Genomic DNA, 56681 nt, shown 5'->3' with positions numbered 1-56681 from the left:
TCGTTCGGATGACGACGGTCCGGCGCGGCGGCTCCTACCATCGGACCCATCGCGCCCTGATTCCTCTATCAGGAACCTGATTCCGGGATTAACCACCGGAAGGGGTGATCTCTCTTGGCCCTCTACCTGATCCGGCGAATCCTCTCCTTGCTGGTCACCGTGTTCGCGGTCGTCTCGCTGGTGTTCTTCCTGCTGCGGCTGTCACCGGGCAGTCCCCTCTACACGCTGCTCGGCTACAGCTACAGCGAGGAGGGGCGCGCGGCGGTGGCCGAGCGGCTGGGCCTCAACGCCTCGATCCCCGAGCAGTACGCCCGCTACCTGGGCCGCATGTTCAGCGGGGACCTCGGGCAGTCGGTGTTCTCCGGGCAGCCGGTGTGGACGTCCCTCGCCCAGCGCGTCCCCGTGTCCCTGGAACTCGCGGTACTGGCCGGCGGGGTGTGGATGGCCATCGGCGTCGTCGCCGGATGCCTGGCGGCCCTGCGCCGCGGCTCGTTCTTCGACGGCTTCGTCCGCGTGTTCAGCGTGGTCGCGCTCTCGGTGCCGAGCTTCTGGCTCGGCCTGGCCTGCGTCCTGGTCTTCGGGGTGTACATCACCGGGGTCTTCCCGGTCGGCTACGTGCCGCCGGAGCAGGGCCTCGGACGGCACCTGGCCTCCATGGTGCTGCCGTCCTTCGTCCTCGGCCTGCCGGCCTTCGCCGTGGTCGCCCGGACGCTGCGCGGCTCGCTGCTGGAGACGCTGGACCGCGACTACGTGTCCTTCGCGACCTCGATGGGGATGCGCCGCCGGCGCGTCGTGCGGAAGGTGGCGCTGCGCAACGCGGCCATCCCGACCGTCACGGTCATGGGGCTGATGCTGGGCATGCTGCTCAGCGGCGCCATCCTCATCGAGAACGTGTTCGGCATCCCCGGGCTCGGCCAGCTGATGGTCGACTCCTTCCGCCGCCAGGACTATCCGGTCGCGGCCGGATGCTGCCTGGCCGTGGCGGTCCTCTACCTGTTCACCAACCTGCTGGTGGACATCGCCCAGATGGTCATCGACCCCCACATCAAGGAGAGCGTCCTCTCCGGGACGGAAACCTCATGAGCGACGTGAACCAGGAGGTACGGGACGTAGTACATCCGCAGGCGGCCACGGGCCCGGCCGAGAAGCTCGCCGAGCGGGACGGCGCCGCCCCCGCCGGGCGCCGCCGCCGGACGTGGGACGGTCCGAAGGACGCCCTGACCTGGTTCGGGGTCGGCTGCGCCGGGCTCTTCTGCCTGCTGGCCGTCGTCGGGCCGCTGGTGACGCCCGATCCCAACGCCGGCAGCCCCACCGTGCTGGCGGGCCCGAGCCTCGACCACCTGTTCGGCACCGACCAGCTCGGACGCGACCTGCTGGCCCGCACGGCGGCCGGAACGCGGGTGTCGCTGCTGGTCAGCCTGTCCGCGGTCGTGCTGGGCCTGCTCATCGCCCTGCCGCTCGGGATACTGGCCGGCTACCTCGGCGGCAGCCTGCTGGACGACCTCATCATGCGCGTGCTGGAGACCGTCCAGGCGCTGCCGATGTTCGTCCTCGCCATGTTCGTGATCGGCCTCACCGGAACCGGAACCGGGCACGTGGGGCCCGTCCCGGTCACCATCACCGCCAAGGTGGTGCTGCTGCTCGGGTTCGCGTTCATCCCCTACTTCGCACGGGTCGCCCGCTCGGCCGCGATGGCGGAGGCCGGGCAGGACTACGTGCCCGCGCTGCGGGTCGTCGGGGTCTCGCGGTCCAGGATCGTGCTCGGCGAACTGCTGCCCAACGTGATGCCGGGCATGGTCGTGCAGGCGTTCCTCGCCATGGCCCTGGCCATCTTCGCCGAGGGCGGCCTCGGGTTCCTCGGCCTCGGCGTCCAGCTCCCGCAGGCGACGCTCGGCAACCTGACCGGCGGCGGCACCGGCTACCTGCCGGGCGGCGTGTGGTGGTACTCCGTGCTGCCCGGCGCGGTGATGCTCGCCGGAATCCTCGGCTTCAACCTGATCGGCGACGCGCTGGCCGACCGCCTCGGCGAGCGGGGCACCGCGCGATGACCTACCGGAAGGTTTCGATGATGGCCAACACACCTGGACCGGGCTGGTCCCGGCGGCGCGTCCTCACCACGCTCGCGTCGAGCGCGGCGGCGCTCCCGCTGGCCGGCGTCGCCGGCTGCGCGGGGGGCGGGTCCGCGGCGGGCAGCACCCTGCGGATCGGCGTCGAGGCCGGTCCGAGCAACATGAACCCGCTCGACTCCGGCAGCGAGGTGACCCGCTGGATCGCCGAGCCGATCATGGAGTCGCTGTACGACTACGACGACGAGCTGCGGTCGGTCCCGCTGCTGGCGAGCGCCGAACCGAAGATCTCGGACGACGGCCTCACCATGACGATCCCGCTCAAGAAGGGGATCACCTTCCACAACGGGGACGAGTTCACGGCCGAGGACGTCGTCGCCTCGCTCAAGCACGTCACCGCCCTCGCCAGCGGCAGCGAGTGGATCGTCTACTTCCTGCACTACTACTCCGGCGCCCGCGCCGTCGACCGGCACACGGTGGAGATCAAGCTCAACCGCCGGTACGGGCTGATGCGGTCGCACCTGACCAACCTGCCGATCACGCACCGGTCGTTCGTGGGGCGCAAGGACACGATGATGGGCACCGGACCGTACCGGCTGGACCGGGTCTCCGCCGGGCTGAGCTACGCACTGAGCGCGTATCCGGACTACCACGGGACCAAGGCCCCCTTCCAGCGGATGGAATACCAGATCATCCCGGACGGCTCCACGCGCGCGGTGAACCTGCGCGCCGGCAAGGTCGACATCGCCACGAACCTGCCCGTCGCCGCCCTGCCGCTGCTGCGCGGAGACCAGCGGACGACCGTCCACAAGGTGGACGCCCCCATCGACATCCTGACCTACGTCAAGGCCGGCGACCGGCCGTTCTCCGACGGGAACTTCCGCAAGGCCATCGCGTGCTCGATGGACCGGCAGGCCGTGGTCGACAAGGTCTTCGGCGGCGCCGCGACCATCGGCCAGGGGCCGGTCGGGCCCGCGGAACTGGGCTACGACCCCGCGCTGAAGGCGTTCCCCGCCCGCCCCGACCCGGGGAAGGCCGAGCACTTCCTCGCGGCCGCCGGCGGGAGCCGGGAGTTCACCCTCACCATCGCGGCGGGCCAGACCATCGAGGGCATCGCCCAGATCCTCGTGGAGAACTGGAAGAAGATCGGCGTGACGGTGAAGCTGGACGTGCTGCAGAGCGGCCCGTGGGCGCAGCGGTGGATCTCCGGCGACTACCAGATGATCATGAACAAGTTCGCCAGCGGCTTCACCAGCGGCGCCGCGAACTACCTCACGCTCTCTCCCGCGCAGTCCGGCAGCGTCCTCGCCTGCGGGTACCGCGACACCGCCGTGGACAAGGCCCTGGACCGGGTGTGGGAGACCTCCGACCACGACGAGCGCGCGCGGCTGCTGAAGGGGGTCAACCGCACGCTGGCCGAGGACGCGGTGATGTTCCCGCCCGCCTACCCGAAGATGGTCATCGGCCAGCGCGACACCGTGGCACCGATGTACCCGGCGCGGATGCGGATCAGCCGCCTCGGCGTAGCCCACCTGCGTCCCGCCGGAGGCTCCGGTGCCTGAGCGGATCCTCCTGGACGTCGACGACCTGCATGTCGGCTACCGCGGTCACCGCGGCCGGACCGTCCCCGCGGTCCGCGGGGTCACCTTCCAGCTGCGCCGCGGCGAGGTCCTCGGCCTGGTCGGCGAGTCCGGCAGCGGCAAGAGCAGCGTGTGCGCGGCGCTGACCCGGACCCTGCCCGAGGGCGCGCACCTGAAGGCCGCCCGCCTGGACTTCGGCGGCACCGGGCTCGTCGACCTGCCGGAGGAGGGCATGCGCCGGTTGCGGGCGACCCGTATCGGGCTCGTCCCGCAGCGGCCGATGACGTCCCTCAGCCCGGCGACCCCGGTGCTGCGGCAACTGCGCTGGTACGGCGGCGGGGAGGACCTCACCCCGCTGCTGAAGCAGGTCGGGCTGCGCACCGTCCTGGACCGGCCCCGCGACTACCCGCACCGCTTCTCCGGCGGCCAGCTGCAGCGCCTGCTGATCGTGCTGGCGGCGCTGGCGCGCCGCCCCGACCTGCTGATCGCCGACGAGCCCACCACGACGCTGGACGCCACCGTCCAGGCCCAGGTGCTGCGGCTGCTGCTGGACCTGCGGGACCGGCTCGACCTGGGCATCCTCTACGTCACGCACGACCTCGCGGTGGTCGCGCAGGTCTGCGACCGGGTCGCAGTGATGTACGGGGGGCGGCTCGTCGAGACCGGAACGATCCAGCAGATCTTCGGCGAGCCCCGGCATCCCTACACCAAGGCCCTGCTGGCCGCGCTGCCCGGCCGGACCCGGCCGGGCGAGCGGCTCGGGGCCATCCCGGGCAGCGCCGTCGGCGCCGCACACCGTCCCGGCTGCCCGTTCGCGCCGCGCTGCCCCGTGGTGCTGGAGCACTGCCGGGAGGAGGCTCCGCATCCGATCGTCACGTCCGAGGCCACCGTCAGCTGCCATCGCGCCGAGGAGCCCGCATGACCACGTCCACGAGCGCATCGCCCCCGAGCGAGGCGCCACTGATCGACCTCGACCGCGTCACGCGCAGGTTCGCCCTTGGAAAGGTCCTCGACCCGCGCAAACGCCGGATCGTCCACGCCGTTGAGGACGTGTCGCTGTCGCTGGGCCCCGGGGAGACCCTCGCGATCGTCGGCGAGTCCGGCTGCGGCAAGTCGACCCTCGCCCGGCTGGCGGTGGGGCTGCTGCGACCGACCATGGGGGAGGTGCGCATCGGCGGCGTTCCGGCCGGCTCGCGGTTGCCGCGCGGGGTGCGCCGCACCGTGCAGTTCGTCTCGCAGAACCCGTGGTCGGCGCTGAACCGGCGCAAGAGCATCGGTCACGCGATCGGGCAGCCGCTCGCCGTGCACGGGCTGGGCGCCTCGGACGCCGAACGCGCCGCGCGGGTCCACGAGCTGCTGGAGCAGGTGGGGCTGCCGCCCGAGTACGCCGAGCGCAGGCCGGGCGGCGTGAGCGGCGGCGAGCTGCAGCGCGCCACCGTCGCGCGGGCGCTGGCCGCCTCCCCGCGGGCGATCGTGCTGGACGGGCCGACCGCCAGCCTCGACGTCGGGGTGAAGGCGACGCTGGTCAACCTGCTGCTGGATCTGCGCGAGTCGCTCGGGCTCGGTTACGTGCTGATCACCCATGAGCTGGACATCGCCCGGCATCTGGCGACCCACGTCGCCGTCATGTACCTGGGGCGCGTGGTGGAGTGGGGTCCGGCCGAGGAGATCTTCGCCGCGCCCCGGCACCCCTACACGCGAACGCTGCTGGCCGCGATCCCCGAGCCCGATCCGGCCCGGCGCGAGCTGCCGGTGCTGACCGGGGAGGTGCCCTCGGCGGTGAATCCGCCGCCGGGGTGCGCGTTCCATCCGCGCTGCCCGTACGCGGTCGACCGCTGTGCGCACGAGATGCCGGAACTCGTCAGCATCGGGGAACGGCGCAGCGCGTGCCTGCGCGATGCCGAACTGCTGGACATCGCGGCCGCCGAGGACGGGTGACGACGATGACGGCCGGGGGCGGGACGGTGTTCCCGTCCCGCCCCCGGCCGCACTGCGGGCTAGCGGTCGGCGGGGGCGGACCGGGCGCGCCTGACCAGGTAGAACACGACGCCCGCGACGACCACGACCGCGACGGCGCCGCCGGCCGGCAGGATGCCGCCGGAGCCGCCCTCGTCCTCCTTCGCCGCGGCGGGCTCCGCGGCCGGGGCCGCCGCGCCCCCGCCGCCGGTGAAGGTGAGCGACGCGGTGACGTAGTTGCGGGTCGACTTCGGATCGGCCGGATCGTTCGTCATCAGGGCGCACGACGTCTTGGCGCAGTCGGTGTCACCGAAGGTCGGGACCACCTTGAGCTTGGTGGACAGCGTTCCGTCGGCACCGGTGGTCGCCTTGGCGTAGTTGCCGGTGTCGCACGCGCTGCCGAGCGGCTTCGCGCTGTCGCAGACGGCGACGAACAGCAGTGTCTCCGGCTCGAAGCCCGTGCCCTGCACCGAGATCTCGGTCCCGGCGGCGAGGTTCTCGGACGGGGTGACGGTGATCTCCGGCTTGGCGTCGGCGGCGGCCGCCGCCGGCGAGCTCGCGGCCAGCACGGCGGCGGCCAGCAGGGGCACGGCCGACAGCGGCCGGGCCCAGGTGGGACGGGGACGGGACGAGGGCATTCGCGGCCTCCCTTGAGACGTGCCCGCAAGCTTCCGAAGAAGCCCCGGCAGTGACTTGCGAAACACTGTTTCACGACATACTGTCGTAAAACAAGAGTGTTGAAGAGTCGAGAGGGACCCCCTATGAGCGCCGAGGCCGCGACCCTGATCCCGCCCGTGGAGCACCATCGCGGGCACCGCGATGTGACCGGCGGCTGGCTCCGCCCCGCGGTGTTCGGCGCGATGGACGGGCTGGTGTCCAACTTCGCCCTGATCAGCGGCGTCGTGGGCGGCGGAGCGTCGTCCTCCATCGTGGTCGTCACCGGGCTCGCCGGGCTTGCCGCCGGGGCGTTCTCCATGGCGGCCGGCGAGTACACCTCCGTGGCCTCGCAGACGGAGCTGATGCGGGCCGAGATCGATGTGGAGCGCTCCGAACTCGCCCGCAACCCCGAGGGCGAGCTCGCGGAGCTGACCGCCCTCTACCGCACCCGCGGGCTCGACGAGAAGACCGCGGACGCGGTGGCCCGCCAGCTGTCCGCGCAGCCCGAACTGGCCTGGCGCGTCCACGTCCGCGAGGAGCTCGGCGTGGACCCCGACGACCTGCCGTCCCCCTTCGTGGCCGCCGGCTCGTCCTTCACCGCCTTCGCGCTCGGCGCGATCATCCCGGTGCTGCCGTTCATGCTCGGCGCCGACGGCCTGCTCATCGCCGCGATCGTGAGCGTGCTCGGGCTGCTCGGCGCCGGCGCCGCCGTGGCGAAGCTGACCGCCCGGCCCTGGTGGCGCGGTGCGCTGCGGCAGCTGACCCTCGGCGGCGTGGCCGCCGCCGCGACCTTCGGCATCGGCGGTCTCGTCGGCGCCGGTCTGTCCTGATCCGAACCAAGCGAGGAGAACCCATGGGCATCCGCGAGGACATGCCGCTGCTGGCCCGCCACGAAGGCGAGTGGGAGGGCACCTACACCTACGTGGACCGGTCCGGGAAGGTCACCGACGAGCACCGGTCCCTGCTGTCCTGCCGCCTCCCCGACGACGGCACCTGGGACTACTACCAGGTCAACAAGTACACCTGGGCGGACGGGCGGACCGAGGAGCACCGTTTCCCGGGCACCTACCTGGGCGACGGGCGCTGCGAGTTCGACACCGAGCGCATCAAGGGCGAGTTCTGGGCGGTCGACGACAGCACGATCTACCTGTCGTGGGTCTACAAGAAGCGCGATGCCGACATGCGGCTGTTCGAGCTGATCGTGCTCAGCGAGGACGGCGAGAACCGCAGCCGGACGTGGCAGTGGGTCAGCGGCGGCCGGTGCGTCCAGCGCACGCTGATCAACGAGACCCGGGTGTCATGAGCGTTCCCGGCGTATCGCTCTCGATCGCCGGCGGAGTCCGCGAGTTCGGCTCCGCGGTGCCGGAGACGGTCGCGGTGATCGACGGTGACCGGCGGCTGACCTACGGCGAACTGCACGAGCGGTCCAGCAGGCTGGCCAACGCGCTGGCCGCCGCGGGCCTGGCGCCGGGCGACCCGGTCGCCGTGCTGCTCGGCAACCGGCTGGAGTACCACGAGATCGCGGCCGGCATCGCCAAGGCCGGGCTGGTCATGGTCCCGCTCAACCCCAGGCTGCTGCCCGCCGACAGCGCGTTCATCATGGGGCACTCCCGGGCGCGCGCCATCATCTACGACGAGTCGCTGGCCGACCGGGTCGAACCGCTGCCCGGGGGGCTCAGGACCCACCTGACGATCGGTGCCGGCGGATCGTACGAGCAGGCCCTCGCGGAGGCGGACACCGAGGATCCGCAGGTGCCCGCCGACGAGCGCGATCCGTTCTGCATCGCCTACACGTCCGGGACGACGGGCGAGCCGAAGGGCGTCCTGATCAGCCACCGGTCCCGCGTCCTGACCTTCTACATGTCCGCGCTGGACTGGAGGCTCGGGCCGGGACGCACCTCCATCGCGGTGGCCCCGATGTACCACGGCGCGGGGTTCGCGTTCGGCTACGCGCCCGTGTTCACCGGCGGCACCGTGGTGATGCTGCCCCGCTGGGCCCCCGAAGGACTGCTCGCGCTGATCGAGCGGCACCGTGCGCAGTCGGTCTTCCTCGTACCGACGCACGCGCAGGCCGTCCGCGCGCTCGGCGACGAGGCACTGCGGTCCCACGACCTGTCGAGCCTCGACACCCTCTTCTTCAACGCGGCCGCGCTTCCGGTCCCGCTCAAGGATTGGGTGATCGAGAGCTTCCCCGGCGTGGACGTGCACGAGGTCTACGGCTCCACCGAGGCCGGCGTGATCACGGACCTGCGTCCGCCGGACGCGCGCCGCAAGGCCGGCTCGGTCGGCCACCCGTGGTTCATGACCGAGGTGCGGCTGCTGGACGACGACGGCGCGGAGGTGCCGCCGGGAACACCCGGCGAGCTGTTCTCCCGCTCCCCGTTCCTGATGAACGGCTACCTGCGCGACCCGGCGGCCACCGAGGCGTGCCTGTCCCCGGACGGCTTCCTCACCAGCGGCGACGTCGCCGTCCGGGACGAGGAGGGCTACATCACGATCGTCGACCGGAAGAAGGACCTGATCATCACGGGCGGGGTGAACGTCTATCCCCGCGATGTCGAGACGGTCCTGGAGGGCTGCCCGGGCGTGGCCGAGTGCGCGGTGGTCGGCGAACCCGACGAGATGTGGGGCGAGCGCATCGTCGCCTATGCCGTCGCGGCTCCGGGCCATGATCTCGGACCCGAGGCGATCACCGAGTTCCTCGGCGGCCGGCTGGCCCGGCACAAGGTCCCCAAGGACGTCCGTCTTCTTCCTTCACTGCCGCGCAACGCGGCCGGAAAGGTGCTCAAGCGCGAACTGCGCACCGTACTCGTAGAGGAGTGATGAAATGCGACCCCACGTTGAACTGGTCCAGCAGGACGACTACGTCTGGCACGGCGCGGAACTGATCGGTGGTGAAGGGCGGGCGAGTGAGCGGCGCCTGTCGGTGGACGAGGAGGACGGTTCCTCCTCGCTGCGCATCGACTTCCACACCGACTGGGGACGCGGGCCGGGCATCCACCACGCCGACACCGAGTACCACGTCCTCGAAGGGTCCATGACCTACGGCGGGCGGACGATCGGCAAGGGCGGCTACGTGCACGCGCCGAAGGGGGTGCCGACCGACGTGATGACCTTCAGCGAGGGCACGCGGATCCTGCATTACCGCGAGTACGGCGATGCCGGTTTCGACGCGGTGGACGGTGTGGGCGCGCCGGGCTGGGCGGACGCGCGCGGCGAGGTGACGGTGCTGGACACCGAGGCGATGAAGTGGGACGCCGTGCCCAACGCCGGTCCCATGCCGGGCCTGTTCATCAAGTACCTGCACGTGGACCCGGTCACCGGTTTCTACACCCGCCTCGTCCACTCGCAGGAGGGCTGGACCGACCACCGCCTCGCCCACCACCCGTGCTACGAGGAGGCGTACACGCTGCAGGGCAGCATGGAGTACAACTTCGGCACGCTCGACCCCGGCACGTACTTCTTCCGTCCCGCGCGGGTCAAGCACGGGCACTTCACCACCCCGGAGGGCGGGGTGACCTGGCTGATGCGCTCCGACGGCGAACTGGTCAACTGGTACACGCAGAACGAGTGGCTGCGCTGGGGCGGCGAGGCGGTCAACTACGGTCCCGGCGGCGGCCGCATGCGCTGGTCGATGTCCAGCCACGACATCGGCCGCGGCGTCCCGCCGCGCAGCGACCGGGACCTGCGGGACCTGCGGGCTTCCGTGCAGTTCCAGCGTGAGCAGGGCAAGGACGACGTCGACTACGTGCCGAACGGGACGGGTGCCGACAAGAGCCTGATCGCCATCGCCAAGGCTCTCGACAGTGCCGGCATGCAGGCCGGGCACGGCTCCGGTGACGGCCACGAGCACGGGCACGACCACGAGCACGGGCCGGTGTCGGCGGACTGGGGCGCGGAGCTGGGCGACCTCGAGCACCCCGACGAGCGGACCGACGAGCAGCGGCACAACTGGGGTGCCGGCCGCGCGTGGAAGGAGGGAGACCCGATTCCGGCTCCCATCGTGTCCACCCTGCCGGTGCGCAGCCGGTCGACCGGCCGCTGGGCGGGCGACGGCATGTGACGGCCCGGGAGGGCCCCGAACCTCCCCGGGGCCCTCCCGTCAGCCGTTGTATCCCATCTCGGCCGACAGCTTGCCGGTCACCTCCAGCAGGGCTTCGGCGCACCTCCTGGCCTCGCCGCGGAAGCGCTCGGCCGGGCCGCAGACGCTGATCACCCCCGCCGGCCTGCCGTGGTGGTCCAGGACGGGGGCGGCGACCGACGCCGACCCGGGCTGCCGCTCGGAGACCGACTGGGCGTAGCCGCGCCTGCGGATCGCCTTCAGTTCCTTCCGGAGGACGTCCTCGGCGACGACGGTGCGCTCCGTCAGGCGGACGAGCGGCGTGTCCGCGAAGTAGGCGTCGATCTCCTCGTCGTCCAGGAACGCCAGGAAGGCCTTGGACGAGCCCCCGGCGTGCAGCGGATACGGGATCCCGAGGCTGACCGACATGATGACTTCGCGGCTGGGCGTCACCTGGTCCACGTACACGCGCGTGTTGCCGGTGCGGATCGACAGGGTCGCGGTCTCCGACAGGGAGCGGGACAGGCCCGCGAGTTCGGGTGCGGCGATCCGGCGGATGTTGATGCGGTCGAGGTAGGCCAGTCCGAGCCGCATCACGGTGAGGCCCAGCGAGTAGCGGCGGGTGTCCTGGTCCAGTTCGATCAGGCCGCGCAGCCGCAGGGACGCGAGGATGCGGTGCACCGCGGCCTTGGAAAGGCTGAGCCGCTCGGCGATCTCGGTCACTCCGAGGGTGACCGAACCGGGCTCGGCGAACAGGACGAGCACGTCCGCGGCGCGTTCCACGGTGGCGACCGTCTTACTCGACGAATCTCCGTCGCGGCGGCGGATCGGCTTCGATGTGTCCATGGGTATGGGAGTCCCTACTTGCTGGGCGCCCGTGTCGGGGCGGGTATAGGCGACGTTCTGGCGCTGAGGAGATTCCATCACGCCCCATGGAGCACTCGGTGGCCGGTCAGCGCAGAAGTGCCGTGAACATGGTGAGATCGTCGACGTCCCCGAGGCCGTAGGCGAGGTCGGTGATCTGCTCGGCGCGCGATTCGGGGACGTGGCGGGTCGCGTTGAGGCGGAACTTGGTCGCGAGTTCGTCGGCGGAAAGGGGTTTGTCGGGGCCGCCGCGGTTGGCGTCTACGCGTTCTTCCAGTTCGGCGCCGGTGTGGGTGCGGATGCGCAGGACGGCGGGGAACTGGTGCGGGAAGATCTCGTCGCAGTGGGCGTCGGGCACGCAGCGCACTTTCGCGGCGAGCGCGAGCCGGTCGGGGTCGGCGGCGGCCTCGTCGGTGAAGTCCTCGTGGAAGACGCCGAGGCCGCCGCCGCCGAGCAGGGCCGCCGCGACGGTGTAGGGGCCGGAGAAGGCGGCGTGGTACCCGGATTTGGGGTGGGTCTTGTCCTGGTGGGGTTCGCCGATGGTGCGCAGGACGGGTGTCGGCGCGCCCAGTTCGATCGACTCGATGTCGGCGGGGTCCAGGCCGGCGGCGCGCAGGCGGAGGGCGGCGTCGATCCCGGCATGGGTGAAGTGGTTGCAGGGGTAGGGCTTGAAGAAGATGCCGGGCAGTTCCCAGTGCTCGCCGAGGCCGGTGGTGAGGGCGTCCAGGTCGATCTGGTCGCCGCAGAATGCCTGGAGGAATCCGAAGCGGCCTTCCAGGACGGTCGGAGGGCCGGTGATGCCGGTGCGGGCGAGGCCGGCGGCGGTGACGGCGGCGTGTGCGGCCCAGCCGCAGTGGATGCGTTTGACGGTGCCGCCGGTGCGGTTGGCTTCCAGGATGCCTGCGCCCATGCTGGCGGCGATGCCCATGGCGTTGGCGATGCCGGTGGCGTCCAGGCCGGAGAGCATGGCGGCGGATGCGGCGGCGCCGACGGTGCCGCAGATGGCGGTGGCGTGCTGGCCGCGTTCGAAGAACACCGAGTTGCCGAGGGTGCGGTCGTATCCGGCCATGCCGAGCCGGACGGTGATCTCGATCCCGACGCCGACGGCGTCCAGGAGTTGGGCTCCGGTGGCGCCGCGGGCTTCGGCGACGGCGAGTGCGGCCGGCACCACCGACGCCGACGGGTGCAGGACGGACGGCAGATGGGTGTCGTCGAAGTCGAGCGAGTGGGCGAGTGTTCCGTTGAGCAGGGCGGCGCTGGGTTCGGGCAGGCGGGTACCGGTGCCGATCGCGGTGGCGCGGCCCTCGCCGCCCCATTCGGCGACGAGCGCCCCGACGGCGCGGGCCGGGGGTTCCGCCGTGGCGGCCAGGCTGTTGCCCAGGACGTCTAGGACGCGGCGGGCGGCGTCGGCGCGCAACTCGTCCGGTAGCCCGTCGGCGGCGGCCGAGGCAGCGAGGGCGGCGAGGCGTTGGACGGGGGTCATGCCGTTACCGCCGCGAGGGGGCGGACGGGGGAGCCGGTGCCGCCCTTGATCCGCAGCGGGGCCAGCACGAACACGAACTCGTGCAGCCCGGCCTGGGCGAGGGCTTCCAGGTTCAGGTGCTCCAGGATGAAGATGCCCGATTCGACCAGCAGGATCCGGTGGACGGGCAGGACGGCGTGCCCGGCGCCCGCCGGGATCTGCTCGTAGGCGGTGGTGTCGGCGCCGGTCGCGACGACGCCCCGGTCGGCGAGCCAGCGTGCGGCGGCTGGTGTCGCGCCGGGGACACCGGTCTGTTTGCCCAGGTAGGTGGTGGTGTCGTCGAAGTTGCGGGACCAGCCGGTGCGGATCAGCGCCACGTCGCCCTCGCCGGGTTCGGCGTCGGCGCGTTCGGCGGCGAGGTCGAGGTCCTCGGCGGTGATGCCGTAGCCGGGCGGCAGGGTCGCCACCTGGTGGACGGCGGCCACGTCCAGCAGCACGCCCCGGCGCAGCAGGCCGGGCAGGTTCTCGGCGCCGTGATGGCTGAAGGCGCCGCCGCGCTGGGCGTCGACGGCGGAGATTCCGCCGTGCAGTTCTCCGTTGTGGCTGACGTGGGAGAGTGCGTCGATGTGGGTGCCGACGTGGCCGCCGGTCACGATGATCTCGTTGGCGGCGGACCCGCCGTCGGGCCGCTCCATGTCGCCGTGCCGCCGGATCAGGGTCATCCGGAATCCGGGGTGGTTGGGGGAGCAGGGCATGCCGGTGAAGAACGGCTGGCCCAGCTCGATCAGCCGGACCCCGCCGGCGACGGCCGCGAGCAGCGGATCCTGCGTAGTCATTTCTGGCCTTCCTTGACCGGGGTCGTCACTTGATCACGCCCTTGGCGCGCAGGTCGTCCAGCGCGGCCTCGTCCACCCCGTAGCGGGCGAGGATCTCGGCGGTGTGCGCGCCGAGCGGTGGCCCGGCCGACTCGATCCTTCCCGGGGTCTGTGAGAGCCGGAACAGGATGTTCTGCATCTTCACCGGGCCGAGTTCGTCGTCGGGGACGGTCGCGATGGTGCCGAGCGCCGCGAACTGTGGGTCGGTCATGACGTCGGCGGCGGTGTAGATGGGCGCGATGGCGGCCTGCGCGTCCTCGAACGCCGTGACGACCTCGTCGCGGTCGCGTCCGGCGATCCAGGACCCGACGGCCTCGTCCAGCACGTCGGCGTGTTTGGCGCGTTCCGTGCCGGTGGCGAACCAGGGTTCGTCGATGAGCTCGGGGCGGCCGACCAGGCGCATCACCCGTTCGGCGATGGACTGGGCGCTGGTGGAGACGGCGACCCAGCCGCCGTCGCGGGTGCGGTAGGTATTGCGGGGCGCGTTGTTGTGCGACCGGTTCCCGGTGCGGGCCTGCAGCTCGCCGAGCTGGTCGTAGGTGATGATCTGCGGGCCGAGCAGGGTCAGGATCGGTTCGATGATGGCCAGGTCGATCACCTGCCCGGTGCCGGTCTCCTCCCGTGCGCGCAGCGCGGTCATGATTGCGAATGCGGTGGTCAGGGCGGCGATGCCGTCGGCGAGGCCGAACGGCGGCAGGGTGGGCGGGCCGTCCGGTTCCCCGGTGATCGCGGCGAATCCGCTCATCGCCTCGGCGAGCGTCCCGAACCCGGGCCGTTTGGCGTAGGGGCCGGTCTGCCCGAACCCGGTGACCCGCGCGAGGACGAGCCGCGGGTTGAGCTCGGCCAGCGTGTCGTAGCCCAGGCCCCAGCGTTCCAGCGTCCCGGGCCGGAAGTTCTCGATCACCACGTCGGCGTCGGCGGCCAGGCGGCGGAACAGGTCTTGTCCTTCGGGGGAGCCGAGGTAGAGGGTGATGGCCTTCTTGTTGCGGCCGAGCATCTTCCACCAGAGCCCGACGCCGTCGCGCTGCGCGCCGTGGCTGCGCACCGGGTCGCCCTTGGGGTGCTCGATCTTGATGACGTCGGCGCCGAAGTCGCCGAGCAGCGTCGCGGCGAGCGGGCCGGCGAACAGCGTGGCCGCGTCGAGGACCCGGACCCCGGACAGCGCGTCGGTCATGACCGGCACCACCTTCGCTCAGTTGTTCCGTCAGGAGAAACACAAGAATGCAATGATCCGAATCGCGGCAGCGCGCCGGACTCCTCAAGTTGGCACCGATCATGGAGTTACGTCAAGTTCCCTCAAGACATTGACCCCTAACGTGACGGCTGCCACCATGATGTCAGATCGATCGAATGTTCCCCTTAGCGGAACAACCGTGGCGGGGCGGTAAGGAGACATGCATGGCGACGACCGAGCTGCTGCTGAAGAACGTGCGGGTGGTCCGTCCCGATGTCCCCGCGCCCGAACTTGGGGACATCGCCGTCAACGACGGCACCATCGTCCGGGTCGCCCCCGATCTGCCGGACGACGACGCGGCCACCGTGGTCGATGGGCGCGGGCGGCTCGCGTTCCCGGGTGTGGTGGACGCCCATCAGCATTGGGGGATCTACAACGAGCTGGCGGCCGATGCCCGCACCGAGAGCCGCGCCAGCGCGCAGGGCGGCGTCACCACCTCGTTGACCTACATGCGGACCGGCCAGTACTACCTGAACAAGGGCGGGCCGTACCGGGAGTTCTTCCCCGAGGTGCTGGGCGCCGCGCAGGGCAACGCCTACGTCGACTACGGCTTTCACCTGGCGCCGATGATGGCCGAGCACATCAACGAGATCCCCTACCTCGTTGAGGAGCACGGCGTCACGTCCTTCAAGATCTTCATGTTCTACGGCAGTCACGGGCTGCACGGCCGCTCGTCCAGCCAGAGCGATTTTCTGATGACGCCGTCGGACGAGCGCTACGACGTGGCGCATTTCGAGTTCGTCATGCGCGGCGTGCAGGCGGCCCGCGAGCAGCTCGCCGAGTACGCGCCGCACATCTCGCTGTCGCTGCACTGCGAGACCGCCGAGATCATGACCGCCTACACCCGGATCGTCGAGCAGGACAGGTCGCTGTCGGGCCTGCGCGCCTACAGCGCGTCCCGCCCGCCGCACTCAGAAGGCCTGGCCGTCACGATCGCGTCCTACCTGGCGCACGAGACGGGCCTGCCGAACATCAACCTGCTGCACCTGTCGTCGCAGAAGGCGCTGTCTGCGGCGTTGACGATGGCGGGCGCGTTCCCGCACATCGATTTCCGCCGCGAGGTCACCATCGGGCACCTGCTCGCCGACGTCGACACCGCGCACGGCCTGGGCGGCAAGGTCAACCCGCCGCTGCGCGACCGCGCCGACGTCGAGGCGCTGTGGCGGCACGTCCTGGCCGGCGAGGTCGACTGGGTCGTCAGCGACCACGCCTGCTGCCGGGACGAGATGAAGTTCGGCGCCGACCGCGACGACATCTTCCTGGCCAAGTCCGGGTTCGGCGGCGCCGAATACCTGCTGCCCGGCCTGATCGGCGAAGGCGTCAAACGCGGCCTGCCGTTGCAGCGCATCGCGCAACTGACGTCGTGGAATCCGGCCCGCCGCTACGGGCTGCTCAACAAGGGCGCCCTCGCCGAGGGCTACGACGCCGACATCGCCCTGGTCGACCCCGACGTGTCGTGGACGGTCCGCGCCGCCGATTCCGAATCGGCGCAGGAGTACACCCCGTTCGAAGGGTTCGCCATGACCGCGCGGGTCACCGACACCTTCGTGCGCGGCCACCACGTCTACGCCGACGGCGAGATCCGCGGCGAACCGGTCGGCCGCTACCTGCACCGCGGCCGGTGAATCCTAGGATCGAGGCGTGACCGACCAGACCGCCACCGCCCCGCCCCCTGGGGGAACCGAGGTCGCCGGGCGCGTCGCCGACGTGCTGCTGCTGTTCGCCGGCGGGCCCGAGCACCTCGGCGTCACCGCCATCAGCCGCGAACTGGGCATCTCCAAAGCCGTGGTGTACCGCATCCTGCAGTCGCTGGTGTCACGGGAGATGCTGGAGGCGGGCACGTCCGGGTACCGGCTCGGGCCCGCCGCCGTCGCGCTCGGCGTCAGCGCGCTGCGCCGCTTCAACATCCGCAACGCCGCCGCACCCGTCCTGCGCCGGCTGCGGGACCAAACCGGCGAGACCACCACCCTGTCCGGACTCGCCGGAGACGAGCGGGTCTACCTCGACCAGTTCGAAAGCCCCCACGAGGTCAAAATGACGGTCGAGGTCGGACGACGGTTCCCGCTGCACGCCGGCTCCTCCGGCCGCGTCATCCTGGCCGTCCTGCCCGAGACCCGACGCGAAGCCCTGCTCGCCCGGCCGCTCGCCGCCCTCACCGACCGGACCGTCACCGACGAGGCGGCCCTCCGCGACCGGCTCGCCGAAACGGCCCGCGACGGCGTCGCGGTCTCCCGCGGCGAACGGCAGGCCGACGCGGGCTCGGTCGCCGCGCCGCTCTTCGGCCCCGACGGCGCGGTCGCCGGGTCGATCAGCATCTGCGGGCCCCGGCACCGCTTCACCCCCGAGGCCGTCGACCGCTACCGGACCCTCGTCCGCGACGCCGCCGAGGAGATCACGCGGAGCTGGGCGGCGCACCGCTGACCCGGTCACTCCCCGGGCGGGACGGCGTGGAGCAGGACGACCGGATGAGGCCGCGGCGGGTGGCGGCGGCGACCGCCGCGGTCCGCGAGTCGACGTCGAGTTTGGCGTAGATGTGCACCAGGTGCGTCTTGATCGTGGTCTCGCTGAGGAACAGCCGCTTGCCGATCTGCCGGTTCGACAGTCCCTCGGCGACCAGCTCCAGCACCTGCAGTTCCCGTGCGGTCAGCGTCGCGGCGGGGGACCGCATCTGGCCGAGGAGGCGGGAGGCGACGCTGGGCGCGAGCGTGCTGTCCCCGGCGGCGGCCGACCGGATCGCGGCGAAGAGCTTCTCCGGAGGCGCGTCCTTGAGCAGGTAGCCGGTGGCGCCGGCCTCGACGACGGCGAGGATGTCGGCATCGGTGTCGAACGTCGTGAGCACCAGGACCCGGGGCGCGCTGGCACCCGCCGCGGTGATCTGCCGGGTCGCCTCACTCCCGTGGATCCCCGCGCCGAGCTGCAGGTCCATCAGCACGACGTCGGGCCGCAGCCGCCGTGCCTCCGCCACCCCCTCCGCACCGGTCGCGACCTCGCCCACCAGCTCGAAGCCGGGCTGGTCGAGCAGCATGGCGCGGATGCCGGAGCGCACGACCGGGTGGTCGTCCACCAGCAGGATCCTGATCGGCTCGCTCATCCCCGCTCCCCGTCGCCGGGCATCGGCAGGGTCGCCGCCACGGCCGTCCCCTCCTGCGGTGCGGACTCGACCGTCAGCGTCCCGCCCAGTGCGGCGGCCCGGTCGCGCATCGCCCGAAGCCCGTAGCCGGTGCCGCCGCCGTGCGGCTCCTTCCCCGGCCCGGCCGGTGGACGGCCGACCGCCGCGGGATCGAAGCCGCGCCCGTCGTCGAAGACGTCCAGCATCACCATGTCGTCAAGATAGGTCAGCGTCACCCGGACGTTCTCGGCCCCGGAGTGGCCGGCGGCGTTTCCGAGCGCCCCCTGGGCGATGCGCAGGAGCGCCACCTCGTAGGCGACCGGCAGCTCGGCGGGAGCCCCCGACACCTCGAAACGCATCCGGGCCTGGGAACGCGCGGCCGCCGACTCGGTGATCCGGCGCAGCGCGTCGGTGAGGGAGGACTGCTGCAGCGCGGGCGGAGCCAGCGCCCGCACGAAGTGGCGGGCCTCCTCCAGGTTCTCCGCGGCGGCCTGCTCGGCCTCGGCCACCCGGGCCAGCGCGGCGCCGGGGTCGCCGCCGAGATCGCGGCGCGCGGCCCGCAGGAGCAGGATGATGCTGGACATCCCCTGGGCGAGGGTGTCGTGGATCTCGCGGGCCAGGCGCTCGCGCTCGGTGAGCCGGGCCGCCTCGGATTCGACCTCGACCAGTTTCTCGCGGGTGCGGACCAGGTCCTCGATGAGCAGGCGGCGCTCCTCGCTCTCCCGGTAGAGCGCCTGGTAGGCGAGGGCCATCAGGGTGGCGACCGACGCGCCGATGGTCGGGCCGAGCACCTCCGCCAGCGTGACCCCGCCGCCGTGCCAGGCCACGGCCCCGACCGCCGCGGCCGTCAGCAGGACCACGCCGGGCAGTGCCGCGGGCAGCGGCAGCAGATGCAGGTACAGGAAGAACAGCGGGAAGGCCAGCCAGACGAACTCGGGAGAGGACAGGGCCAGCGCCGCCCACCCGGCGGTGAGCAGCGCCAGCCACGGCCGGGCGAGGCTCGGGCGGGGACGCCGATCGCGCCCGGCCCACAGCACCCCGCCGACGTAGCCGGCGCCGAGGGCCAGGCCGCCGGCGGCGACCCACGGCTGCTCGTCGTGCAGGACGCGCGCCAGGGCGATCGCGAGCAGCACCAGGAAGGTGCCGTGCACGGCCCAGCCGAGCAGCCGCATCGTCGGAGAGAACAGATCGGTACGCATGTCCTGACTCACGGTAGGCGACGGCCATGTGCGAACCGCATCCATCGAATGGTTGATATCCGGCCGTCCGGAAGAAGGCGATCCCCCGGTCCGGGCGCACGATGTGCCGGGACGGCCCCGCCGCGCAGGCTGGAAGCGTCCACTTCAGATGTACACGAAACGGGGGACCACGTGTTCGTAGCACTACGAGACCTGCGCTTCGCCAAGGGGCGGTTCGCGCTCATGGGATCGGTCGTGCTGCTCATCACGCTGCTGGTGACGATGCTGTCGGGGCTGACGGCGGGGCTGGCGCGCGACAGCGCCTCGGCCGTCGAGAACCTGCCCGCCGACCGCATCGTGTTCAGCACGGGCGGCGGAGAGACCTCCTTCTCGGAAAGCCGGATCGACCAGGCGACGATGAAGGGCTGGCAGGACGTCGCGGGGGCGACGGCCGAGCCGCTCGGCATCTCGATGAACCGGATCGCCTTCGGCGCGGGCGGGGAGCGGGGCGCGCCCGTCGCGCTCTTCGGGGCCGCCCCGGGCGGTGCGGAGGCCACCGGGAACGCCCACCACTCCCTGTCGTCCGGGCAGATCGTGCTGTCGGCCGAACTGTCCGAGAGCACCGGGCTGAAGGCCGGCGACCGCGTCCAGATCGCCGGGCACGGGTTCACAGTGGCGGGTACGGGCGGCGAGTCGTCCTACAGCCACACGCCGGTCGCCTGGATCACGGTGGACGACTGGCGCGGCCTCAGCCCGGAGAGCGGCGACCAGGCCGCCACCGTCCTGCTGCTGGACGTCACCGGGAAGCCGGATCTGGACGCGGCCGACCAGCGGCTCGGCACCACCACGATCGCCCAGGGGGACGCGAAGTCGGCGATCCCGTCGTTCTCCGCTGAGAACGGGTCGCTGCAGCTCATGCGCGGGTTCCTGTTCGCGATCTCGGCACTGGTCATCGGCGCGTTCTTCACCGTCTGGACGATCCAGCGCCGCGGTGATGTGGCGGTGCTGAAGGCGCTCGGCGCGAGCACCGGCTACCTGCTGCGCGACGCGCTGGCCCAGGCCGTCCTCGTGCTGCTGGCCGGAGCCGGCCTCGGCGGCGCCATCGGCGCGCTGGCCGGGCTCGCGATCGGGGACGGCATCCCGTTCGTCGTCTCGGCCGCCACGACGGTGCTGCCCGTGGTGGTGATGATCGCGCTCGGCGCGGTGGGCGCCGCGCTGGCCATCCGCAAGATCACATCCGTCGATCCGCTGACCGCGCTTGGAGCCGCACGATGAACCTCGTTCTCGAAGACGTCGTCCTGACCTACCCCGACGGGGACCGCACGCTGACCGCGCTCGACCAGGTGAGCATGACCGTGGGGCCCGGCGAGTTCACCGCGGTGGTCGGCCCGTCCGGGTCCGGCAAGTCGAGCCTGCTGGCCGTGGCCGCGACGCTCATCCAGCCGGCGTCGGGGACGGTGTCGGTCGCGGGCCGCGAGGTCACCCGGCTGCGTCCCGCCGAACGGACCCGGCTGCGCCGCGACCATGTGGGCATCGTCTTCCAGCAGCCGAACCTGCTGGCGTCGCTCACCGCCATCGACCAGCTGACGGTGATGGCGCACATGGCCGGGCAGTCCACGCGGCACGCCACCGCCCGGGCCCGGGAACTGCTGGCCGTCGTGGGCCTCGCGGGGCAGCTGCACAAGCGGCCGCACCAGCTGTCGGGCGGCGAACGCCAGCGCGTCAACATCGCACGGGCGCTGATGAACGGTCCCGAGGTCCTCCTCGTGGACGAGCCCACCAGCGCCCTCGACCACCACCGCGGCGAGCAGATCGTGAAGCTGCTGGAGAGCCTGACCCGCGAGCAGCGGCTCGCCACGGTGATGGTCACCCACGACCTGGCCCAGCTCACCGCCGCCGATCGCGTGTACTCCATGATCGATGGCGCGCTGGAGGAGGCCGGCCGGGTCGCCGCGTAGGACCCCCGGCCGGGCGCGTGTCACCCGGGGGCGGGCACCCACTCGGCCGGGCCGGAGAACCAGGCGAGCGCCATGGCTCCCGCGTCGCTGCGGGAGTCATGGCGCTCCCGTCCCGCGGGGATCCACGCCGCGTCGCCCGCCCGGTAGGTCACCCCGGAGACCTGGAGTTCGCCCTCCAGGACGGTGAACTCCTCCCCGCACCGGTAGTGCCCCGAGCCCGGCCGCGCCCAGCCCGCCGGGAAGCGCACCAGGGCCAGGAAGGATCCCGTCTCCCGGTTCGCGCGCAGCCGGGCCAGCTCCACCTGGGGGGCCGACCCGGGGATCGTGTACGGGTGCCACTCCAGATCCCGCGGCATGTGCGTGATCATCGGGCGAGCTCCACGACGCGGCGGGCCGAGCGGACCACGGCCTCGTCCACCAGCCGGCCCTGATCGTCCAGGCACACCGCGCTGCCCTCGGCGAGCGACCGGTCGTACCGCTCCAGGACGCCGCGCGCCTCGGCGACCGTTTCGGGCGTCGGGGTGAACACCTCGTTGATGACCGGGATCTGCGCCGGGTGCACGCAGGCCCGGCCGAGGAAGCCCATCCGCGACAGCGCGCGGGTCGTCTCCCGGAGCAGGTCCAGGTCCCGGACGTCCACGCTGACCGGCGCGATCGGCGGGGAGATCCGGGCCGCCGCGCTCGCCGCCACCACCGTCGAACGCGCCCACAGCAGCTCGCGTCCGTCCGGTCCCGGGACGACGCCGAGATCGGCGGCCAGATCGGCCTCGCCGAGCTGGAGCCGGGCGACCCTGGGCGCCCGCGCGATCTCGGGGGCGGCCAGCAGCGCGGCGGCCGACTCCAGCAGCGGCATGACCCGCAGGGTCCGCGGTGCGAGCCCGGCGGCGGTCTCGGCCTCGGTGACGACCCGGTCGAGCGCCGCCAGTCCGGCCGCGCTCTCCGCCTTGGCCAGGCACAGGCCGGTGACGGCCGGGCCGGTGACGACCCGCGCGTCGATGAGGCCGGCCTCGCCCGGATTGACCCGCACCCAGATGTCCGGGCCGGCGCCGGATGCGCCCATCCCCGCCAGCCAGTCGGCGACGTCCGCGCGGGCGGCCTCCTTGGCGGCCTGCGGGACGGCGTCCTCCAGGTCCACGATCAGGGCGTCGGCGCCGCGTGCGGGCGCCTTGGCCAGCTTGTCCGGCGCGTTCCCCGGCACGTACATGTAGGTACGGGCGATCATCCGATGGTTCCCTTTCCCTGGGTCAGCGATGTGGCGCTCAAGGTGCGCAGGATGTCGTTGGTCCCCTCGCCGATCATCATCAGCGGCGCGTCCCGGTAAAGGCGCTCGACGACGAACTCCTTGGAGTACCCGCAGCCGCCGTGCAGCTGCATGGCCATTCCTGGGCCGCCTCGGACGCGATGACCTTGGCCAGCCCCGACTCCAGGACGACCCGCCGTCCGCGTCCGCCCAGTACACCATCAGCCGGGACGGCTGGACCTTGAGCGCCATCTCCGCGAGCTTCAGCTGGACGGCCTTGAAGTCCTGCATGGGACGGCCGAACGGCGGCGGTGGGCAGATGGACGGTCATACGATCTTCTCCAGAGCGCTGAGGAGCGGGCCCGCCGTCGGGAGCCCGGCCAGCTCGCCGATCAGGTCGGCCAGTGATTTTGCGGCCGGGCCGCCGCCGCAGCTGCTTCGTCGACGCTCCGGAGTTCAGGAACTCCAGCAGCCCGCCCGCCTGGCTGCCCGCTATGCCGATCGCGTGCACGAGACCGCTGGCGTGGGTGTCGTCGAAGTCCAGCGCGTGGACGAGGACGCCGTTCGCCAGCGCGGCGGCGACTGCCGTTCCGAGCGCGTCCAGGGTGTGCCGGGACGCGGCCGCCGCGACCCGCTCCGGCAGGTCCTCGAACCGCAGGCCGAGCGCCCAGCCCGCCAGATCGGCCGCGACGGTCACGCCGGCTCCCCGAACGCCCTGGCCTTGCGGAGCGCCTCGACGCGGTCGTCGCCGTAGCCGAGCAGCTCGCCCAGGACGTAGGCGGAGTCCTCGTCGCGGCGGGGCGCCCTGCGGTAGGCCGGACGTTCCGCGCCGACCCGCACCGGTGAGGCCAGGTTCTGCACGGTCCCGTACCGCGGGTGCTCGGTCTCCACGATCAGGCCGCGGGCCTCCGTGTGCGGTTCGACCAGTGCCTCGGGGACGGTGTTGACCGGCCCGCACGGGACACCGGCGGGAGTGAGCGCGCCGAGCCATTCCGCCGCCGTCCGCGTCCTGAAGATCCGCTCCAGTTCGGGCAGGAGCTCACCGGCCAGCCGGCCGCGCCCGGCGAACGTCGCGTACGGGGAGTCCGGTTCGGCCCACTCGGGGTGCCCGACGATCGGGGCGAGCCGCTGCCAGAACTTCTCCTTGGCGCAGCCGACGACGATCCAGTCGTCCGCCGCCTCGAACACCTGGAACGGCACCAGCGACGGATGGGCGGAATGCCGCGTCCGCGCCGGCGTGTAGCCCTCGTTGAGGTGCCACACGCCCGGATAGGTGAGCAGCGAGATCGCCGTGTCGTACAGCGACACGTCGCAGTCCATGCCGACCCCGTCGTGGCGGGCGGCGTGCAGGCCGGCCAGCAGCGCGAGCGCGGCGACGAACCCGCCCGAGTAGTCGACCATCGACAGGCCCGACTTGGTCGGCGGGCCGCTCGGCTCGCCGGTCACGTCCATCCACCCGGCGAGGCCCTGCAGGATGTAGTCGTAGCCGGGCTCGGTGGAACGCGGACCCGTCATGCCGAAGCCGGTCAGCGAGCAGCACACGATGGCCGGGTTCAGGTGCTTGAGCCGGTCGTAGGTGATCCCGATGCGCTCCGGCACGTCGCCGCGCAGGTTGGAGTAGACGGCGTCGGCGCCGCGCACCAGGTCCTCGAACACCGCCCGGCCCTCCGGGACGGAGATGTCGAGCGACAGCGAGCGCTTGTTCCGGTTGAACGCCTCGAAGAACAGCGAGTCCTCGTCCTGCGCGTACGGCGGGACGTACCGGCCGACATCGCCGCCCGACCGGGGCTCTTCGATCTTGATGACCTCGGCGCCGAGGTCGGCCAGGTGCAGCGAGCCGAACGGGCCCGCGCCGTACTGCTCCAGGCTGATGATCCGGACGTCCCGCAGCGGCCTCATGCCAGCGCTCCGATGAGTTCGATGATGTGCTCCTGCGCCCGGCGCGTCTCCTCGGCCGGCAGCCCGTGCGTGGGCGGGGTCAGCTTGACGGTGTCGGCGAGCCCCGCGTAGCCGGCCAGCCGCTCCCGGACCTGGTCGGGCGTCCCGGACAGCGTCAGCGCGTCCACCATCGGGTCCGGGACGGCCTCGGCCAGCGCGTCGGCGCTCGTCCCGGCACGGAAGACCTCGACGATCCGCGCCTGCTCGGCGGCGAGACCGTGGTAGTCGAAGAAGTCCGCGTAGGTGCGCACCGAGGCGTAGAAGCCGACCAGCCCGGCCGCGCGCCGGTAGGCGCGCTCCGGCCGTTCGTCGATCGAGCAGCAGGCGGAGACCACCACGTCCAGGTCCTTGCGGTCGCGGCCCGCGCCCGCCAGCCCCTCTTCGAGGCCGGGCAGCAGCCGTTCGCGCAGGTAGGCCGGACTGCACAGCTCGTGCGAGATCCAGCCGTCGGCGACCCGGCCGGCCATCCGCGTCATCGCGGGCCCGACCGCCGCCAGGTAGACCGGGATCTCCTCCCGGACGATCGGGAACGGCCGCTGGTAGCCCCGCACGCGCAGGCTCGCGTACTCGCCGTCCACCACCATGGGGGCGTCGTCCCGGCAGTTGGCGACGAAGTACCGGATGCACTCGACCGTCTCGCGGAGCCGCGCGACCGGCTTGTCCCAGGCGACGCCGTGCCAGTCCTCGTTCAGCCGCCGCACCCCCGAGCCGAGCCCGAGGATGAACCGGCCGCCCGAGAGCTCGTCCAGGTCGAGGGCCTCCAGCGCCGTCGTCATCGGGCTGCGGGTGAACGCCGGCGCGATGGAGGTGCCGATACGCGCCCGGCTCGTCGCCTGCGCGAGCACGGCGGCGCTCACCGTCGCGCTGCGGTGCAGTTCGGGGACCCAGAGCACCTCGGCGCCGGCGTCCTCGGCGGCGCGGGCCGCGGCGGCGAGCTCGTCCAGCGTCTCGCCCCACGGGCCGTAGGTGATGCGCATCAGGATTCCCGGCCCAGGTTCATGATCGCGGCCTGGCCGTAGCGGCCGGGCCTCGCCTCGTGCAGCGTCACGTCGTTTCCTTCGCCGCGGGTGCAGGGTCTTCCCGCCTCGGCGGCGGGACTGTTATGTTCCATAATGAGGAACAACGTTTCAACTTGGGAAGGCCTTCGTGGAAAATCCCGCGTATCGGGCACTCGCCCTGCAGACCTCGACGCGCTGTGTGAGCGGGCTTCCCGTCGCCGACGCGCGCGCCGCCATCACCGCCGCCATCGCGCGGGTCGGCGCGCAGGTCCGGGCGTCCCGCGCCTGGATCGGCACCGACCTGCGCCTGGTCGTGCTCCCCGAGTACGTCCTCACCGGCTTCCCGCTCGGCGACCCCGTCCCGGCCTGGCTGGAACGGGCCGCCCTCGCCCCCGGCGGCGCCGAGTACGAGGCGCTCGGCGAGATCGCCCGCGACCAGGACGTCCACCTCGCCGGCAACGCCTACGAGAGCGACCCGCACTTCCCGGACCTGTACTTCCAGGCGTCCTTCGTCATCGACCCCGCCGGCGAGGTCGTGCTGCGGGGCCGGCGGCTCTACTCGATGTACTCGCCGACCCCCTACGACGTGTGGGACCGCTACCTCGACGCGTACGGGCCGGATTCGGTCCTCCCCGTCGCCCGCACCGAGATCGGCAACCTCGCGGCGATCTCCTCCGAGGAGATCCTGTATCCCGAACTGGCCCGCGCGCTCGCGCTGCGCGGCGCCGAGGTCCTGTGCCATCCGACCTCCGAGGCGTCCAGCCCCGTCCTGCCGCCGAAGGCCGTCGCCCGGCGGGCCCGCGCGATCGAGAACCTCGCCTACGTCGTGTCCGCCAACAGCGGCGGGCTGACCGGCATCCCCATCCCGGCCGACTCCACCTCGGGCGGGTCGGAGATCATCGACTTCGAGGGGCGCGCGCTCGCCCAGGCGGGACCGGGGGAGAGCCTCGTCGCCGCCGCCGAACTCGACCTCGGCGCACTGCGCCGCAACCGCGCCCGCCCGGGCATGGCCAACCTGCTCGCCCGGGCGAAGCCCGCGCTGTGGGCGGCCGAGTACGCCAAGCTCTGCGGCGACCGGCCCAACGAACTGGGGGAGACCGCCGCGGTCCCGGACCGCGGCTGGTTCGCCGCACGGCAGCGCGACACCATCGAGCGCCTGCGGGACGCCGGAGTGGTCTCATGACCGGCACCCCGTACCAGGTTCGCGACCCCCGCACCGGGGCGGTGGTCCGGCCCTTGGCCCCTCCCGCGGATCTCCGCGGACACGCGAACGCACTCCGCGCCGGGCAGGGGCACTGGCGGGGACTCTCCCCGGACGAGCGCTCGCGCACGCTGCTGCGCTGGCGCGACGCCATCGAAGAGGCCCATGAGGAAATGGTCGCCGCGCTGCTGGCCGACACCGGACGCCTGATCGAGTCGGAGATGGAGGTCCGCAGCGTCGTCGGCATGCTGGACCGCTGGGCCGCGCAGGCACCCGGCCTGCTCAGGCCGCCCGAGCCCCGCGCCACGTCCGTCCCCGGCGTGCGCATCGCCGGTGCGGCGACCCCGTACCCCCTCGTCGGCGTGATCAGCCCGTGGAACTTCCCGCTGCTGCTCGGGCTCATCGACGCGATCCCCGCGCTCGCCGCCGGCTGCGCGGTGCTCGTCAAACCCAGCGAGGTCACCCCCCGCTTCATCGCCCCGCTCACCAGGACCCTGCGAGCGGTACCGGAACTCGACGCCGTGCTCACCGTCATCGAGGGGGCCGGTGACATCGGCGCCGAGATGATCGGCATGGTGGACGCCGTGGTGTTCACCGGCAGCGTGCCGACCGGCATGGCCGTCGCCGCCGCGGCCGCCGCCGCGTTCATCCCCGCCTTCCTCGAACTCGGCGGCAAGGACGCCGCGATCGTGCTCGACGTCGCGGACCTCGACCGGGCCGCCTCCGCGATCCTGTGGGGCGGCACCGCCAACGCCGGCCAGTCCTGCCTGTCCATCGAGCGTGTCTACGTGGAAGAGCCCGTCCATGACGAGTTCGTCAGGCTGCTGACGGCCAAGGCGCGGCGCGTCCGGCTGGCCCACCCGCAGGTCACCGACGGCCAGATCGGGCCACTCATCGACGCCGATCAGGCGCAGGTCATCGAGCGGCATCTCGCCGACGCGCTGGCCCGCGGCGCCGCCGTCCACTGCGGCGGGACGGTTGAGCGGATCGACGGCGGCCGGTGGTGCCGGCCCACGGTGCTGACCGGCGTGACCCACGACATGCTGATCATGACGGAGGAGACCTTCGGGCCCGTCCTGCCCGTGATGGCGGCCCGGGACGCCGAGCACGCGATCGAGCTCGCCAACGACTCGGCCTACGGCCTGTCCGCCGCGGTGTTCGGGCCGACGGCGGAGGACGCCCTGGCCGTCGCCGCCCGCCTCGAAGCCGGCGCGATCAGCATCAACGACGCCTCACTCACCGCCTTCGTCCACGAGGGGGAGAAGAACTCCTTCAAGAACTCCGGCCTCGGACCGTCCCGCATGGGCCCGGCCTCCCTGCGCCGCTTCCTGCGCAGCCAGGCGCACCTCATCAACGACTCGACGACCCCCGACCCCTGGTGGCACTAGGTGGACTCGTCTCCCAGGTAGAGGGCCTTGACCATGGGGTCGGCCTGCACGTCCGCGGCCGTCCCCGAAAGGCCGACGCGTCCTCTTTCCAGGACGTAGGCGCGATCGGCCAGGCGCAGCGCGATGAGGGCCAGCTGTTCCACCAGGAGCACCGAGATACCGCGCTCGGTGTGCAGCCGCTTGATATAGGAGAACAGTTCGGCCGCCTTCAGCGGGGCCAGACCCAGGGACGGCTCGTCCAGGACCAGAAGTCTCGGCTCGCTCATCAGCGCCCGGGCCACGGCGAGCATCTGCGCCTCACCACCGGACAGGGTGCCGCCGGCCTGGTCACGGCGTTCGGCCAGGCGCGGGAACAGGTCCAGCACCTCGTCCATCAGCCTCTGGGTGCGCGCGCGGCTGCGGCGCAGCGGGAACCCGCCGAGCCGGAGGTTCTCCAGGACCGTGTGGTCGGGGAAGATCCGGCGGCCTTCCGGGACGTGGCCGATGCCGAGGCCGCTGCGGCGCCAGCCGGGAACCCCGGTGATGTCCGCCCCGGCGAACGACACCGTGCCGGCGGACGGCTTCAGCAGGCCCGACAGCACCTTCAGGGTCGTGCTCTTGCCGGCGCCGTTCGGGCCGAGCAGGACGACGAACTCGCCCTGCCCGACCGTCACCCCGACCTCGTCGAGCACCCTGACGCCGCCGTAGCCCGCGCTGATTCCGGCCATCTCCAGCAGTGCGGTCACGTGATCTCCTCAACCAGGTCGGGACGGCCCAGGTAGGCGTCGAGCACCGCCGGCTCGGCACGGACCTCCGCGGGTGCGCCGCAGGCGATCACCTTGCCGCTGTCGATGACGGTGATGCGGTCGCAGACGTCCATCACGAAGTTCATGTTGTGCTCGATCAGCACGACCGCGAGGCCGTGTGCGCGGAACGCGCGGCACAGCCGGGCGAGCGCGTCGATCTCCGCCGGGACCAGACCGGTGGCCGGCTCGTCCAGGACCAGTACGCGCGGCCCCGACGCGACCGCCCGGACCACCTCCAGGAGGCGCTTCTGGCCGTGCGACAGCGTCCCCGCCTGCTGCTCGGAGCGTCCCGACAGCCCGGCGAACGCGAGCAGTGCGGCGGCCTCCGCGCGGGACGCGGCCTCCCGGCGCCGGTAGCCGGGCGACCGCAGGACCGCCGACACCAGCCCGTAGTCCTCCCGCCCGCGCATCCCGGCGAGCACGTTGTCGAGCACGCTCTGCCGCTCGAACAGGTGCGGGGTCTGGAAGACGCGGGTGACGCCCTGCCCGGCGACCGCGTGCGGCCTGGCGGCGGCCGGTTCGCCGCAGACCAGCACCTCGCCCGCGTCCACCGGATGGAAGCGGGTGAGGCAGGCGACGGTGGTGGACTTGCCCGAGCCGTTCGGCCCGATGATGCCGTACACGCTGCCGGCGTCGACGCGGATGTCGACGCCGTCGACGGCCTTGACCCCGCCGAAGTGCTTGACCAGCCCGCGCCCCTCCAGCGCCGGGACGTCCGGGGCGGCGGCGCCCGGCAGCACCGATTCCGGGAGGTCGCCGGACGGCTCGTGGTCCACGCCTTCGGGGGGACGGCCGAACCGGGCGGCCCGCCACGTCCCGACGATGCCCTTCGGGACCAGCATCATCGCGAGCAGCAGCGTGCAGCCCAGCAGGAGCGTGGTGTACCGGGCGTAGTCCTTGATCAGCTCGACGACGGCGGCGATGGCCGCGACACCGATCACCGGGCCGGCGAGGGTGCCGATGCCGCCGAGGAACAGGCCGACGAAGAAGACCAGCCCGTTGTCCAGGATCCCGACCTCGGGGTTGATGAAGCCGAGCTGGAGCGCGTACAGGCCGCCGGACAGCCCGGCGATCGCGCCGGAGAAGGTGAACGCGACCGCCTTGGTGCGGGTGGGCCGGATGCCCAGCGCGGCGGCGGTGTCCGGGCTCTCCCGGACCGCCATCACCGCGCGTCCGACGCCGCTGCGGACCAGGTTGCGCTGGGCCGCGTACACCAGCGCCAGCGCGGCGAGGACGACGTAGTAGAACTGGTTCTTGCTGAGCCCGCCGGGGGTCACCCCGACGATGCCGTTGATTCCGCCGGTGACCGCGTCCCAGGCGTTGCCGCCCTCGACCACGATCAGGTCGGCGGCGAGCGTGATCATGCCGAAGTACAGGTACGTGGCGCGCAGGCTGATGACCAGCACCAGACCGGAGAAGACCGCGCCGAGCAGCATCGCCGCCACCACCCCGGCGAACCACGGCAGGCCGGCCTTGACGGTCGTGTAGGCGACGGCGTACCCGCCGAGCAGCTGCATGCCGGTGTGCATCATCGACAGCAGCCCGCCGTACCCCATCGACAGGTTCAGCGAGATCGTCAGGATCGCGCTGATCGCGGCGGACGCCACGAGCCCGTTGTAGTAGGCCGCGTTGTAGCTGTAGAAGTCGGTGATCGCCGGCCAGGCGAGCAGCACCACCGCCGCCGCGGCGGTCAGCGCCGCCGGGAGCCGGCGCACGAGGGCGTCCATCGTCATCAGTGCGCCTCCATCGGCTTGCCGAACAGACCGGCGGGGAACGCCACGAGGATCAGCGCCAGCAGCCCGAACGCGACGAAGTCCCCGGCCGTCGCGCCGGCCAGGTTGCGCACGACCGCGTCCAGCAGCCCGACGATCAGGCCGCCGGCGAGCGCGCCGCGCGGCGACCCGACCCCGCCGATCACCGCGGCGGTGAAGCCCTTGATGGTGAAGATCAGCCCGGAGGCCGGTCCGATGAACAGGACGGGCGCGGCAAGCACGCCCGCGAGGGTGCAGATCACCGCGGCGATCACGAAGCTGAGCAGGACGACCCGGCGGACCGGGATCCCCATGAGCACGGCCGCGTCGGCGTCGTGCGAGGCGGCCCGGATGGCGCTGCCGTACGCGGTGCGCCGCAGGAACGCGTCGTATCCGGCCATGACACCGAGCGCGAAGCCGATGGTGAGCAGTTGCTGCCCGGAGAGCCGCAGCCCGAAGAGCTCCAGGTGGCCGGGGAGCAGCGCCGCCGGGCGCAGCGCGTCCACGTCGAAGTAGCGGAGGGTGAAGAGCGCCTGGAAGACCATCGCCGTCGCGAGCGTGGCGATGATCCAGGCGTACCGGGAGCCGGACAGCCGTACCGGCAGCATGATCATTCGCTCACTGAGCAGGCCCATTCCCGCGCCGAGGACGAGCGTGGCCGGCAGCGCCGCGGCCCAGCCCCACTGCCACAGCGCGACCACCTGGTAGCTGATGGCCGCGCCGAGCACGATGGGCTCCCCCTGGGCGAAGTTCATCACCCGGGTCGGCTGGAAGACGATCGCCAGCGCCAGCGCGACCAGCGCGTACACCGACCCCGCGAACAGCCCGTCCAGCCAGACCTGTGCGCTCACGACGGCGTGATCTCCGTGGTGTACCAGCCCTTGCCGTCCTTGCTCCACTGGTAGAGGTGCACCCGGTGGTAGAACTCGTGCGACGCGCCGGGCTTGATGGCGTTGCCGGACGGGGTTCGCTCCGCCGGGACGTCGAGCGCCTCGAACGCGGCCGCGAGCTTGTTCGGATCGGTGCTCTTGGTGGACTTCACGGCCTGCTCGAAGGCGAAGACGCAGTCGGCGGCGATCGCGGCGCCCTTCGGCGAGGTCGCTCCGGTCTTCGGGCCGACGTTCTTGCCGTACGCGGACTCGATCGCCTCGATGTGCCGGCGGTATCCGGGCATCCACTCCGCGCGCGGCTCGCGCGTCGGGAACTGGTAGCGCGGAGCGGGGAAGACGGCGCCGTCGGCCGCGTCTCCCGCGGCCTCGATGAAGGCGATGTTCTGCATACCGGATCCGGCGCCGACGATCTTGCCCCGGTAGCCGGCCTGCGCCGCGGCCGCCATCGTCTTGGCGCCGCTGGAACTGCTGGACACCATGATCGCGCCGGCGTCCTTGAGCTTCTCGACGTAGGCGCGGTGGCTCTGGTCGTCGGGCCTGCTCGTCTCCCAGCCGAGGTACTCGATGCCGGCCTCGGGGAGCAGCTCCTTCATCAGCGCGTCGGTGTTCTTGCCGGTGTCGTCGCCCTCGTAGACGAGGCCGAGCGACGTGACGCCCTCCTTCTTGAGCCAGTCCACGACCAGCGCGGCGTCCAGCTTGAACGGGTCCTGCGACCGGAACCCGTACTTGAGGCCGGAGAAGTCGCCCGTGGCGACGGCGGGCTGGCAGTTGGGCTTCCTGCTCTTCTCGAAGGAGCCCTTCGCCGCGTCGTAGAACGCGGTCAGCGCGGGCCCCACGACGAGCTTTACCGCGCCGTTGCCGGCCATCTCGTTGGCCGCCTGCACGGCCTTGCCCGGGTCGAGGCCGGAGTCGCGGACGACGAGCTTCAGCCTGGCGCCGTCCAGGCCGCCGGCGGCGTTGATCCGGTCGATCTCCACCTTCAGGGAGTTCTGCTGCGAGATGCCCAGCACCGCGAAAGGGCCGCTCATCGGGGAGATCAGCCCGATCTGGATCTCTGGCTTGTCGCCCGCCGCCTTGCCCGAGCATCCGGCCGCGGTGAGCGCCAGCACCGCGAGTCCCGCGGTCAGCGTGCCGACTGGTCCGCGCATCTCCACCCCCACCATGTTGTTCCTATTAATGGAATGCAGTTTCACTATGCCCGGGACGCTATAGATCGTCCCACCCGGTGTCAATAGGTCTGACTTTTCGGCAGCGAACACGCACGAGGGGTATGAACAGCGAGAACATGGAAGGCGCGCCCGCCGGAGGGCGGGCGCGACCCTGGGGCGTCAGGCCGGTTCGGCGGCGTAGCCCATGAGAGCGGAGATTCGCCCCGTCACGGTGAGCAGCGCCTCGGCGCACGAGTCCGCTTCGCTGCGGAACCGCTCCACGGGCCCGCAGACGCTCACCACCGCGACCGGAACACCGTGGTGATCGAACACGGGGGCGGCGACGGACGCCGCGCCGGACTGGCGTTCGGCGAACGAACGGGCGTAGCCGCGGCTCCGGATGACCGACAGCTCCGTCCGCAGGGCGTCCGGGTCGATGACCGTCCGGTCGGTGAGCCGGCTGAGATGGTCGGCCGACAGGTACGTCTCGATGTCCGGCTGCGGCAGGAAGGCCAGGAACGCCTTCGACGACGCCCCGGCGTGCAGCGGGAACGGGACGCCCAGCGACACCGACATGATCACCTCCCGGTCCGGTGTCACCTGGTCGACGTAGACCCGCTGCGCGCCGACCCGGGACGACAGCGTTGCGGTCTCCCGCGTGGCGCGCGACAACTGGACCAGGTGCGGCGCGGACATCCGGCGGACGTCGATGTGGCCCAGGTAGGCCAGGCCGAGCCGCATCGCGTTGAGCCCGAGCGCGTACCGGCGCGTCTCCTCCTCGACCTGGACCAGCCGGCGGCTGCGCAGCGAGGTGAGGATCCGGTGGACGGCGGGCTTGGAGAGCCCGAGCGCGTCGGCGATCTCGGTGACGCCCAGCGTCCGGGTCTCCGTCTCGGTGAACAGCACCAGTACATCCGCCGCCCGCTCCACCGTCGTGGTCGACTGGCGGGGTCGCCCGGCGGCGCGGGCCTGCTGCGGCATGGCGGGGATCTCCGGCTCAGTCCCGGCGCAGCCCGACGGGCACGGGCGGGTCGGTGACGATCCTGGTGTCCAGGAACTCCCACCAGTCGTCCTGGCTGACCCGCTCGCCCTCCCACTCGGCGTCGGCCTTCAGACCGCCGAGCGCGGCGCGGTAGGCGCCCCACGCGGCCTCGTCCTCGAAGGCCGCCCAGTTCTCGATGGTGTAGACGTCGCCGATCACGCTGTAGAACCAGCGCACCTCCTTGACCGTGGGCAGATCACGGTAGAACCAGCGCTCGCGGTCCTCCAGCCACGCCCAGAACTCCTTCTGGTTCCGGCGGGACCGCTCGCTCAGCTTCATGCGGTAGACGAGGTAGATCACCCGACGCCTCCAAGCGTTCCGATGTTTGAAACAGCGTTACACATTGGCCATCGTAACCGGGAGAGGCGGAGCAACGGCACACCTCCGTGCCGAGATCGTGTGAGAAGCCGCCTCCCTCCCGAAGAAGCCGGGGTCCGGTGAGTCCCGAGGCGTGAGCGTCGAGGGCAGGCCGTCGGCGGCGGCGCCCCCGCCACCGGATCGCCGCCCACGTCAACCACCTGCAGTGTCACCCTGCTCAACTCCGCATCCGTCGTTGGGCCCCGTCGAAGTCGTCCGCGTCCCTGGAGTGGGCCGCGGCCGCCGCGAGAACTGCGTCATCTCCGGCCCAGCGGAACCGGCAAGACCCACTTCCTGATCACCTACCGGAAGGTCGAGGACTGCGACCCGACGCGGGCACAGGCCAGGCTCCTCGCTCACCATCACCGCCGACACCCACACCAGCGTCCTCCCAGAGGTCGCGCGAAGCCGCTGCAGCACTGGTGCCAAGGAAGCCCCGGCCTTCCGCAAGTGGGCCGCGTGAAACTCAAAGCCAGAACCAACGGATTGAAAGTCCGGAACTCTGGTACCAGGACAGTTCCGCACCGCTCCGTCCACATTCGGGGGCCGTCTCCGTGTCGTCCGCTGTCGTGTAGGCGCCGCCGTGCTCCGGAACCGCCGAACAGACAACGAGCCAACAGGGTCTGCCGACGATCATGTGCAGGCCTTCAGGGGACCGTCCGGTGGCGTCCACCGGTCGCCGAACCACGTCTGCGTGCGCGGGGCCGACCGGAGCACGTTCGACCTGCGACCCCGACCGCGGAACTATCCTCACGCCGGGGACGGTTCTGGTGTGATCAAGCTGCTGAACTGCGAGGACTGCTCGATCCCGCGCACCCAGGATGCTTCCGCGGCTGGGACACGCCATTCCAGGGCGCCCTGCCGACCGTGGAGGCAGGGCAGGGCGGCGATGCTGCCCCAGGTCGCACGTCCACTTTATTCGCGAAAACAGCCCACGACGATCAACGACGGCCAACCATGCAGCGGCCATCAAATGCTGGTCAGAGGGGTACGCCCAACGAATGTCGACGGTGGTCAACTAGGCCGTATATGACGACGCGGGTTCGATTCCCGCCACCTCCACTCTGAACGACGTGTGCTCGGCGCCCGCTGCGCGGCCGCCTTCGCCGTGTCGTTCCGTCCTGTTTTCTGGGGGCGCCCCCCAGACCCCCGGGTGTGGGAGCTCCGCCCCCACACCTCTGCTGGCTGAGCTTGTTGCTCACCTTGCCCGGGGCGCGTGGTTAGGGCACCTTTGCCTACAGCGGCGGTCTGCATCTCGTGCAGGTCGCCGCTTTGTCGTGTTTGCCGGCGGTGTGGAGGCTCCGTTCCCACGTCTGCCGCGAGCATCATGCCCTTGGCTCGCGACGAGGGTCGTTGAATCAGTTGTGTTAGAGCGGTGGTCTGGATGTGGGGAGTCGAGGTTCGCGCATCTGGGGTGATGGTTTGGGTTTTGCGCGGGCTTTGCTTGTCGTGTCGTCTGTGCTGCTTGGCTTCTGATGGGTGTGCGTGGGGTGGGTTGGCGTAGATTTTGGTGGGTGAGGTTGGCTTTGGGGGTGGGAGAGCGGGTCTCGGTGCGGCGGGTGCGGGCGGAGGATGAGGCGCGGTTCGTTGAGCTGGCCAGGGAGAGTGTCGCGTTTCATCGGCCCTGGGTTGGGTTGCCAAGGTCGGCGGGGGAGTTCGCGGCGTATCTTGGGCGGTTTGACCAGGTTGCGGCGGTGGGGATGGTGATCTGCCTGCGGGAGGGCGGGGATCTCGTCGGGACCGTCAATGTCAACGGGATCGTCCGCGGGTGCTATCAGCGCGGCATGCTCGGGTATGCGGCCTTTCTGCCTTACGCGGGACGGGGATACGTGGGCGAAGGGGTCGGGCTCGCGGTCGCGTATGCCTTCGGGGAGTTGGGGTTGCATCGGGTCGAGGCGGACATTCAGCCGGGGAATTCGGCGTCCCTGCGGCTGGTTCGGCGGCTCGGGTTCCGCAAGGAGGGGATCTCGCCGGGGTTCATCAAGATCGACGGGGTGTGGCGGGACCATGAGCGGTGGGCCCGCACGGCTGACCATGTTTATTGATCTTGCAAAACAGACATATCACTGCAAAGTATCTCCGTGTCGTTGATCTCGGTGGGAGGTCGGCTGGTGGGCGTCCGCAGCGCGGAGTGGCCGGACGCCTTGGACGTACGCGGTCTTCTGGAGGGCGGGTGGCGGCCTACGCCGATCCGCGACTTCATCCTCAAGGTGCACAGCCGGTGCAACCTCGCGTGCGACTACTGCTACATGTACGAGATGGCCGACCAGGGCTGGCGGAAGCAGCCGCGGCGCATGTCACGGCAGGTCATCGAGTGGACGGCGCAGCGCATCGCCGAGCATGCCCGGATGAACCTGTTATCCGAGGTCGAGGTCGTCCTGCATGGCGGGGAGCCGCTGCTGGCGGGTGCCGAGCACTTGCGGCATGCGATCGAGGTCATCTTGGCCGATTGCGGGCCGGATGTGCGTGTCGGTTTCAGTGTGCAGACCAACGGCGTCCTACTCGACGAGTTGTTCCTGGACCTGTTCGCCGAGTACGACGTCACGGTGGGCGTGAGCGTGGACGGCGACGAGGAGGGGCATGACCGGCACCGGCGGCGTGCCGATGGGCGCGGTAGTTACCGTGCGGTGCGGGACGGGATCGAGCGGCTCACCGATCTGCGGTACCGGCATCTGTTCGGTGGTCTGCTGAGTACGGTCGAGCTGCGCAACGACCCGATCGTCACCTATGAGTCGCTGCTGGCCTTTGGGCCGCCCGAGGTGGACTTCCTGCTGCCGCACGGGAACTGGGACGCGCCTCCTCCGGGACGTCCACCGGACGAGTCGACGCCCTACGGGGACTGGCTCATCGAGATTTTCGACCGCTGGTACGCCGTGGAGGCCGCGGACGTGCGCATCCGGTTGTTCAGCGAGATCATCCGGCTGCTGTTCGGGCGGATGTCGGCCAGCGAGGCCGTCGGGCTGTCCCCGGTGGCCGTGGCCGTGGTGGAGACGAACGGTGAGATCGAGCAGGTCGACTCGCTGAAGTCCGCCTACGAGGGGGCAGCGGGTACACGGCTGCATGTTTCTCGTGACCGAGGTGCCGGTCGGTGTCTTCTTGCGGAAGCACCGCCAGAGCGACCGGTTCGGCCGCTGTCTTCCGATGCTCGGGGCCATCGATGGGGCGGAAGCGCTGCTGCGCACGTCCGGTCGGCACGAACAGCACCGCCGGGACTTTCTGGACGAGCTGGCGGTGGCCATGGAGGAGATCTCTGACCTGCATCTGCTGCTCGTCGTGCGTGAGGACGAGGTTGACCGGGCGGTGGATCTCGCGGCCCGGCTCGGCCAGGCGCGGCCCGCCGCCTATTCGCTCGGGCCAATGACACCGGAAACGGCCCGGGCGGCCGTTGAAGAGCCACTGGAGCACGCCGGAGTTTCTGCCGGGGCCATCGCCAACGCGCTGGTACGGGAGATTCGGACCGTACGGACGGCGGGTCGCGTCCAGCGAACGGCGCGGGTGGAGCCCGCACTGCTGCAACTGGTTTGCGCACGCCTGTGGGAGGACCTGTCCGGCGACACCGAGATCGCCGAGGAACGTCTGCGCACCGAGGCGAACCGTGTGCTGAAGGATTACTGCGCGCGCAGCCTCGCCACGATCGCCGCTGACCAGAGCCTTCCGGTGGCGACCGTCTTCGCTTGGTTCCGTACCGTGTTCGGCGGGCCGCAGGGACGCGCCGGCGTCCTCGCCGCCCGTTCATGCGAGGACGTGTCCGAAGCCGTTGTCGAGGCCGCGCAGGACGCCCATCTCATCCGGGCCCGCGTCCGAGGGGGAGACCGGTACTACGAGTTGCAGCACCCCAGACTCATCGAACCCGTGCGGCAACTTGGTGAAAGCGCGGTCCCCGTCCGCCGGCCGGGACCAGTGGCGCGGCTTTACCAGGCACGGCGGGCGCTGGCGGACGGCGATCTGGAACTTGCGCGCCGCCATGCGGAGGCGGCCGCCAGAACATGCGGAGCGGGAGATCTCAGGGTGCTCGCCGACACGAAGGCCTTCCTCGGCGATATCGCGTACGAGCGGAGGGACGCCGAGACGGCGGTCCGCCACTATCTGGAGGCCGCAGCGACCTTTGAGGCTGTTCCGGACAACGCGGCGGTCGGCTGGCTGCTGACCGGAATCGGCCGCGTGCTGCTGCCGAGCGAACCTGGCGCTGCGGTGCGCCACCTTCGGGCAGCCGCGAGCCGGCTGCCGCACGAGCTGTCGATCCAGACCGCCCTCGGCCAGGCGCTCTTGCGGGCCGGGCGGACGCGTGCCGCCCGCGCGGTGTTCGAAGACGTCCTTGGCCGTGACAGCAGCAACCGCGAAGCGCTCAGCGCACGGCGTGCCATGACCGGGATCGGTTGATCAGTTGTGATGAACCACCTATCGGTGGGTTTCGTAAGGTTCTCTGCTGGATGAGCGGACACGCCGCCGACCGTCGGTGATCGCTTCCGGCTACCCGACGATCACGTATCGGAGTGAGCTCAGAACAGTCGTAAGCCACCGGATCTTACTAGAGCCGCCAGGTCCACTAAGGACTTCGCGGTCTGAATTTTTGAATCAATTCTGGGCATGCGGTGAAGGTGCTATAAATCTCTCTTGAAGGCCGCTGCCTATGCTGATATCAAGGCGCACGTTTGTCTGGTTTATCCATCTTTTGACCGGATGGGGCCCGATGTCTGTTTGACGGCTAAATGGGCACAGATTTACGCATATGTTAGGAAGTGCAATCCGTGCCCGCTGCTCCATCGATCCCCGGCACCCGCCCCGGCGGCTTGCTGAGCCGGTCGTTGGGGAAAGTGTCGGTCCGACGTCGGAATTTCGCCATCATCTCCGGCGCCTCGGCGGTCTCGCAGCTCGGCTCGATGAGCGTGGCGGCCGCCGGCCCGCTGCTGGCCCTGTCCCTCACTGGATCTCCGGTGCTGGCGGGCTGCGTCACCGCCGCAAGTGCGCTGCCCGAACTCCTGCTCCATGTGCCGGCGGGACTGCTGGTCGATCGATTCGATCGCCGCCGGGTGATGTGGTGGAGCCAGACGGTGCGGGTGGTCTTCGCAGTGATCACCTGTTTATCCCTGGCGTGGTGCGACTCGGCCGCCATCCTGATCGTCATGGCGCTGGTCGATGCTTCTTGTACGGTCTTCTATGAGGTGGCGGAGATCGCCACGGTTCCGAACCTTGTTCCGACGAGGTCCTTGAAAGCGGCGATCGGAAGCAATGAGGCCAAACTCAATGCGTCGATGGTCCTTGGCCGCCCACTTGGCGGAGCATTGCTCACGGTCAACGCGTTGGCACCCTGGATCGTGGCAGCGTGCACCTCGCTGTTCCCGCTGCTCGGCTTGCTCATCATCGGACTGCCGGGGCGCCGCGGATTTTGGCAGCGCCTGAAAGTTGCGTTGTGCCGCCTATCCGGACGCCGGACGATGTTCCGTGACCAGCGGTCCGACCGACCGGTCGCCGGTGCGGGAGAGGCGCCGTCGGCCGCTGGAGACGGCGGTACGCAGATCCCCGTCCCGACGCTCAGGGACGTGCTGAAGAAGCTCGCTCAGGATTCCTTCTCGCGCGCGGTGCTCGCAGTCTGCGTACTGACGAACTTTCTTTTCCAGGTCATCGTGCTGCTGCAGATCTATCTGGCCGAGCGGCAGGGAATTCCTAGTTACCTGGTCGGCCTGATGCTCTCTTGTTCTGGCATCGGAGGGGTTGCGGGCGCGGTGGTGTCGCCCTGGCTCATTCGCCGGAGAGCGCCTTCCGTCGTGTCGGTGTTCCTCTGCGTAGTGGTCTGGATACCCTTGGTCTTCGTGGCAACTCTCCAGCAGAATCCGGTGGTCGGACTGGCCATGTGGGGATTGTGCAGCGTTGTCGGCGTGTATATCAACGTCGCGCTCAGGGCACACCAGGCCGAGACCTTTCCTAACGGGCAGTTCGGCAGGATAATCGGTATCACTCGCTTCTTGAGTGTCGGGGCGGTGGCGCTGGGCGCGTTCAGCGGCGGCTGGATCATCCGGTTGCTCGGCATTCATGGGACCGGTCTTCTCGTTGGAGTCATGTTCGCCGCGATTCCGATGATGCTCATGGTTTTCTATTTCAGCGACCTCCGCGGCTTTCTCGTCGATGTCTCCGGGCGGATGCGGAAAGTGACCGAGGCGGAGTGCCAGAGGATGGCAGGGGCCGCACGGCGAGTGATGGCCGGGCCTTCGAAGGACACGGATCCCGCGCTGCTCGGGGAAGCGGAGACCCCGAGAAAAGCTCCGGTGAGCTGTTCGGCGCCCGCCGGGCGCCGTTGACCGGCTTCGGCTGTGGGGTGGCCGCGCAGGGCCGGCCGCGAGATCCTGTGCGAAGTGTGTCCTAGGACGCAGTAATCGACGGCTCGTGCGTCATAGTGTGTCGCTCGGTTTTCGGGCGTCCACCGAGCGGTCGGTAGGCGACCATCCGTCGCACACGCGGGCGGGGCGGAGGCGGAACGTTTGATCACGTCGCTGAATGTCGATGATCAGCATCGGCTCGTCGAGGCGATCCGTCGTATCGACGCGATGAGCGTCCAGCGGGAGCGTTCCGTCCATGTGCAGGCGTTGGAGCGGGATCTCGGGCACCGGCTGGACTACGTGCACCACGACAAGGAAATGCTCGACGTGTGGGCGCTCGTCGACGCCCTGCTCAACTATCCGGGCGCGGCGCATGCCCTCGTGCGGATTCTGCAGACGTTCTATCCGACCAGCCTGCCGGTGCGGGCGCTTGGCGAGGTCGTCGCAGAGCTGCTTCCCGAGCCGTGGCTCGATCAGACCGAGCGGCGCGAACTCCATGAGCTGATCACTTCGCTGGAGCGGACGGACCCCGGCCTGTCGCATCTCGGCAGGTTCCCGATGCTCTACCGGCGGGCGGTCGGACCGGCCTGGCCGCAGCTCGACCGGGAGGTCCGCAGTCTGCATGACGTCGTCGCCCTCTTGGAGGAGATGCCCGCGGGACGGGACGCCACGCCGCCGCTGCTGCTGTTCGTGAGCGATTTGGCTGAGTACGCCGGTTATCCGACCGCGGCGCCCTTCCGTGACTGGGTGCGCCGCCAGGTGGAGGCGCAGGGGCTGAACGGCGCCGTCTTCCTTGGAGACCGGTCCCCGGAGGTGACGCGGGGCGAGCCGGAGCCGTCCGAGAACTACCTGGTCATCGAGTGCGCGCCGGACGCGCTGGAGGCGGACCGCTATCTGGTCACCGCGTGGCTCCAGGTGGGCCGCGAACCCGGCAGCACGCTGCAGTGCAGCGACGAGGCGTTACCGCTGAGCCGGATCCCCGAACTCCTCGAACGGCTGCTGACCTCGGAGAGCTCCGTGATCGGACGGCCCAGTCCCGATCTCACGATCGAGTTCATCCTGCCGCGCGCCCTGCTGGACCAGCCGGTCGAGCAGTTCAAGATCAACATTGCCAGGGTCGAGCACCGCATCGGCATCCGGTATCCGGTGGTCGTGCGCAGCCTCGACCGGATGCGCGAGGCCGCCGTCCACCACGACTGGCGGCGCAAGTGGGACTGGCTGTCCGGGCACTCGATCGATGCCCCGGTCTGCCTGCTGGCCCGGCCCGGCGAATGCGACAAAGAGGAGCTCTACTCCAAGCTTGCCGGAGCGTCCACGGCCGTCCTCGCGCTGGCGTTCCCGCCCTGGAGCCGGGCGGACGACGACGAGCCGGACGAGCACTGGGTCGGCCTGGTCGCCGGCATCCCCGTCGTCGCGTGGTGCCGGGACGGCCGCGACCCCGCGCAGTTCGCCAGGGAGGTCAAAGGCCTCCTGGCCGCGGACGTGCTGAAGCTGCCGCGCCGCACGATGGACCTTCGCAGGCAGGCGCTTTCCGGCGGCCCGGAGGGCGCCGGATCCGGGCATTTGGGCCTGCATCTGACGCTCGTGTTCGACGATGCCGACCGCATTCCCGAGCCGTACGTGCGGCTCCGGCCCCCCGCATAGCACCCTCCCGGAAGGCGTCCGCGATGACAGAACCAGAGACCAGCGGCCTCAACGGCGACTGGCGTATCTACCGGGGCGACAGCAGTCCGCACGACCGGGTGCGGAGGCTCCCGCCGCCTCCGCCATGGCGCCGGTTCAGCCAGGCGGACGCGGCCGGGGGACGCTGGCAGCGGGAGTTGCAGCAGGCGATCTCCTACCGGCCGGACGAATCGGTGGTCGACCGGGTCAACGCGGCCGTCCTGCTGCGGCGCCCGCTGCTGGTGATGGGCAAGCCGGGATCGGGCAAGTCCACTCTGGCCTACAACGTCGCCTACGAACTCGGGCTCGGCTCCGTCCTGTACTGGTCGATCACGAGCAACACGACGCTGCAGACCGGCCTCTACGACTACGACGCGATCGGCCGGCTGCACGAGACCAGCCTGCGCGGCGCGGGCGGGCGGGAGGACACGGCCGAGCCGCCGGACATCGGCCGCTATATCCGGCTCGGCCCGCTCGGTACGGCGCTCCTGCCCGGCGACCAGCCCCGCGTCCTGCTCATCGACGAGCTGGACAAGAGCAACATCGACCTGCCGAACGACCTGCTCAACGTCTTCGAGGAGGGCCGATTCAACATCCTGGAGCTGCAGCGGCTGCCGGAGGAGCAGTCGCGCATCCACGTGATGACCGCCGACGGCGGCGCGCGGGTCCCGATCGACCGCGGCGAGGTGCGCTGCGGAAACTTCCCCATCGTCATCATCACCAGCAACGGTGAGCGCGAGTTCCCGCCCGCGTTCCTGCGCCGGTGCGTCCGGCTGGTGATCGAGCCGCCGGACCGGGACCGGCTCGCGGAGATCATCGAGGCGCATCTCGGCGCGGACGCCCGTTCCGTGAGCGACGGGCTCATCGAAGAGTTCCTCGCGCGCCGATCGGACGGGGCGCTGGCCACAGACCAGCTCCTCAACGCCGTCTACCTCGCGACGTCCGGAAGCAGGCCGCCCGAGGCCAAGCTGCAGGAGATTCTCGACGCCGTGCTCCGTCCCATCGAGCGGCCCGGCGCGGGATGATCCGGCAGCTCGTCGAGGCCCTGCAGGCGCTCGACCCACAGCCCACGGCGGAGGAGGTCGCTGACGCGCTGTGGCTCGCCGACTGGTTCCGGACGAATGAGGGCCCCACGCATCTGGCGACGGACGGTTCCGGAGAACCGGGCGAGGGCGGGTCTCCTGGCCCGGTACTTCCGCCGACCCCTCCGCCAGAGCCTCCCGAGGTCTCCGAGCGCGAGCCTCCGCCGCCGCGCCCGGCGGAGGCGGGACTCTACCTGACCGGGCAGGACGTGCCGGCGACCGCGCTTCCCGTCCGGATGCCCGCCATGCCGGCCATCTCGCAGCCCTTGCCGCTGTCCCGCGCCCTGCGCCCGCTGCGCACGACCGTGCCGTCGCTGACCCGCGAGCGGCTCGACGAGACCGCGACCGCGCAGCGCATCGCCGAGACCGGGGTCTTCGAGACCGTCATGGTGCCGGCGCAGGAGCGGCGGCACGATCTGGCCCTCGTCGTGGACGTCGGCCCGTCGATGGTCGTGTGGCGGCAGACGGTCGACGAGCTGAGGCTGCTGCTGCAGCAACTCGGCGCGTTCCGCGACATGCGGACCTGGTACCTGGACACCGGTGCGCACCGGCTGTCGCTGCGCACCGGTTCGGCCTTCGGGGTCGGCGCCGAGCGCGATCCCGACGAGCTGGTCGATCCGACGCGCCGGCGCCTCATCCTGGTCGTCAGCGACTGCATCGGCGCGGCCTGGCAGGACGGCCGGTCCGCCGCGCTGCTCGACCGGTGGGGCCGCGCCGGCACCGTCGCGATCGTCCAGCCCCTGCCGCAGCGGCTGTGGTGGCGGACCGCGGCGGCGATCGAGCCGGTCCGGTTCGGCGCGTCGGCTCCAGCGGTGGCCAACGAACGGCTCACCGTCACGCGGGCGGCGCTGCAACTGCCCGGCTCCCGGCCGCAGGGCATCGCGATCCCGGTGGTCGAGCTGAGCGAGCGCTGGCTGCGGTCGTGGGCGGGCCTGGTGGCGCGCGGCGGCCGGAACGTGATGGGGGCCGCTCTGTTCACCGGCCGGCCGATGGCGCACCCGCCGCCCGCCGAGCCGGACGCCGTTTCGGCGGAAATGCGGGTGAAGCAGTTCAGGGCCGCGTCATCGCCGGCGGCGTTCAAGCTCGCCACGTTCCTCGCGGCGGCCCCGTTGCGGCTGCCGGTCATGCGCCTGGTCCAGCAGGCCATGCTGCCGACCTCCACGTCGGCCGATCTGGCCGAGGTCTTTCTCAGCGGCCTGCTGCGGATGGCCGTCCGTCCGTCCGGCGGCGGCGAGGAGGAGATCGCCTACGAGTTCCACGACGGGGTCCGGGAGATCCTGCTGCAGGGGCTGCGCAGACGCGAGGTGCACCAGGTGCTGCGCGCGGTGTGGGGCGTCGTCCGCGAGCGCATCGGCTCGTCACTGGACTTTCCGGCACTGCTCGCGGCGGTGAGCCGCGGGGAGACGCCACTGCCGCCCGACCTGCCTTTCGCGCAGGTCGCGGCGCAGGCGCTGGTCGGCCTCGGCGGGCCTTACCGCCAGATGGCGAAACAGCTGACCAGCGGCGAGCCCGTGCTCGAGGCGGTCCCGGACGCGGACATCGCGGACGGGGACGCCGGCCGCGCCACGATGCGGGAGGCGACCGCGAGCGACGAGCCCGCACCGTTGCCACGCCGATGGCTGCCGGGCCGCAATCCGGATTTCGTCGGACGTGACCGGCTTCTCACCGAGGTCCGGGCGGCGTTGCGCGAAGGCGCGGCGGCACTCCTGCCGCACTCGGAGTTCGGTCTGGGAGGAGAGGGCAAGTCCAATCTCGCGGTCGAGTACGCCTATCGCCACGCCGACGATTACGACCTGGTGTGGTGGATTCCGGCCGAGCAGACGACGTCGGTCCGCGCAGCGCTCGCCCTGCTGGCACGGCAGCTCGGCATGCCGATGAGCGACGACATCAAGGAGACCGTTGACGGCGTCCTGCGTGCGCTGCGGGCCGGCCGGCCCTACGACCGCTGGCTGCTGATCTACGACAACGCGCAGGACCCGGACCAGGTCGTCCCGCTGACCCCGTCGGCACTCGACGTCTCCGGGCAGGGTCTCGGGCCGGGCCGCCACGTTCTGGTGACCTCACGCGACCGCAGCTGGGAGTGGCACACTTCCGTGGTGGACGTCGGCGTCTTCGAACGGACGGAGAGCATCGCCCTGCTCCGGCGCCTGGTGCCGCGCCTGTCCGAGGACGAGGCCGACATGCTCTCCGAACGCGTGGGCGACCTTCCCCTGGCGGTCCTCCAGGCCGCGGCATGGCAGGCCGTCACCGACGGCACGGTAGAGGACTACCTGCGGTTGTTCGATAGGCGCCTGACCGATATCGCCTCGGCGGCCTCGTCCGGCGACGATTTCCCGGAGTCGCTGGCGGCCGGTGTGAGCCTGAACGTCGATCTCCTCCAGGAGGAGGACCCCGTCGCCTGGCCGCTGCTGGAACTGTGGGCCGTCTTCGGCCCCGAGCCGGTGTCCTGCAAGCTGCTGGCCGCCGGCGCGTCGGCCGCGCTGCCCGCCCGGCTGGCGGGGCTGCTGGCCGACGAGACGCGGCTGCGGGACGCGATGCGAGCGATCGCCCGGTTCTCCCTCGCCCGCTTCGATGAGGAGTCGGCGACACTCCAGATCCATCGCCTCGTCCGGGCCATCCTCAACGACCGGCTCGGCGAGGACGGGCGGCACCGCGTCCGGGAGCATGTTCACGCGATCCTGGCCGCGGCCACCCCGGGAGAGGAACCGGAGGTGGAGTCGACCTGGGAACTCCGGTCCGAGATCACCCCGCACGTGGTCCCGTCCGGCGTCTTCGACGCGGACAGCTCGAACATCCGCAACGTGGGCATCGACCAAGCGCAGTACCTCTACAAATCGGGGGACTTCGAAGGCAGCCGGCGGCTGGCGGAGATCGCCCTGGACCGGTGGCTGGAGCGGTACGGCTCGGACGATGAAAACGTTCTCGACATCTCCCGCGTCCTCGCGAACGCGCTGCGCGGGCTGGGCGACAACAGGGCGGCCGCCGAGCTCAGCGAGGAGAACCTCACGCGGACGCGCAGGAAATTCGGCGCCGATCACATGCAGACGCTCTTCGCCGCCGGGGGATTCAGCGCCGACCTGCGCTTCGTCGGCGACTTCCGCAGGGCTCACGAGGTCGACCTCGACGCTTCGCGCCGCATGCGCCAGCTGTACGGGGAGGGTGCGTCCGACACTCAGCTCGCCGCCACCAATCTGGCCGTCGACCTGCGGATCCTGGGCAGATTCCAGGAGGCCTACGACATCGACCAGGAGGTCTGGCACCGGCAGAACGGGCCTGGCCAGGCCTACCGGCAGTGGTTCCGCACCACTCACCACCTGGCGCGAGACCTGCACGAGCTCGGGCAGTACGAGCAGGCCTGCGCCCTGCAGACGGAGAGCCTGGACAACCTGCGGCCGGTTCTCGGTCCCGGGCATTCGCTCGTCCTGCAGGCCAAGATGAACCATGCGGGCACGCTGCGGAAGCTCGGGCGGTTCCAGGAGGCGCACCGCCTGGCCACCGAGACGTTCGCCGCCCATGTCCGCAGGTTCGGTGAGCACCATCCGAACACGCTGGCCAGCAGGGTCTGCCTGGCGCTCGCCACCTGCGCGCTCGGGCACCCCGACCAGGCGCTGCCGCTCATCGACGAGGCGCTGGACGGGTATCGCATGTCGATGGGGGAGGAGCACCCCTTCGTGCACGTCTGCGCCATCGACAGAGCGGTCGTGCTGCGGCGGCAGGCGGAGGTGTACGCCGCGCAGGAGGCCGACCAGGCGGCGCTGTCCAGCCTGGAAGCCGGCACTCTCGGACCGGACCATTACTACGCGTTGTGCGCCACGGTGGGGCTGGCCAACGACTACTACCTGCTCGGTGAGTTGGAGGCCGCCGTCCGGCTGCTGTCCGACGTGCGGGGCAAGATGATCGGCGCGCTCGGCGAGCGGCATCCGTACTCCCTCGCCGTCGCATTGAATCTGGGGCGGGCTCGCGTCGCCATGGGCGGTGACGCACGGGACACAGCCCCGGCCCTGGCCTCGCTGGCGCGAACGCTCGGCCGTGATCACCCGGAGGTACGCGCCGCCGAACGCGGCGAAATGCTCGAATGCGACATCGAGCCCACTGCTCTGTAAGCAGGCCTGCCGGCCGGGTCAGTTGCTCTGCGCGGGCTGAGCGCGTGCGAGATCGCGCTGGACAGTGCGTTCGATGTGGCCGATCAGTTTCATCAGGTCCGGGCAGTACACCGACGGGTTGAGATAGCCGTGGCCCTCCCGGTAGCGGTGCGCATAGGCGCCGCCGCCGCAGACGTCACGGATCCCGCATGTCGTGCATGTGGCCGACAACGCCGCGAGACCGATCTGCCGCGCGACCACGCCCGGATGCAGCAGCGCGTCGTCGAAGCGGTGATCGAAGACGGTGAGGCCCGTCTCGGGCGCACCGGCGTACGAGGTCTTCAGCGAGTCGACCTGCTGGAGCGTCCCATCGGTGTCGACGACGAGCATGGCGACCGGTGACAGCCCGACGTTCTCGCTCTGGCTCTGCCCGCCGAGCAGCACATTGATGATCTCTTCGAACATCCGGACACCGGTTTCCTTGCGCGGTGCGTGGTACCAGCGGTCGAACACCGCGATGAGCCAGTCGGCATACGGAGTGCCGCCGCCGTCCACGGGGCGGCGTGGGGGTGGGGCCGACCAGGTTCCGTGCGGAAGCAGGAAGTCGATGCGCGGTGGACCCGTCTCCAGGAGGGCCTCGTACGTCCGGATCGGATCGTTGTCGAGGTCCACGGTGCAGAGGAGACCCCGGTAGAGCCGCCGATGTGAGCCCGCGAGCCGGTTCAGCCCGCGCATGACGTCGGCGTGACTACCGCGCCCGTTGGCGCGGAGCCGGTGCCGGTCGTGCCCGTCGCGGTCGCCGTCGAGGCTGACCGATACGCCCACATCGTGCTCGTCCAGCATCGCCAGCATCACGTCGGTGAGGAGCACGCCGTTCGTCTGGGTGCTCAGCTCGACGTCACAGGAGGGCGGCATGGCCGCACGGAAGCGGCCGACGGCTTCGGAGATGGCCGTCTTTCCCGCCAGCAGCGGCTCGCCCCCATGGAGGACGATCGCCACGTTGGCGAGCGCGTGTTCCCGGGCATGCTCGGCAATTCTCTCGGCCGTGGCGGTGAGTACCCTGGTCGGCATCGCACCCGGCCGCGTCCGCCACGACTGGTCCGCGCTTTCATAGACGTAGCAGTAGTCGCAGGCCAGGTTGCAGCGGCCGTGAATCTTGAGGACGAACTCCGAGAACGGCATGGGGCGCCATCCGCCGGCCGTCAGCGCAGGAATGTTGAGCCCGTGAAACGGCCATTCGACGGACATCAGACGTGGTTGGTGAATCTGGCCCGGACGGCATGCGGGTGGAGCAGTTCTGCACGGGCGCGCCGGAGGGCGGAGCTCAGGACCGTCCCCTCGGACGGTTCGGAGACGTGCAGCTCGCGGGGGGTGAGAAGGGGCTGGCAGGAGGCGGCACGGTTGTTGGATTCTGATGCGCAGCCATGAGTGTCGGGCATGGCCGTCTCCCTGTCTCGTACAGTGAATCGCGTCGCTGCTTCCTCTGTGGCCTCAGGGGCGGCAGCCTAGCCGCGACGCGGCGATCGTATGAACCCGACGCCCGCACGCGTCCTGACCCACAATAGACGCGCGGTGTTCTTTCGTGTCGCTCCGCCGGGCCATTGTTCTTTGGCGGCTGAAGCTACATCTTGTTGTCGAATCCCGCCCCGACAGGCTGTGGGCTGCGGAGTTCTTCGCGGACACGGTGCATGGCCGAGCTCAGAACCGTTCCCCCGCGCAGTTCCGAGGCGTCCAGTTCGTGGCGGGTGAGAAGAGGGAGGGGGAAGGAATCCCTGGGGTCGCTCGACTCTGATGTGCTGCCATGAGTGTCCGGCACGGCCGTCTCCCCCTCTTGTCCCATTGATCGGAAATGCGTCGCGCTCCCTCTGCGGGCTCAGGGGCGTACGCCTAGTCGCGACGCGACGATCATACGGATCGGACGTCCGCATGCACGTCGAACCGCGAAAGACGCGCCGCCGAATTTTTTGCGACGCCCCACCCGGTCGTTGCCCTTGGGCGGCCGAAGCTGCACGTTGTTGTCGAATCCGGCCAGGGCATGGCGAGGACCACGCTGTTCTTCGAGGACGAGCCGCAGGTGGGAGCTCAACGCCGCTCCCTCCGAGAGACCGAGAAGTCCAGCTCGCGAGGGGTGCGGAGGGGGCCATGGCGAGGGAGCCGCGGCGCCAGGGTTGTGCGGTGGCATGGGCGGAGTGTGATGGTTGACGCATTTTTCTTGTCGGGGGCGGTTGAGGGTTGCAGAGTGGGATCGGTGGCGACCAGCGGTGAGGTGCCTGTGACGGAGACCGTGCGCCCGGCGCCGGGAGGATGGCGGCCTGGGGGAATGTGTTCGTTCCTTGTGTGCGACATCGCGAGCTTCAATGACGCGTCGCGTGTCGATCCGGTGCGTGTGCGGGTGCGGAAGGCGATGTACGACGGGCTCGACCGGAGTCTGGCGGGGGCCGGGCTGCGGCTGGACGAGTGCTACCACGAGGATCGCGGGGACGGGGTCATGGTCGTCCTGCCGCCGGACGTGCGGACGGAGCTGCTGCTGACGGCGGTGCTCGACCGGCTGCGCGCGGAAGTGCGGCATCACAATGCGGCGGCGAACGAGGCCACGCGGATGCGCCTGCGGGTGGCGGTCAACACAGGTGAAGCCGAGTCGGACGGGCGCGGCATCGTCAGCACGGCGCTGACGCACGCGTTCCGGCTGCTGGACGCGGCGCCGCTGAAGGAGGCGGTGGCCGCGGCCGAGACCGGGATCGCGCTGATCGTGTCGCGGCGGGTGTACGACGACGTGGTGAGCCAGGGCCGGGGCCTGGTCGATCCGGGCGACTATTACCAGGTCAAGGTGAAGGTGAAGGAGACCTCCGACGACGCGTGGGTCATGGTGCCCGGGGGGCGGCCCGTCCGTCCGGCGGGCAGGGTGCCCGCGGTGCCCACGGAGCAGGTGCCCGAGGCCGCCGGGTTCGAGGCGTACCCCGCGGACGTGCCGGTGGCCGACCTGTTCCGCGTCGTGGACGGCCTGCTGGAGATCCCCCGCCTGCGCGCCGAGCGCGGCCGTGACCAGGTGGTCGCGGCGCTGTCGATGGAGATCGCCGGGGCCGTCCCGCGGTCGCCGGAGGCGCGCGCCGACCTGTTCGCGATCGTCCGGACATGCCTCGACTATTCGGGCGGTTTGCAGCAGTTCCTGCAGGCCGTCCAAGGGTTCGTGGGCGAGTCGATGGCGATGCTCCGGCTGAAGCAAACGATCGCCCAGTCGCTCCTGGCGCCGCCGGATGACGCCCGTCCGTGATCAGGGCTTGGTGACGGTCGCCATGGCCCGGTCGGGTTCCCAGTGGGCCCGCAGGGACGTGATCTTGCCGTTCTCGTCCACCCGGTAGATGAGGACGCAGTCGATCGTCATGGTCGAGCCGTCGCCCATCGTGGTGGTGATCGTGGCGACGTTGGCGCAGCAGTCGCCGTTGGCGAAGGAGTCGGCGACGGCGAAGCGGAAGCCGGCGATCGTGGAGATGAAGTTGTCCCAGAAGGCGGTGATGCCGTCGCGGCCCCGGTGGCCGTTGCCCGAGGGGTCGAGGAAGGACGGTCCCACGGGGTCTTCGATCAGGGCGTCGGGGGCGAAGAGGGCCAGCCAGTCGTCCTTGCGACCCTCGATGACGGCCGCCATGGAGGCGCGGCCGGCGCGGCGGGCCGGGTGGTCGGCCTCGGAGGCGTGCCAGGCGATCGCGTCTGTAACGTGTTCTTGTTTCACGGGTTCACCTTCCCGATGACCGTCTCGGCGAAGCGTTCGAGGTGCTCGATCTTCTTGGCCAGGGGCTGGGTGTCGGGGCCCTCGGCGTAGGGCATCCGGAAGCCGACGATCACGTCGGTGACGCCCTTGTCCGCCAGCCGCTTGACCCCGTCGGGCGTGTAGGCGTCCATCGAGATCACGTGGACCTCGAATGGATCATCGGCCTTGCCCTCCTCCTTCCGGATCTCGTTCAGCCTGGCCAGGAGCGCGTCCAGGTCGTCGCCGCCCGCGTGCATCCAGCCGTCCCCGCGCACGACGGCCCGGCGCAGCGCCGGCTCGCTGTGCCCGCCGACGAGGATCGGGAAGCGGCCCGCGGGCGTCATCTTGATCGCCGGGATGTCGAAGTGCTCCCCGTGGAACTCGAAGTACTCCCCGGTACTGAGCCCGCGCAGGATGTCGATCGCCTCGTCCATCCGCTTTCCGCGCCGCTCCCACGGGACGCCCATGACCTGGAAGTCGTCCGGCCACGGGCTGAGGCCCACGCCCAGGCCGAGCCGCCCGCCGGTCATGCACGCGATGGACGTCGCCTGCTTCGCGACCAGCACGGGCGGCCGGATCGGGAGCTTGAGGACGAACGGCGTGAAGCGAAGTTTCGTGGTCACCGCGCCGAGGGCCGCGATGAGGGTGAACGTCTCGATGAACGGCTTGTCCTCCAGGAACTCCCGGTTGCCGTCCGCGGTGTAGGGGTAGGTCGAGTCGGACTCCTTCGGATAGACCAGCGAGTCGGCGATCGACATGCTCGTGTAGCCCGCGTCCTCGGCCGCCTTGGCCAGCGGCACGTAGTACGACGGGTCGGTCATGGCCTCGGCGTAGGTGAACCTCATGCCCAGATACTAGAACCCGTTCTAGTCCGGTGCCAGGGGCCAGGGAAGCCGGAGTCGCTCGCCTGCGGCGGGCACGCGGCGGCGGCTCCGTGCGGGCGACGTCCTGTTCCGCCAGGGCGCCCCGCCGACGCATGTGCTCCTGCTGATAGCGGATTGCGCGTATAGGGTCTGGGTGCGTGAGCCAACCGCATGTCCCGCAGGTGCCCGCGAAGGCCCCGAAGCCGTCCGGGTTCAAGGATCTGTTCAGCGGCGCCGGCTATCTGGTGCGCGGCATCGGGTGGATGGCGCGGCATCCGGTGCAGTGGCTGTTCGGGCTGATCCCGGCGCTGATCGTGCTGACCGTGTACGCGGCGGCGCTCATCTTCCTGGCGTTCGAGATCGACGGTCTGGCCGGGTGGGTGACGGGGTTCGCCGACGGCTGGTCGGACGCGGCCCGGACGTCCGCGCGGGTCGTCGCCGGCATCGCGATCTACGGGTCCGCCCTGTTCGTGGCGGTGATCACCTTTACTGCGGTGACGCTGCTGGTCGGGGATCCCTTCTACGAGGCCATCGCGGTCCGGGTGGAGGAGTCGCAGGGCGGCGCGCCGCCGGAGCCGGACGTCCCGCTGCTCGTCCAGATCGGGCGGGCGATCAAGGACACGGTGATCATCGGGGTCATCGCATTGGGGTTCGCGGTCGTGTTCTTCGCGTGCGGGTTCCTGCCGGTGGTGGGGCAGACGGTCGTCCCGGTGGTGGCGGCGCTGGTGTCGGGCTACTTCCTGGCCGGTGAGCTGACCTCGGTCGCGCTGGAGCGGCGCGGCATCCTGCGCAAGGAGCGGTTCGCGCGGATGCGGGGCGACCGGCCGCTGGTGGTCGGGTTCGGCGCGACGACTTTTGTGGTGTTCCTCATTCCGCTGGGCGCGGTGCTCGCCATGCCGGGTGCGGTGGCCGGGGCCACGCTGATGGCCAGGGAGCGCCTGGCAGACGACCCGCTGGTCACAACGGGTGACGGCGGTATGGCAAGGCATCACTGAGGCGATAAGAAGATGTGTCCTGAGCGTGATTACGCGCGGGATGTCCAGTCCTGATCTTCGCGTAACGTGTGCCGCATGTCCGATCAGGGGGAGCGCGGTGTGCGCTGGACCGATATGAGCGAGAGCGAGCCGCGGGACGGGTTCCGGGAGGGGCCCGGCGCCGGCGGCCCGGCCGGTCCGCAGGCGGTGTCCCCCGAGTCCGAGCTTCCCGAGGTGTTCATGTCCGCGCCGACCGATCCCGCCGACCCCGGCGAGGACGCAGGGTCGCACGACGTGTGGGGCCGGGTCGAGCAGGCCCCGGCCCAGGAGTCCGACGACCGCGACGCCGACGACGTCAGGGTCGCGCCCGTCCGCGACGAGGCGTCCGCCGAGGAGGCGCCCGTCTCGGAGGACGAGCAGCCCCAGTGGGAGGGGTCGCTCTTCGACGACGGCCCGGGCGACTCCAACTACGTTCCGGCCGTCCCGACCGGGTCGGGGCAGCCGGCGAAGCCGGGCAAGCCGAGCAGCGGCAACTGGCAGATGCCGGACTGGATGGCGGACGAGGAGTCCGCCGACGCCAAGCTCGGCGGGTCGCCGAAGCCGTCCCGGGACGTCCTGGACGACACGGGCGGCCGGTCCCGGCTGGTGCTGGTCGGCGGTGTCGGGCTGCTGGTGGTCGCGCTGATCGCGGCCGGTGCCGTCTACCTCACCAGGGGCGGCGGCGACGAGCCCGCGGAGCCCGCCGGCAACGCCGACAAGCGGGCCGCGGCGGAGCAGTCCGAGGCGGCGGCGAAGGTGCGGCTGCCGCCGGACAAGCCGCTCGCGAGGTTCGCCGGGACGCCGAGCCGGATGCTCGGCATGGTGAAGGACACCTACTCCGGGCTGGCGTATCCGCGGCTCGCGGCGCCCTGGCAGGTGCCGACGAAGCAGAACAAGCTGGGCACGTCGGGATGGTCCGGGCAGCAGATCCTGGTGACGGAGCGGCACGCGCAGCAGCTCTGGTACGGCCAGCTGCTCACCGGCACGCTGCACCCGGGCATGCAGGGCGCCTACGCGGGGCCGGGCAGCGTGAAGAACGTCGCCGCCCTGGTCGCGCAGGGGCAGGAGGCGCAGTACTACGCGTTCCCGCACAAGACGGCGCCGCTGGCGTCGCAGGCGCTGACCGTGGACGGGCACAAGGGCTGGCTGATCGCGTCCTACCTGACCTACCAGCGGTCCGGGGTGAAGGCGACCGGCGAGATCGTCGCCACCGCGGTGATCGACACCGGCCGGAAGACCCCGGCGGTGGTGTTCGCGTCGATGCCGAACACGCACAAGAAGCACTGGCCGGACGTCAACGAGTTCTTCACCCACCTGAAGATCGCGTCCTGACAGACCGAATGACGTTCTAATAGGCTGTGGCCACGTCCGAGGAAAGGTGTGGCCATGGCGATCGGGTTGACCGAGGAGCACGAGGCGCTGGCGGCGTCGGTGCGCGGGTTCGCGGAGCGGAACATCCCGGCGCGAGCGGCGCGGGAGGCGGACGCCGGGTTCTGGCCCGCGCTCGCCGCCCAGGGCCTCCCCGGCCTGCACCTGCCCGAGGACGCCGGCGGGCAGGGCTTCGGGATCCTGGAGCAGGCCGTCGCGCTGGAGGAACTCGGCCGCGTGCTCGCTCCGGGCCCGTACACGCCGACCGTCCTGGCGTCCGCGGTCCTGCACGCGTGCGGGGCCGATGTTTCCGGCTTGGCGGACGGTTCACGAACCGCGGCGGTGGCGCTGTCAGGCAGTCTTGACGTCGACGGCTCAACGGTCTCGGGCACGGTCCAGCCTGTGTTGGGTGCTCCGCTCGCGGACGTGTTCGTGCTTCCGGCCGGTGACCGCTGGGTCGTCCTCAACAAGGAGGACGTCACCGTAGGGGCACTGGAGTCGCTCGACGTCACGCGTCCTGTGGGGTCGGTAACCGTCGACGGCGTGACCGTCGAACGCTTCCTGGACGGGGTGGACGCGCAAGCCCTCGCCGTCGTCCTGCTGGGGGCCGAGGCATGCGGCGTGGCGGGACGAGCCTTGGACGACGGCGTGGCCTACGCCAAGCTCCGTGAGCAGTTCGGACGTCCGATCGGCCAGTTCCAAGGCATCAAGCACAAATGCTCCCGGATGCTCATCGCCGTCGAGCGCGCCAGGGCCGCCGTATGGGACGCGGCGCGCGCGCTGACCGAACCTGAGGAGCAGCGTGCCTACGCGGTCGGAGTCGCCGCCGCGCTCGCAGCGGACGCTGCGGTTACCTGCGCTGAGGGCAACATCCAGATCCATGGAGGCATCGGCTACACCTACGAGCACGATGCCCACCTCATCTACCGGCGAGCCCTGACGCTCCGCGCGCTCCTGGGACGGGCCAGTACGCACCGGGCAGACGTCGCCGCGCTCGCGGTGCGGGGCGTCCGGCGGCCGATGAGCGTCGAGCTGGACGAGGACGCCGAACCGGTCCGCGAGGAGATCCGCGCCCGCGTCGCCGAGCTGGCCGCGATGGAGCCGCTCGATCAGCGGGCGGCGATGGCGGACGGCGGCTGGGTGACGCCGCACTTGCCGAAGCCGTGGGGGCGGGGCGCCGGGCCGCTGGAGCAGATCGTCATCCAGCAGGAGCTGAAGGCGGCGCAGGTGCGCCCGGTGCCGCTGATGATCGCGGCGTGGGTCGTCCCGTCGCTGGTGCAGTACGGGACGGCGGAGCAGCAGGAGCGGTTCCTGCCGCCGACGCTGCGCGGCGAGATCATCTGGTGCCAGCTGTTCTCCGAGCCGGGCGCCGGCTCCGACCTCGCCGGGCTGCGCACCCGCGCCGAGCGCACCGAGGGCGGCTGGACGATCACCGGGCAGAAGATCTGGACGTCCCTCGCCCGCGACTCCCAGTGGGGCATCTGCATCGCCCGCACCGACCCGGACCGGCCCAAACACGACGGCATCACCTACTTCCTCGTCGACATGAAATCGCCCGGCGTCGAGATCCGGCCGCTGCGCGAATGCACCGGCGACGCCGTGTTCAATGAGGTGTTCCTGGACGGCGTGTTCGTCCCGGACGACCTCGTCGTCGGCCCCGTCAACTCGGGCTGGCGCGTCGCCCGCACCACCCTCGCCAACGAGCGCGTCGGCCTGACCAGCAGCTTCCAGCTCGGCGGCGACCTGCCCAAGCTGCTCGACCTCGCCGCCGACCTCGGCTTGGACGCGGACCCCGTCGTCCGGGACGGCCTCGGCCGCCTCGCCTGCGACGAGCACTCGTTCAACCTGCTCGGCCTCCGCGCCACGCTGAAGCAGCTCTCGGGCACCGACCCGGGCGCGACGGCGAACGTCCGGAAACTGGTGGCGATGGAGCACGGCCAGCAGGTCACCGAGTTCGGGTTCACGCTGCTCGGTGAGGAGGGCGCGCTGACCGGCGGCTGGAAGGACGACCTGCGCGCCCGCTGGACCCGGTACCTCCTCGCGTCCCGCGCCATGAGCATCGGCGGCGGCACCACCGAGGTCAACCTGAACGTGATCGGCGAGCGCATCCTCGGGCTGCCCCGAGACCCCGAGCCGGTCGGGTAGCGTCCAGGCTCGATGGGGGAGCGGACGCGGCACCTGGTGGCCGCACTGACCGGGCTGGGGCTCGGGCTTGCGGCACTCGGGCCGGGGCTCGCGCCCGGCTTCGTGCTGTCGTACGACATGGTGTTCGTGCCCGGCCCGTCGTTCACGGACCTGACGTTCGGGCTGACCGGGATCGTGCCCCGGCACGTCCCGAGCGACGCGTTCGTCACAGCGCTCGCGCACATAATCCCGGCGGACGTCGTGCAGAAGCTCGTCCTGCTGGCGATCTTCGTCATGGCGTGCACGTCGGCGGCGTCGCTGGTGCCGTCCCGCCGCATGCTGCCGCGCCTCGCCGCCGGGGTCTGCTACGCCTGGAACCCGTTCGTCGCCGAGCGGCTCCTGCTCGGCCAGTGGGCGCTCCTCCTCGGCTACGCGGCCCTGCCCTGGGTGGTCGCGGCCGCCGCCCGCGCCCACGAGCCCGGCGGCACCCGCCGCCTGGTCCGCACCCTCCTCCCCGCCGCCATCGGCGGCTTCGCCGCCCTGACCATCACCGCCATAACCGCCATAACCGTCACCCTCACGACCGGCAGAGGGCACGGTGGCCATCAGGGTCGTGTGGCGCCTGAGGCGGGACGTTCGGTATTCGGGCGCCTCCAGGATCGGGCGCGGCTTGTCGGGGCGGTGCGGGTTG

Annotated in this window: 50 protein-coding genes and 1 pseudogene; 27 read left to right on the top strand and 24 right to left on the bottom strand. The window is 71.0% G+C overall.

All coding sequences use genetic code 11. The features are described 5' to 3' along the window. Positions 1 to 114: 114 nt before the first annotated feature. The 5 genes from HUX53_RS37300 to HUX53_RS37280 are packed head-to-tail and all read left to right on the top strand — an operon-like array spanning position 115 to position 5584. Complete coding sequence (locus tag HUX53_RS37300) at positions 115 to 1083, top strand: ABC transporter permease (RefSeq protein ID WP_176407978.1); 969 nt, start codon at positions 115 to 117, stop codon at positions 1081 to 1083. Continuing rightward, entirely contained in the window at positions 1080 to 2048 is a 969-nt protein-coding gene (locus tag HUX53_RS37295) for an ABC transporter permease (protein ID WP_176407977.1), read from the top strand. Before HUX53_RS37300 ends, HUX53_RS37295 begins: the two co-directional genes overlap by 4 nt. 17 nt (positions 2049 to 2065) lie before the next feature. Further along, positions 2066 to 3628 carry an ABC transporter substrate-binding protein gene (locus HUX53_RS37290; RefSeq protein WP_176407976.1) on the top strand — a complete coding sequence of 521 codons (1563 nt, stop codon included), beginning with the start codon at positions 2066 to 2068 and terminating at the stop codon, positions 3626 to 3628. Continuing rightward, positions 3621 to 4568, top strand: a complete 948-nt coding sequence (locus HUX53_RS37285; protein ID WP_176407975.1) for an ABC transporter ATP-binding protein — start codon at positions 3621 to 3623, stop codon at positions 4566 to 4568. The genes HUX53_RS37290 and HUX53_RS37285 overlap by 8 nt, the downstream gene beginning before the upstream one ends. Continuing rightward, a complete protein-coding gene (locus HUX53_RS37280) occupies positions 4565 to 5584 on the top strand; it encodes an oligopeptide/dipeptide ABC transporter ATP-binding protein (protein WP_176407974.1) in 1020 nt (339 codons plus the stop codon). The genes HUX53_RS37285 and HUX53_RS37280 overlap by 4 nt, the downstream gene beginning before the upstream one ends. Positions 5585 to 5643: 59 nt before the next feature. Here the strand turns inward: HUX53_RS37280 and HUX53_RS37275 are convergent, their stop codons facing one another. Beyond that, positions 5644 to 6240: a neocarzinostatin apoprotein domain-containing protein gene (locus HUX53_RS37275; protein ID WP_176407973.1), complete on the bottom strand. Its 597-nt coding sequence runs from the start codon at positions 6238 to 6240 to the stop codon at positions 5644 to 5646. 123 nt (positions 6241 to 6363) lie between these two features. Here HUX53_RS37275 and HUX53_RS37270 point away from each other — a divergent pair, with 123 nt between their 5' ends. Genes HUX53_RS37270 through HUX53_RS37255 form a run of 4 tightly spaced genes read left to right on the top strand, consistent with a single transcriptional unit; the run spans position 6364 to position 10322 of the window. Further along, positions 6364 to 7089, top strand: a complete 726-nt coding sequence (locus HUX53_RS37270) for a VIT1/CCC1 transporter family protein (protein WP_176407972.1) — start codon at positions 6364 to 6366, stop codon at positions 7087 to 7089. A 23-nt stretch (positions 7090 to 7112) separates the two neighbouring features. After that, positions 7113 to 7562, top strand: a complete 450-nt coding sequence (locus HUX53_RS37265; RefSeq protein WP_176407971.1) for a DUF3598 family protein — start codon at positions 7113 to 7115, stop codon at positions 7560 to 7562. Then, a complete protein-coding gene (locus HUX53_RS37260) occupies positions 7559 to 9082 on the top strand; it encodes a class I adenylate-forming enzyme family protein (protein ID WP_176407970.1) in 1524 nt (507 codons plus the stop codon). The genes HUX53_RS37265 and HUX53_RS37260 overlap by 4 nt, the downstream gene beginning before the upstream one ends. 4 nt (positions 9083 to 9086) lie before the next feature. Then, complete coding sequence (locus HUX53_RS37255; RefSeq protein ID WP_176407969.1) at positions 9087 to 10322, top strand: DUF4437 domain-containing protein; 1236 nt, start codon at positions 9087 to 9089, stop codon at positions 10320 to 10322. Between the two features lie 39 nt (positions 10323 to 10361). Here HUX53_RS37255 and HUX53_RS37250 read toward each other — a convergent pair whose 3' ends face one another. The 4 genes from HUX53_RS37250 to HUX53_RS37235 form a co-directional block, all read right to left on the bottom strand. Beyond that, entirely contained in the window at positions 10362 to 11165 is an 804-nt protein-coding gene (locus HUX53_RS37250) for an IclR family transcriptional regulator (RefSeq protein WP_176407968.1), read from the bottom strand. Positions 11166 to 11271: 106 nt separating this feature from the next. Beyond that, a complete protein-coding gene (locus tag HUX53_RS37245; RefSeq protein ID WP_176407967.1) occupies positions 11272 to 12666 on the bottom strand; it encodes an MmgE/PrpD family protein in 1395 nt (464 codons plus the stop codon). Next, positions 12663 to 13481, bottom strand: coding sequence for a cyclase family protein (locus HUX53_RS37240; RefSeq protein WP_176407966.1), 819 nt, complete (start codon positions 13479 to 13481; stop codon positions 12663 to 12665). Before HUX53_RS37240 ends, HUX53_RS37245 begins: the two co-directional genes overlap by 4 nt. 25 nt (positions 13482 to 13506) lie before the next feature. Continuing rightward, on the bottom strand, positions 13507 to 14694 hold the full coding sequence (locus HUX53_RS37235; protein WP_176407965.1) for a CaiB/BaiF CoA-transferase family protein: 1188 nt from the start codon (positions 14692 to 14694) through the stop codon (positions 13507 to 13509). 224 nt (positions 14695 to 14918) lie between these two features. Here HUX53_RS37235 and HUX53_RS37230 point away from each other — a divergent pair, with 224 nt between their 5' ends. Continuing rightward, positions 14919 to 16379: a dihydroorotase family protein gene (locus tag HUX53_RS37230; RefSeq protein ID WP_176407964.1), complete on the top strand. Its 1461-nt coding sequence runs from the start codon at positions 14919 to 14921 to the stop codon at positions 16377 to 16379. A gap of 16 nt (positions 16380 to 16395) precedes the next feature. Next, positions 16396 to 17175 (top strand): IclR family transcriptional regulator, encoded by a 780-nt coding sequence (locus tag HUX53_RS42830; RefSeq protein WP_217920350.1) that lies wholly within the window; start codon positions 16396 to 16398, stop codon positions 17173 to 17175. Here HUX53_RS42830 and HUX53_RS37220 read toward each other — a convergent pair. Further along, positions 17147 to 17845, bottom strand: a complete 699-nt coding sequence (locus HUX53_RS37220) for a response regulator transcription factor (RefSeq protein WP_176407963.1) — start codon at positions 17843 to 17845, stop codon at positions 17147 to 17149. The genes HUX53_RS42830 and HUX53_RS37220 overlap by 29 nt on opposite strands. After that, positions 17842 to 19062 (bottom strand): sensor histidine kinase, encoded by a 1221-nt coding sequence (locus HUX53_RS37215; RefSeq protein ID WP_176407962.1) that lies wholly within the window; start codon positions 19060 to 19062, stop codon positions 17842 to 17844. The genes HUX53_RS37220 and HUX53_RS37215 overlap by 4 nt, the downstream gene beginning before the upstream one ends. Positions 19063 to 19233: 171 nt before the next feature. Between HUX53_RS37215 and HUX53_RS37210 the strand changes: the two genes are divergently transcribed. Further along, positions 19234 to 20316 carry an FtsX-like permease family protein gene (locus HUX53_RS37210; RefSeq protein ID WP_176407961.1) on the top strand — a complete coding sequence of 361 codons (1083 nt, stop codon included), beginning with the start codon at positions 19234 to 19236 and terminating at the stop codon, positions 20314 to 20316. Next, a complete protein-coding gene (locus HUX53_RS37205; RefSeq protein ID WP_176407960.1) occupies positions 20313 to 20999 on the top strand; it encodes an ABC transporter ATP-binding protein in 687 nt (228 codons plus the stop codon). The genes HUX53_RS37210 and HUX53_RS37205 overlap by 4 nt, the downstream gene beginning before the upstream one ends. A gap of 20 nt (positions 21000 to 21019) precedes the next feature. On the opposite strand, the gene HUX53_RS37200 is transcribed toward HUX53_RS37205, so the two are convergent. From HUX53_RS37200 to HUX53_RS42075, 7 genes are read right to left on the bottom strand one after another with little or no spacing between them, the layout of a single operon-like run. After that, a complete protein-coding gene (locus HUX53_RS37200) occupies positions 21020 to 21367 on the bottom strand; it encodes a cupin domain-containing protein (RefSeq protein ID WP_176407959.1) in 348 nt (115 codons plus the stop codon). Then, entirely contained in the window at positions 21364 to 22221 is an 858-nt protein-coding gene (locus tag HUX53_RS37195) for a CoA ester lyase (RefSeq protein WP_176408003.1), read from the bottom strand. Before HUX53_RS37195 ends, HUX53_RS37200 begins: the two co-directional genes overlap by 4 nt. Next, the gene (locus HUX53_RS43245) at positions 22218 to 22373 is read right to left on the bottom strand and encodes an acyl-CoA dehydrogenase family protein (protein ID WP_217920349.1); all 156 of its coding nucleotides are present in this window, start codon (positions 22371 to 22373) and stop codon (positions 22218 to 22220) included. Before HUX53_RS43245 ends, HUX53_RS37195 begins: the two co-directional genes overlap by 4 nt. Continuing rightward, the gene (locus HUX53_RS40420) at positions 22301 to 22936 is read right to left on the bottom strand and encodes an MmgE/PrpD family protein (RefSeq protein WP_217920348.1); all 636 of its coding nucleotides are present in this window, start codon (positions 22934 to 22936) and stop codon (positions 22301 to 22303) included. Before HUX53_RS40420 ends, HUX53_RS43245 begins: the two co-directional genes overlap by 73 nt. Further along, positions 22933 to 24138 (bottom strand): CaiB/BaiF CoA-transferase family protein, encoded by a 1206-nt coding sequence (locus HUX53_RS37180; protein WP_176407958.1) that lies wholly within the window; start codon positions 24136 to 24138, stop codon positions 22933 to 22935. The genes HUX53_RS40420 and HUX53_RS37180 overlap by 4 nt, the downstream gene beginning before the upstream one ends. Further along, positions 24135 to 25154: an LLM class flavin-dependent oxidoreductase gene (locus HUX53_RS37175; RefSeq protein WP_176407957.1), complete on the bottom strand. Its 1020-nt coding sequence runs from the start codon at positions 25152 to 25154 to the stop codon at positions 24135 to 24137. Before HUX53_RS37175 ends, HUX53_RS37180 begins: the two co-directional genes overlap by 4 nt. Continuing rightward, complete coding sequence (locus HUX53_RS42075; protein WP_255205996.1) at positions 25154 to 25288, bottom strand: hypothetical protein; 135 nt, start codon at positions 25286 to 25288, stop codon at positions 25154 to 25156. The genes HUX53_RS37175 and HUX53_RS42075 overlap by 1 nt, the downstream gene beginning before the upstream one ends. A 35-nt stretch (positions 25289 to 25323) precedes the next feature. Between HUX53_RS42075 and HUX53_RS37170 the strand changes: the two genes are divergently transcribed. Both HUX53_RS37170 and HUX53_RS37165 read left to right on the top strand, forming a co-directional pair. Next, positions 25324 to 26358 carry a nitrilase-related carbon-nitrogen hydrolase gene (locus HUX53_RS37170; RefSeq protein ID WP_176407956.1) on the top strand — a complete coding sequence of 345 codons (1035 nt, stop codon included), beginning with the start codon at positions 25324 to 25326 and terminating at the stop codon, positions 26356 to 26358. Continuing rightward, a complete protein-coding gene (locus HUX53_RS37165) occupies positions 26355 to 27764 on the top strand; it encodes an aldehyde dehydrogenase family protein (RefSeq protein WP_176407955.1) in 1410 nt (469 codons plus the stop codon). The genes HUX53_RS37170 and HUX53_RS37165 overlap by 4 nt, the downstream gene beginning before the upstream one ends. On the opposite strand, the gene HUX53_RS37160 is transcribed toward HUX53_RS37165, so the two are convergent. From HUX53_RS37160 to HUX53_RS37135, 6 genes are all read right to left on the bottom strand, one after another. Further along, on the bottom strand, positions 27761 to 28489 hold the full coding sequence (locus HUX53_RS37160) for an ABC transporter ATP-binding protein (RefSeq protein ID WP_176407954.1): 729 nt from the start codon (positions 28487 to 28489) through the stop codon (positions 27761 to 27763). The genes HUX53_RS37165 and HUX53_RS37160 overlap by 4 nt on opposite strands. Next, complete coding sequence (locus HUX53_RS37155) at positions 28486 to 30282, bottom strand: ATP-binding cassette domain-containing protein (protein WP_176407953.1); 1797 nt, start codon at positions 30280 to 30282, stop codon at positions 28486 to 28488. Before HUX53_RS37155 ends, HUX53_RS37160 begins: the two co-directional genes overlap by 4 nt. Beyond that, positions 30282 to 31151: a branched-chain amino acid ABC transporter permease gene (locus HUX53_RS37150; protein WP_176407952.1), complete on the bottom strand. Its 870-nt coding sequence runs from the start codon at positions 31149 to 31151 to the stop codon at positions 30282 to 30284. Before HUX53_RS37150 ends, HUX53_RS37155 begins: the two co-directional genes overlap by 1 nt. Then, on the bottom strand, positions 31148 to 32338 hold the full coding sequence (locus HUX53_RS37145; RefSeq protein WP_176407951.1) for an ABC transporter substrate-binding protein: 1191 nt from the start codon (positions 32336 to 32338) through the stop codon (positions 31148 to 31150). Before HUX53_RS37145 ends, HUX53_RS37150 begins: the two co-directional genes overlap by 4 nt. A gap of 180 nt (positions 32339 to 32518) precedes the next feature. Beyond that, the gene (locus HUX53_RS37140; protein ID WP_176407950.1) at positions 32519 to 33319 is read right to left on the bottom strand and encodes an IclR family transcriptional regulator; all 801 of its coding nucleotides are present in this window, start codon (positions 33317 to 33319) and stop codon (positions 32519 to 32521) included. Between the two features lie 16 nt (positions 33320 to 33335). Beyond that, positions 33336 to 33680, bottom strand: a complete 345-nt coding sequence (locus tag HUX53_RS37135) for a hypothetical protein (RefSeq protein WP_176407949.1) — start codon at positions 33678 to 33680, stop codon at positions 33336 to 33338. 1571 nt (positions 33681 to 35251) lie between these two features. On the opposite strand from HUX53_RS37135, the gene HUX53_RS37130 reads away from it, so the two are divergent. The 7 genes from HUX53_RS37130 (at position 35252) to fxsT (ending at position 46898) form a co-directional block, all read left to right on the top strand. After that, positions 35252 to 35782: a GNAT family protein gene (locus tag HUX53_RS37130; RefSeq protein WP_309237616.1), complete on the top strand. Its 531-nt coding sequence runs from the start codon at positions 35252 to 35254 to the stop codon at positions 35780 to 35782. A gap of 66 nt (positions 35783 to 35848) precedes the next feature. After that, complete coding sequence (locus HUX53_RS37125) at positions 35849 to 36991, top strand: FxsB family cyclophane-forming radical SAM/SPASM peptide maturase (protein ID WP_309237615.1); 1143 nt, start codon at positions 35849 to 35851, stop codon at positions 36989 to 36991. Next, entirely contained in the window at positions 36879 to 38117 is a 1239-nt protein-coding gene (locus HUX53_RS37120) for a hypothetical protein (protein WP_176407947.1), read from the top strand. The genes HUX53_RS37125 and HUX53_RS37120 overlap by 113 nt, the downstream gene beginning before the upstream one ends. A gap of 368 nt (positions 38118 to 38485) precedes the next feature. After that, positions 38486 to 40033 (top strand): MFS transporter, encoded by a 1548-nt coding sequence (locus tag HUX53_RS37115; protein WP_176407946.1) that lies wholly within the window; start codon positions 38486 to 38488, stop codon positions 40031 to 40033. Positions 40034 to 40213: 180 nt separating this feature from the next. After that, positions 40214 to 41695 carry a hypothetical protein gene (locus tag HUX53_RS40415; protein ID WP_217920347.1) on the top strand — a complete coding sequence of 494 codons (1482 nt, stop codon included), beginning with the start codon at positions 40214 to 40216 and terminating at the stop codon, positions 41693 to 41695. 23 nt (positions 41696 to 41718) lie between these two features. After that, positions 41719 to 42738, top strand: coding sequence for a MoxR family ATPase (locus HUX53_RS37110; RefSeq protein WP_217920346.1), 1020 nt, complete (start codon positions 41719 to 41721; stop codon positions 42736 to 42738). Continuing rightward, positions 42735 to 46898: an FxSxx-COOH system tetratricopeptide repeat protein gene (fxsT, locus tag HUX53_RS37105; RefSeq protein ID WP_176407944.1), complete on the top strand. Its 4164-nt coding sequence runs from the start codon at positions 42735 to 42737 to the stop codon at positions 46896 to 46898. The genes HUX53_RS37110 and fxsT overlap by 4 nt, the downstream gene beginning before the upstream one ends. An 18-nt stretch (positions 46899 to 46916) precedes the next feature. Here fxsT and HUX53_RS37100 read toward each other — a convergent pair whose 3' ends face one another. Next, positions 46917 to 48059, bottom strand: coding sequence for an FxsB family cyclophane-forming radical SAM/SPASM peptide maturase (locus tag HUX53_RS37100; protein WP_255205995.1), 1143 nt, complete (start codon positions 48057 to 48059; stop codon positions 46917 to 46919). A gap of 65 nt (positions 48060 to 48124) precedes the next feature. Beyond that, the gene (locus HUX53_RS37095) at positions 48125 to 48316 is read right to left on the bottom strand and encodes a hypothetical protein (RefSeq protein ID WP_176407942.1); all 192 of its coding nucleotides are present in this window, start codon (positions 48314 to 48316) and stop codon (positions 48125 to 48127) included. Between the two features lie 881 nt (positions 48317 to 49197). Between HUX53_RS37095 and HUX53_RS37090 the strand changes: the two genes are divergently transcribed. After that, positions 49198 to 50148 (top strand): hypothetical protein, encoded by a 951-nt coding sequence (locus HUX53_RS37090; protein ID WP_176407941.1) that lies wholly within the window; start codon positions 49198 to 49200, stop codon positions 50146 to 50148. Here the strand turns inward: HUX53_RS37090 and HUX53_RS37085 are convergent, their stop codons facing one another. Both HUX53_RS37085 and HUX53_RS37080 read right to left on the bottom strand, forming a co-directional pair. Next, complete coding sequence (locus HUX53_RS37085) at positions 50149 to 50604, bottom strand: nuclear transport factor 2 family protein (RefSeq protein ID WP_309237614.1); 456 nt, start codon at positions 50602 to 50604, stop codon at positions 50149 to 50151. After that, the gene (locus HUX53_RS37080) at positions 50601 to 51467 is read right to left on the bottom strand and encodes a TIGR03619 family F420-dependent LLM class oxidoreductase (protein WP_176407940.1); all 867 of its coding nucleotides are present in this window, start codon (positions 51465 to 51467) and stop codon (positions 50601 to 50603) included. The genes HUX53_RS37085 and HUX53_RS37080 overlap by 4 nt, the downstream gene beginning before the upstream one ends. A gap of 176 nt (positions 51468 to 51643) precedes the next feature. Between HUX53_RS37080 and HUX53_RS37075 the strand changes: the two genes are divergently transcribed. The 4 genes and pseudogenes from HUX53_RS37075 to HUX53_RS37060 form a co-directional block, all read left to right on the top strand. Next, positions 51644 to 52480: an EI24 domain-containing protein gene (locus tag HUX53_RS37075; protein ID WP_309237613.1), complete on the top strand. Its 837-nt coding sequence runs from the start codon at positions 51644 to 51646 to the stop codon at positions 52478 to 52480. Between the two features lie 75 nt (positions 52481 to 52555). Further along, positions 52556 to 53830, top strand: coding sequence for a hypothetical protein (locus tag HUX53_RS37070; protein ID WP_176407939.1), 1275 nt, complete (start codon positions 52556 to 52558; stop codon positions 53828 to 53830). 54 nt (positions 53831 to 53884) lie between these two features. Further along, the gene (locus HUX53_RS37065; RefSeq protein ID WP_176407938.1) at positions 53885 to 56011 is read left to right on the top strand and encodes an acyl-CoA dehydrogenase; all 2127 of its coding nucleotides are present in this window, start codon (positions 53885 to 53887) and stop codon (positions 56009 to 56011) included. Between the two features lie 12 nt (positions 56012 to 56023). Beyond that, a pseudogene (locus tag HUX53_RS37060) lies at positions 56024 to 56681 on the top strand (hypothetical protein); the annotation flags it as partial.

Origin of the sequence: Actinomadura sp. BRA 177, from assembly GCF_013372625.1 — a bacterium.
Classification (GTDB): Bacteria; Actinomycetota; Actinomycetes; order Streptosporangiales; family Streptosporangiaceae; genus Spirillospora.
The sequence above is the reverse complement of the archived record's forward strand: the minus strand, read 5'-3'. Positions and strand labels throughout refer to the sequence as shown.

Bases quoted from the DNA above. Each gene is read 5' to 3' on its own strand.
- HUX53_RS37275 (WP_176407973.1), bottom strand. From the start codon at position 6,240: ATGCCCTCGTCCCGTCCCCGTCCCACCTGGGCCCGGCCGCTGTCGGCC.
- HUX53_RS37140 (WP_176407950.1), bottom strand. From the start codon at position 33,319: ATGCCGCAGCAGGCCCGCGCCGCCGGGCGACCCCGCCAGTCGACCACG.
- HUX53_RS37215 (WP_176407962.1), bottom strand. From the start codon at position 19,062: ATGCGTACCGATCTGTTCTCTCCGACGATGCGGCTGCTCGGCTGGGCC.
- HUX53_RS37235 (WP_176407965.1), bottom strand. From the start codon at position 14,694: ATGACCGACGCGCTGTCCGGGGTCCGGGTCCTCGACGCGGCCACGCTG.
- HUX53_RS37200 (WP_176407959.1), bottom strand. From the start codon at position 21,367: ATGATCACGCACATGCCGCGGGATCTGGAGTGGCACCCGTACACGATC.
- HUX53_RS37250 (WP_176407968.1), bottom strand. From the start codon at position 11,165: ATGGACACATCGAAGCCGATCCGCCGCCGCGACGGAGATTCGTCGAGT.
- HUX53_RS37265 (WP_176407971.1), top strand. From the start codon at position 7,113: ATGGGCATCCGCGAGGACATGCCGCTGCTGGCCCGCCACGAAGGCGAG.
- HUX53_RS37240 (WP_176407966.1), bottom strand. From the start codon at position 13,481: ATGACTACGCAGGATCCGCTGCTCGCGGCCGTCGCCGGCGGGGTCCGG.
- HUX53_RS37180 (WP_176407958.1), bottom strand. From the start codon at position 24,138: ATGAGGCCGCTGCGGGACGTCCGGATCATCAGCCTGGAGCAGTACGGC.
- HUX53_RS37065 (WP_176407938.1), top strand. From the start codon at position 53,885: ATGGCGATCGGGTTGACCGAGGAGCACGAGGCGCTGGCGGCGTCGGTG.
- HUX53_RS37110 (WP_217920346.1), top strand. From the start codon at position 41,719: ATGACAGAACCAGAGACCAGCGGCCTCAACGGCGACTGGCGTATCTAC.
- HUX53_RS43245 (WP_217920349.1), bottom strand. From the start codon at position 22,373: ATGCAGCTGCACGGCGGCTGCGGGTACTCCAAGGAGTTCGTCGTCGAG.
- HUX53_RS37280 (WP_176407974.1), top strand. From the start codon at position 4,565: ATGACCACGTCCACGAGCGCATCGCCCCCGAGCGAGGCGCCACTGATC.
- fxsT (WP_176407944.1), top strand. From the start codon at position 42,735: ATGATCCGGCAGCTCGTCGAGGCCCTGCAGGCGCTCGACCCACAGCCC.
- HUX53_RS37080 (WP_176407940.1), bottom strand. From the start codon at position 51,467: ATGAGGTTCACCTACGCCGAGGCCATGACCGACCCGTCGTACTACGTG.
- HUX53_RS37100 (WP_255205995.1), bottom strand. From the start codon at position 48,059: ATGCCGTTCTCGGAGTTCGTCCTCAAGATTCACGGCCGCTGCAACCTG.
- HUX53_RS37070 (WP_176407939.1), top strand. From the start codon at position 52,556: ATGTCCGATCAGGGGGAGCGCGGTGTGCGCTGGACCGATATGAGCGAG.
- HUX53_RS37195 (WP_176408003.1), bottom strand. From the start codon at position 22,221: ATGATCGCCCGTACCTACATGTACGTGCCGGGGAACGCGCCGGACAAG.
- HUX53_RS37090 (WP_176407941.1), top strand. From the start codon at position 49,198: ATGTGTTCGTTCCTTGTGTGCGACATCGCGAGCTTCAATGACGCGTCG.
- HUX53_RS37260 (WP_176407970.1), top strand. From the start codon at position 7,559: ATGAGCGTTCCCGGCGTATCGCTCTCGATCGCCGGCGGAGTCCGCGAG.
- HUX53_RS37155 (WP_176407953.1), bottom strand. From the start codon at position 30,282: ATGACGATGGACGCCCTCGTGCGCCGGCTCCCGGCGGCGCTGACCGCC.
- HUX53_RS37145 (WP_176407951.1), bottom strand. From the start codon at position 32,338: ATGCGCGGACCAGTCGGCACGCTGACCGCGGGACTCGCGGTGCTGGCG.
- HUX53_RS37270 (WP_176407972.1), top strand. From the start codon at position 6,364: ATGAGCGCCGAGGCCGCGACCCTGATCCCGCCCGTGGAGCACCATCGC.
- HUX53_RS37120 (WP_176407947.1), top strand. From the start codon at position 36,879: ATGCTCGGGGCCATCGATGGGGCGGAAGCGCTGCTGCGCACGTCCGGT.
- HUX53_RS37095 (WP_176407942.1), bottom strand. From the start codon at position 48,316: ATGCCCGACACTCATGGCTGCGCATCAGAATCCAACAACCGTGCCGCC.
- HUX53_RS37295 (WP_176407977.1), top strand. From the start codon at position 1,080: ATGAGCGACGTGAACCAGGAGGTACGGGACGTAGTACATCCGCAGGCG.
- HUX53_RS37205 (WP_176407960.1), top strand. From the start codon at position 20,313: ATGAACCTCGTTCTCGAAGACGTCGTCCTGACCTACCCCGACGGGGAC.
- HUX53_RS37220 (WP_176407963.1), bottom strand. From the start codon at position 17,845: ATGAGCGAGCCGATCAGGATCCTGCTGGTGGACGACCACCCGGTCGTG.
- HUX53_RS37165 (WP_176407955.1), top strand. From the start codon at position 26,355: ATGACCGGCACCCCGTACCAGGTTCGCGACCCCCGCACCGGGGCGGTG.
- HUX53_RS37255 (WP_176407969.1), top strand. From the start codon at position 9,087: ATGCGACCCCACGTTGAACTGGTCCAGCAGGACGACTACGTCTGGCAC.
- HUX53_RS37245 (WP_176407967.1), bottom strand. From the start codon at position 12,666: ATGACCCCCGTCCAACGCCTCGCCGCCCTCGCTGCCTCGGCCGCCGCC.
- HUX53_RS37175 (WP_176407957.1), bottom strand. From the start codon at position 25,154: ATGCGCATCACCTACGGCCCGTGGGGCGAGACGCTGGACGAGCTCGCC.
- HUX53_RS37290 (WP_176407976.1), top strand. From the start codon at position 2,066: ATGATGGCCAACACACCTGGACCGGGCTGGTCCCGGCGGCGCGTCCTC.
- HUX53_RS42075 (WP_255205996.1), bottom strand. From the start codon at position 25,288: ATGGAACATAACAGTCCCGCCGCCGAGGCGGGAAGACCCTGCACCCGC.
- HUX53_RS37230 (WP_176407964.1), top strand. From the start codon at position 14,919: ATGGCGACGACCGAGCTGCTGCTGAAGAACGTGCGGGTGGTCCGTCCC.